The organism is Duganella sp. Dugasp56 (assembly GCF_047304105.1).
Classification (GTDB): Bacteria; Pseudomonadota; Gammaproteobacteria; order Burkholderiales; family Burkholderiaceae_D; genus Rugamonas; species Rugamonas hordei.
Genome location: NZ_JBGLYQ010000033.1, coordinates 1 through 57,671, shown reverse-complemented (window position 1 = coordinate 57,671; position 57,671 = coordinate 1). Strand labels below are relative to the sequence as shown.

42 protein-coding genes (1 of these 42 running past the window's edge) are annotated in these 57,671 nt (G+C 64.3%); 20 read left to right on the top strand and 22 right to left on the bottom strand.

Translation table 11 applies throughout. The features are described from left to right. The 6 genes from groL to ACCD07_RS22120 all read left to right on the top strand — a co-directional run. Positions 1–1,308: the 3' portion of a chaperonin GroEL gene (gene groL, locus ACCD07_RS22145; protein ID WP_176652772.1), read on the top strand. 339 nt of this gene lie to the left of the window's left edge; 1,308 of the gene's 1,647 nt are visible here — the last part of the coding sequence; the start codon falls outside the window, past its left edge; the stop codon is at positions 1,306–1,308. A gap of 156 nt (positions 1,309–1,464) precedes the next feature. After that, entirely contained in the window at positions 1,465–2,469 is a 1,005-nt protein-coding gene (locus ACCD07_RS22140) for an OmpA family protein (RefSeq protein WP_176652771.1), read from the top strand. A gap of 67 nt (positions 2,470–2,536) precedes the next feature. Continuing rightward, complete coding sequence (locus ACCD07_RS22135; protein ID WP_413448573.1) at positions 2,537–3,721, top strand: MFS transporter; 1,185 nt, start codon at positions 2,537–2,539, stop codon at positions 3,719–3,721. A gap of 52 nt (positions 3,722–3,773) precedes the next feature. Continuing rightward, positions 3,774–4,202 carry a VOC family protein gene (locus ACCD07_RS22130; RefSeq protein WP_413448572.1) on the top strand — a complete coding sequence of 143 codons (429 nt, stop codon included), beginning with the start codon at positions 3,774–3,776 and terminating at the stop codon, positions 4,200–4,202. Between the two features lie 71 nt (positions 4,203–4,273). Then, on the top strand, positions 4,274–5,338 hold the full coding sequence (locus tag ACCD07_RS22125) for a rhodanese-like domain-containing protein (protein WP_413448571.1): 1,065 nt from the start codon (positions 4,274–4,276) through the stop codon (positions 5,336–5,338). Positions 5,339–5,503: 165 nt separating this feature from the next. Further along, entirely contained in the window at positions 5,504–6,166 is a 663-nt protein-coding gene (locus ACCD07_RS22120; protein WP_413448570.1) for a PEP-CTERM sorting domain-containing protein, read from the top strand. 66 nt (positions 6,167–6,232) lie between these two features. Here the strand turns inward: ACCD07_RS22120 and ACCD07_RS22115 are convergent, their stop codons facing one another. The 5 genes from ACCD07_RS22115 to ACCD07_RS22095 form a co-directional block, all read right to left on the bottom strand. Beyond that, positions 6,233–6,658, bottom strand: coding sequence for a hypothetical protein (locus tag ACCD07_RS22115; RefSeq protein WP_176652767.1), 426 nt, complete (start codon positions 6,656–6,658; stop codon positions 6,233–6,235). A 68-nt stretch (positions 6,659–6,726) separates the two neighbouring features. Then, positions 6,727–7,707 (bottom strand): arabinogalactan endo-beta-1,4-galactanase, encoded by a 981-nt coding sequence (locus ACCD07_RS22110; RefSeq protein ID WP_413448569.1) that lies wholly within the window; start codon positions 7,705–7,707, stop codon positions 6,727–6,729. 125 nt (positions 7,708–7,832) lie between these two features. Next, positions 7,833–8,726 (bottom strand): SMP-30/gluconolactonase/LRE family protein, encoded by an 894-nt coding sequence (locus tag ACCD07_RS22105; RefSeq protein WP_413448568.1) that lies wholly within the window; start codon positions 8,724–8,726, stop codon positions 7,833–7,835. 29 nt (positions 8,727–8,755) lie between these two features. Beyond that, the gene (locus tag ACCD07_RS22100; RefSeq protein ID WP_413448567.1) at positions 8,756–9,376 is read right to left on the bottom strand and encodes a 2-dehydro-3-deoxy-6-phosphogalactonate aldolase; all 621 of its coding nucleotides are present in this window, start codon (positions 9,374–9,376) and stop codon (positions 8,756–8,758) included. After that, the gene (locus ACCD07_RS22095) at positions 9,373–10,272 is read right to left on the bottom strand and encodes a 2-dehydro-3-deoxygalactonokinase (protein ID WP_176652763.1); all 900 of its coding nucleotides are present in this window, start codon (positions 10,270–10,272) and stop codon (positions 9,373–9,375) included. Before ACCD07_RS22095 ends, ACCD07_RS22100 begins: the two co-directional genes overlap by 4 nt. 177 nt (positions 10,273–10,449) lie before the next feature. On the opposite strand from ACCD07_RS22095, the gene ACCD07_RS22090 reads away from it, so the two are divergent. Then, positions 10,450–11,025 (top strand): hypothetical protein, encoded by a 576-nt coding sequence (locus ACCD07_RS22090; RefSeq protein ID WP_413448566.1) that lies wholly within the window; start codon positions 10,450–10,452, stop codon positions 11,023–11,025. 4 nt (positions 11,026–11,029) lie between these two features. Here the strand turns inward: ACCD07_RS22090 and ACCD07_RS22085 are convergent, their stop codons facing one another. From ACCD07_RS22085 to ACCD07_RS22070, 4 genes are all read right to left on the bottom strand, one after another. Continuing rightward, positions 11,030–12,286 carry an MFS transporter gene (locus ACCD07_RS22085; protein ID WP_413448565.1) on the bottom strand — a complete coding sequence of 419 codons (1,257 nt, stop codon included), beginning with the start codon at positions 12,284–12,286 and terminating at the stop codon, positions 11,030–11,032. Positions 12,287–12,307: 21 nt separating this feature from the next. Continuing rightward, positions 12,308–12,838 (bottom strand): PadR family transcriptional regulator, encoded by a 531-nt coding sequence (locus ACCD07_RS22080; protein WP_176652761.1) that lies wholly within the window; start codon positions 12,836–12,838, stop codon positions 12,308–12,310. A gap of 147 nt (positions 12,839–12,985) precedes the next feature. Further along, positions 12,986–14,857, bottom strand: coding sequence for a glucokinase (locus ACCD07_RS22075; protein WP_176652760.1), 1,872 nt, complete (start codon positions 14,855–14,857; stop codon positions 12,986–12,988). A gap of 90 nt (positions 14,858–14,947) precedes the next feature. Further along, entirely contained in the window at positions 14,948–16,585 is a 1,638-nt protein-coding gene (locus ACCD07_RS22070) for an alpha-amylase family glycosyl hydrolase (RefSeq protein WP_413448564.1), read from the bottom strand. A gap of 216 nt (positions 16,586–16,801) precedes the next feature. On the opposite strand from ACCD07_RS22070, the gene ACCD07_RS22065 reads away from it, so the two are divergent. The 3 genes from ACCD07_RS22065 to ACCD07_RS22055 all read left to right on the top strand — a co-directional run bounded on the left by ACCD07_RS22065 (position 16,802) and on the right by ACCD07_RS22055 (position 21,667). Further along, positions 16,802–18,391, top strand: a complete 1,590-nt coding sequence (locus tag ACCD07_RS22065) for an oligopeptide:H+ symporter (protein ID WP_413448592.1) — start codon at positions 16,802–16,804, stop codon at positions 18,389–18,391. A gap of 111 nt (positions 18,392–18,502) precedes the next feature. Further along, the gene (gene pulA / locus ACCD07_RS22060; protein ID WP_413448563.1) at positions 18,503–21,262 is read left to right on the top strand and encodes a pullulanase-type alpha-1,6-glucosidase; all 2,760 of its coding nucleotides are present in this window, start codon (positions 18,503–18,505) and stop codon (positions 21,260–21,262) included. 48 nt (positions 21,263–21,310) lie between these two features. After that, positions 21,311–21,667 carry a PKD domain-containing protein gene (locus ACCD07_RS22055; protein WP_176652757.1) on the top strand — a complete coding sequence of 119 codons (357 nt, stop codon included), beginning with the start codon at positions 21,311–21,313 and terminating at the stop codon, positions 21,665–21,667. Here ACCD07_RS22055 and ACCD07_RS22050 read toward each other — a convergent pair. Beyond that, positions 21,654–22,373, bottom strand: coding sequence for a type 1 glutamine amidotransferase domain-containing protein (locus ACCD07_RS22050; RefSeq protein WP_413448562.1), 720 nt, complete (start codon positions 22,371–22,373; stop codon positions 21,654–21,656). The genes ACCD07_RS22055 and ACCD07_RS22050 overlap by 14 nt on opposite strands. A gap of 142 nt (positions 22,374–22,515) precedes the next feature. Between ACCD07_RS22050 and ACCD07_RS22045 the strand changes: the two genes are divergently transcribed. The 3 genes from ACCD07_RS22045 to ACCD07_RS22035 all read left to right on the top strand — a co-directional run bounded on the left by ACCD07_RS22045 (position 22,516) and on the right by ACCD07_RS22035 (position 27,733). Then, positions 22,516–23,430, top strand: a complete 915-nt coding sequence (locus ACCD07_RS22045) for a LysR family transcriptional regulator (RefSeq protein WP_176652755.1) — start codon at positions 22,516–22,518, stop codon at positions 23,428–23,430. A gap of 23 nt (positions 23,431–23,453) precedes the next feature. Beyond that, positions 23,454–25,742: a GH92 family glycosyl hydrolase gene (locus ACCD07_RS22040; RefSeq protein ID WP_413448561.1), complete on the top strand. Its 2,289-nt coding sequence runs from the start codon at positions 23,454–23,456 to the stop codon at positions 25,740–25,742. 179 nt (positions 25,743–25,921) lie between these two features. Then, positions 25,922–27,733 carry an EAL domain-containing protein gene (locus tag ACCD07_RS22035; RefSeq protein ID WP_413448560.1) on the top strand — a complete coding sequence of 604 codons (1,812 nt, stop codon included), beginning with the start codon at positions 25,922–25,924 and terminating at the stop codon, positions 27,731–27,733. Here the strand turns inward: ACCD07_RS22035 and ACCD07_RS22030 are convergent. The 3 genes from ACCD07_RS22030 to ACCD07_RS22020 form a co-directional block, all read right to left on the bottom strand. Further along, positions 27,687–29,375, bottom strand: coding sequence for an alpha-amylase family glycosyl hydrolase (locus tag ACCD07_RS22030; protein WP_176652752.1), 1,689 nt, complete (start codon positions 29,373–29,375; stop codon positions 27,687–27,689). The genes ACCD07_RS22035 and ACCD07_RS22030 overlap by 47 nt on opposite strands. 18 nt (positions 29,376–29,393) lie before the next feature. Beyond that, positions 29,394–31,025, bottom strand: coding sequence for an alpha-D-glucose phosphate-specific phosphoglucomutase (locus ACCD07_RS22025; protein ID WP_413448559.1), 1,632 nt, complete (start codon positions 31,023–31,025; stop codon positions 29,394–29,396). Between the two features lie 100 nt (positions 31,026–31,125). Further along, positions 31,126–32,454 (bottom strand): MFS transporter, encoded by a 1,329-nt coding sequence (locus ACCD07_RS22020; protein WP_413448558.1) that lies wholly within the window; start codon positions 32,452–32,454, stop codon positions 31,126–31,128. 174 nt (positions 32,455–32,628) lie between these two features. Here ACCD07_RS22020 and ACCD07_RS22015 point away from each other — a divergent pair, with 174 nt between their 5' ends. Together ACCD07_RS22015 and ACCD07_RS22010 are read left to right on the top strand one after the other, a co-directional pair. After that, positions 32,629–35,079, top strand: coding sequence for a TIM-barrel domain-containing protein (locus ACCD07_RS22015; RefSeq protein ID WP_413448557.1), 2,451 nt, complete (start codon positions 32,629–32,631; stop codon positions 35,077–35,079). 129 nt (positions 35,080–35,208) lie between these two features. Further along, entirely contained in the window at positions 35,209–37,038 is a 1,830-nt protein-coding gene (locus ACCD07_RS22010) for a M2 family metallopeptidase (protein WP_413448556.1), read from the top strand. Between the two features lie 10 nt (positions 37,039–37,048). Here ACCD07_RS22010 and ACCD07_RS22005 read toward each other — a convergent pair whose 3' ends face one another. Next, entirely contained in the window at positions 37,049–37,612 is a 564-nt protein-coding gene (locus ACCD07_RS22005; protein ID WP_176652747.1) for a TetR/AcrR family transcriptional regulator, read from the bottom strand. A gap of 137 nt (positions 37,613–37,749) precedes the next feature. Here ACCD07_RS22005 and ACCD07_RS22000 point away from each other — a divergent pair, with 137 nt between their 5' ends. Continuing rightward, a complete protein-coding gene (locus tag ACCD07_RS22000) occupies positions 37,750–38,400 on the top strand; it encodes a glutathione S-transferase family protein (RefSeq protein ID WP_413448555.1) in 651 nt (216 codons plus the stop codon). A gap of 21 nt (positions 38,401–38,421) precedes the next feature. On the opposite strand, the gene ACCD07_RS21995 is transcribed toward ACCD07_RS22000, so the two are convergent. The 3 genes from ACCD07_RS21995 to ACCD07_RS21985 all read right to left on the bottom strand — a co-directional run bounded on the left by ACCD07_RS21995 (position 38,422) and on the right by ACCD07_RS21985 (position 43,397). Then, the gene (locus tag ACCD07_RS21995) at positions 38,422–38,892 is read right to left on the bottom strand and encodes a hypothetical protein (RefSeq protein ID WP_176652745.1); all 471 of its coding nucleotides are present in this window, start codon (positions 38,890–38,892) and stop codon (positions 38,422–38,424) included. A 34-nt stretch (positions 38,893–38,926) separates the two neighbouring features. Beyond that, on the bottom strand, positions 38,927–40,444 hold the full coding sequence (locus tag ACCD07_RS21990; protein WP_413448591.1) for a tryptophan halogenase family protein: 1,518 nt from the start codon (positions 40,442–40,444) through the stop codon (positions 38,927–38,929). 124 nt (positions 40,445–40,568) lie between these two features. Next, positions 40,569–43,397: a TonB-dependent receptor gene (locus ACCD07_RS21985; RefSeq protein ID WP_413448554.1), complete on the bottom strand. Its 2,829-nt coding sequence runs from the start codon at positions 43,395–43,397 to the stop codon at positions 40,569–40,571. 477 nt (positions 43,398–43,874) lie between these two features. Here ACCD07_RS21985 and ACCD07_RS21980 point away from each other — a divergent pair, with 477 nt between their 5' ends. Then, entirely contained in the window at positions 43,875–45,722 is a 1,848-nt protein-coding gene (locus tag ACCD07_RS21980) for a glycoside hydrolase family 13 protein (RefSeq protein ID WP_413448553.1), read from the top strand. Next, complete coding sequence (locus ACCD07_RS21975) at positions 45,719–49,012, top strand: alpha/beta hydrolase-fold protein (RefSeq protein WP_413448552.1); 3,294 nt, start codon at positions 45,719–45,721, stop codon at positions 49,010–49,012. The genes ACCD07_RS21980 and ACCD07_RS21975 overlap by 4 nt, the downstream gene beginning before the upstream one ends. Here the strand turns inward: ACCD07_RS21975 and ACCD07_RS21970 are convergent. The 5 genes from ACCD07_RS21970 to ACCD07_RS21950 all read right to left on the bottom strand — a co-directional run bounded on the left by ACCD07_RS21970 (position 48,999) and on the right by ACCD07_RS21950 (position 54,774). Further along, a complete protein-coding gene (locus tag ACCD07_RS21970; protein ID WP_413448551.1) occupies positions 48,999–50,501 on the bottom strand; it encodes a putative bifunctional diguanylate cyclase/phosphodiesterase in 1,503 nt (500 codons plus the stop codon). The genes ACCD07_RS21975 and ACCD07_RS21970 overlap by 14 nt on opposite strands. A gap of 121 nt (positions 50,502–50,622) precedes the next feature. Further along, the gene (locus tag ACCD07_RS21965; protein WP_413448550.1) at positions 50,623–52,248 is read right to left on the bottom strand and encodes a methyl-accepting chemotaxis protein; all 1,626 of its coding nucleotides are present in this window, start codon (positions 52,246–52,248) and stop codon (positions 50,623–50,625) included. A 122-nt stretch (positions 52,249–52,370) separates the two neighbouring features. Next, complete coding sequence (locus ACCD07_RS21960) at positions 52,371–52,889, bottom strand: GNAT family N-acetyltransferase (RefSeq protein WP_176652740.1); 519 nt, start codon at positions 52,887–52,889, stop codon at positions 52,371–52,373. Then, entirely contained in the window at positions 52,886–53,407 is a 522-nt protein-coding gene (locus ACCD07_RS21955; protein WP_413448549.1) for an N-acetyltransferase family protein, read from the bottom strand. The genes ACCD07_RS21960 and ACCD07_RS21955 overlap by 4 nt, the downstream gene beginning before the upstream one ends. Positions 53,408–53,499: 92 nt before the next feature. Next, positions 53,500–54,774 (bottom strand): amidohydrolase family protein, encoded by a 1,275-nt coding sequence (locus ACCD07_RS21950; protein WP_413448548.1) that lies wholly within the window; start codon positions 54,772–54,774, stop codon positions 53,500–53,502. A 280-nt stretch (positions 54,775–55,054) separates the two neighbouring features. Between ACCD07_RS21950 and ACCD07_RS21945 the strand changes: the two genes are divergently transcribed. Beyond that, positions 55,055–55,795 carry a phasin family protein gene (locus ACCD07_RS21945; protein ID WP_353403357.1) on the top strand — a complete coding sequence of 247 codons (741 nt, stop codon included), beginning with the start codon at positions 55,055–55,057 and terminating at the stop codon, positions 55,793–55,795. 97 nt (positions 55,796–55,892) lie between these two features. After that, positions 55,893–57,647, top strand: coding sequence for an ABC transporter ATP-binding protein (locus ACCD07_RS21940; RefSeq protein ID WP_413448547.1), 1,755 nt, complete (start codon positions 55,893–55,895; stop codon positions 57,645–57,647). The last annotated feature ends 24 nt before the right edge of the window (positions 57,648–57,671 follow it).

Sequence of the window (57,671 nt, the reverse complement as noted above, 5' to 3'; positions counted from 1 at the left end):
ATGGACCTGAAGCGCGGCATCGACAAGGCGGTTGCCGCCACCGTCGAGCAGATCGCCATCATCGCCCGTCCATGCACCACCACCAAGGAAATCGCCCAGGTCGGCTCGATCTCCGCCAACTCGGATTCGTCGATCGGCGACCGCATCGCTGAAGCGATGGAAAAAGTCGGCAAGGAAGGTGTCATCACCGTGGAAGACGGCAAGTCGCTGAACGACGAGCTGGACATCGTTGAAGGTATGCAGTTCGACCGCGGCTACCTGTCGCCATACTTCATCAACAACCAAGAGAAGCAAGTCGCCATCCTGGACAATCCATTCGTCCTGCTGTGCGACAAGAAAATCTCCAACATCCGTGACCTGCTGCCGGTACTGGAACAAGTCGCGAAAGCCGGCCGTCCACTGCTGATCATCGCCGAAGACATCGAAGGCGAAGCGCTGGCCACCCTGGTTGTGAACAACATCCGCGGCATCCTGAAAACCTGCGCAGTCAAGGCCCCAGGCTTTGGCGACCGTCGCAAGGCCATGCTGGAAGACATCGCGATCCTGACCGGCGGTCAAGTGGTTGCTGAAGAAGTCGGCATGACCCTGGAAAAAATCTCGCTGGAAGAGCTGGGCCAGGCCAAGCGTATCGAAATCGGCAAGGAAAACACCATCGTCATCGACGGTGCTGGCCAGGCTGCCGCCATCGAAGGCCGCGTCAAGCAAATCCGCGTGCAGATCGAAGAAGCGACCTCGGACTACGACCGTGAAAAACTGCAAGAGCGCGTGGCCAAGCTGGCCGGCGGCGTTGCCGTGATCAAAGTCGGTGCAGCCACCGAAGTTGAAATGAAAGAGAAGAAAGCCCGCGTTGAAGATGCACTGCACGCTACCCGCGCTGCCGTGGAAGAAGGCATCGTGCCAGGCGGCGGCGTAGCCCTGCTGCGCGCTCGTGCCGCTCTGAACGTCAAAGGCGACAACCCGGACCAGGACGCAGGTATCAAGATCGTCCTGCGCGCCATGGAAGAGCCACTGCGCATGATCGTGCAAAACGCCGGCGAAGAAGCTTCGGTGGTGGTTGCAGCGGTTCTGGCAGGCAAAGGTAACTACGGTTACAACGCCGCCAACGGCACCTACGGCGACATGGTTGAAATGGGCGTGCTGGATCCAGCCAAAGTCACCCGCTCGGCACTGCAGAACGCAGCGTCGATCGCCGGCCTGATGCTGACCACCGACTGCATGATCGCTGAAGTCACCGAAGACAAACCAGCCGGCGGCATGGGCGGTATGGGTGGCATGGGCGGCATGGGTGGTATGGACGGCATGATGTAATTGCCGGCATAAGCCTCGCTGTACAAGAAAGCCAGCTTCTTCGGAAGCTGGCTTTTTTTATGGGTGCAAGCCGCGTTCGATTGAAAAGTCAAAATTGATTTAAATACAATCAATCTCTACAATCGATGTTCCTCAATCACCTTCGGACCTCACCCTATGCGCGCCTATAGCCTTCTGCCGCTGCTGCTTTGCGCCGGCTTCGCTTCCCTCGCCCACGCCCAGATGCCGACGCAGGACACTGTCAAGGGCGGCAAGGATCATCCGCTGCTGTCCCGCTTTGAAGGGTCGAAGATGGTCGGCTACGGCATCAAGGAATTCGACGAAGTGATGCTGCCTTCCGGTAAACGCGTCGAGAACAAGGGCGGCCAGATGGCGTTTGACAGCGCGCTGCAGCTGGAAGGCAAGTACACCCGCATCGCCTACAACTATCCGAAGGAGCGCTCGGCGCTGGAAGTGATGCGCAACTATCAGGCTGCGCTGGACAAGGCCGGACTGAAAACCGTGTTCGCCTGTGCCAAGGAAACCTGCGGCAAAAACTTTGGCGAGTTTTTCCTGGAGAAGCGCGTTGGCGACAATTTCGTCAAGGGAAGCTCCGACTACTGGTCGCCCTTCAACTACGGCCGCGACGACGAGCGCTACCTGCTGGCCAAGGGCACCCGCCCCGACGGCTCGCTGGTCCACGTCGCCGTGTATTCGGTGGCGCCGGTGCAGGACAAGAACGGCGGCATCTACGTCGAGATCGTCGAAGCCAAGGCGATGGAAACCGGCAAAGTCTCCGCCAGCCTGAACGCGGCGGACATGGCCAAGGGCATCGCCGCCGATGGCAAGGTGGCCGTCTACGGCGTCTACTTCGACACCGACAAGACCGACGTCAAGCCGGAGTCGAAAACCGCGCTGGCCGAGATGGCCAAGCTGCTGCAACAGGACCCAAAATTAAAACTGTACGTGGTCGGCCACACCGACAACCAGGGCGCGCTGGCGCACAACGTCGACCTGTCGCAGAAGCGCGCGGAATCGGTGATCAAGGCGCTGGCGGCCGACTACAAGGTCGATGCGAAACGGCTGAGCGCCAAAGGCGTGGCGTCGTACGCGCCGGCGGCGTCGAACGATGCCGAAGCCGGACGCGAAAAGAACCGCCGCGTCGAGCTGGTCAAGCAATAAAGCCGAGCCCGGCAAGGGCCATTTCATGTCTGCTAAACTCGGCGTTTGTCCTTAGCCCAGCCAGCTCATGAAATCAGATGCGTCAACCCGCCGCCGTTCGCTGTTCGCCGCCTGCACGGCGCATGCCGTCCACGATGGCCTGACCGATCTCATCTACGTGCTGCTGCCGATCTGGCAGGCGCAGTTCGCCATCAGCTACGCGGTGGTCGGACTGCTGCGCGCATCCTATTCCGGCGTGATGGCCAGCTTCCAGTTGCTGGCCAGCCGCCTGGCGAAGCGCTGGGGACGGGAACGCATGCTGGTGGGCGGCACCGTGCTGGCCGGAATCGCCTACCTGATCGCGGGCCAGGCCGGCGGCCTGGCGATGCTGCTGGTGGCGCTGATGCTCGGCGGACTGGGCGCCAGCACGCAACATCCGCTGGCCTCGTCCATGGTCACCGATGCGCACGCGGCCGGCGGCGGCGTCAAGGAAGCGCTGTCGCAATATAACTTTGCCGGCGATATCGGCAAGACGCTGATTCCGGGCCTGACGGGCTTGCTGCTGGTGGTCGTCAGCTGGCAGGCCAGCGTGACGCTGATCGGCTTGCTCGGCCTGACCGCGGCCGGGCTGCTGTGGTGGCTGATACCCGCGCGCGGCGATTCCGCTCCCGGCAAGGCCAAGTCCGCCAGGGACGGAGGCGGCAAGGGTTCTGCGCGCGGCCTGCGCGCACTGCTGCTGACCGGCACGCTGGACAGCGCCGTGCGCATGGGCTTCCTCACCTTCCTGCCCTTCCTGTTGAAAAGCAAGGGCGCGGGAACAGCCGGCATCGGTTTCGCTTTATCGCTGCTGTTTGTCGGCGGCGCGTTCGGCAAGCTGTTCTGCGGCTACCTGGGCGCGCGCATCGGCATGATGAAGACTGTGTGGCTGACCGAGTCGCTCACGGCACTGTGCATCGTGCTGGCGGTATGGCTGCCGCTGGCCGGCGTGATGGCGATGCTGCCGCTGCTTGGGCTGGCCTTGAACGGGACTTCGTCGGTGCTGTATGGCGTCGTCCCGGAACTGGCCGCCGAGGGCAGGCATGAACGGGCTTTCGCGTTGTTCTACACCGGCACCATCGGCGCCGGCGCGCTGTCGCCCGTATTGTTCGGCGGCCTGGGGGACGCCACCAGCGTGCCCGTCGCCTTGATCGCGTTGGCGGCCATCCTGCTGTTCACATTGCCGTTATCGTGGCGCGTGCAACAGGAGTTGAACGGCTTGTGCGCGCCGAATTAATGGGTTCTACGTTAAGCTGTTTCTGCACAAGGACACGACACGGGAGTGCAGAATGGAAACACAGGAAATCCATCGCGGTCGCCTGATCGACCATATCCAGCTGGTAGTGCGGGATCTTCCCGCTTCGCAAAAATTTTACGCGGCCGTCTTCGAGGTCCTGGCCATTCCGATGGGCGGTACGGGCGAAGGATATTTCTGGGCCGACGAATTATTCGTCTCCACCGCCGACAGCGAAGCGGCCCAGGGCGTCCTGACCGGCCGCCATCATCTGGCGTTCCAGGCGCGGGACCGCGCCGTGGTGGACGCGTTCCACAAGGCGGCGCTGGCCAACGGCGGAGCGGACAACGGCGGCCCCGGCGAGCGTGCCTATCATCCAGGCTACTACGCAGCCTTTGTGCTGGACCCTGACGGCAACAATATCGAAGCCGTCCACCACGGCGCCGCCCAGCGCAGCGTACCGTCGGTAAAAATCACGTTCTAGGCGACTATTTGGCTGGCGTTATCCCGGTTTGTTATGATGACCGCATCGACCTCGTTCAGAATTCAGCCATCATGATCTTCCGCCAGCTTTTCGACCCCACCTCCTCCACCTACACCTACCTGCTGGGCGATAGCGGCGAGGCCCTACTGATCGACCCGGTGTACGAGCAGGTGCCGCGCGACCTGGCGCTGCTGCAGGAGCTGGGCCTGCGCCTGCTGGCGACGCTCGACACCCATGTGCACGCCGACCACGTGACCGGCGCCTGGCGCCTGCATCACAGTTGCGGCAGCGGCATCGCGCTGGCGAAAGTGGCCGGCGCGGAACTGGCGGACCGGCCGCTGGTGCACGGCGACCGCATCGACTTCGGCAGCCGCCACCTGACCGTGCGCGCCACGCCCGGCCACACCAACGGTTGCCTGACCTATGTGCTGGACGACCAGAGCATGGCCTTCACCGGCGACAGCCTGCTGATACGCGGCTGCGGCCGCACCGACTTCCAGCAAGGCAGCCCGCAGCAGCTGTTCGCCTCGGTGCACGAGCAAATCCTGACGCTGCCCGACACCTGCCTGCTCTATCCGGCGCACGACTACCGCGGCATCACCGTCACCAGCGTGGCCGAGGAACGCCGCTTCAACCCGCGCCTGGGCGGCGATGTCGACGTCGGTGACTTCAGCGGCTACATGAACCATCTCAACTTGCCGCATCCAAAATTGATGGATGTGGCGGTACCCGCCAACCTGCGCTGCGGCAAACCCGAGGGCGACACGCCCGCGCCCGGCTCGCCCACCTGGGCACCGCTGACGCTGCGCTTCAGCGGCGTATGGGAAATCGAACCGATGGCCCTGCTGGAGCACGCGGCCAAGGTACAGATCGTCGACGTGCGCGAAGCGCCGGAATTCATCGACCGCCTCGGCCACTTGCCGGGCGCGCAGCTGGTGCCGCTGTCGCAGCTGATGGATCGGCTGGGCGAACTGGACCGCGACCGGCCGGTGGTGGCGGTCTGCCGCTCTGGCGTGCGCTCGGCCCAGGCCAGTGTGCTGCTGGCCAAGGCCGGCTTCAGCCAGGTCGCCAACCTGGCTGGCGGCATGCTGCGCTGGAAGAGCGAGGCGCTGCCGGTGGCGTCGGACAGCCTCTAGGCGCCAGGAAATCCTCGGCCCCTATTGCTGGCAAGTAATTGCAAATACGCAACAACAGATATATTTCTTGCATCCTCCTGGCGGATCGTGGTACCTTATGCTTGTGATTTGGAAACATGTGTTACCAATCGAGCATTAACCCAGCCCCCAGTCAGGAAAAACATTATGAAGAACATCGTCAAAGTCGCACTGCTGAGCGCCATATTGGCAGCCGGCGCCGCTCACGCCGCCTCGCACCCTGGCCCTGGCTCGTCCAGCGCCAGCGATGTCAAACTCAGCACGGATGCTGCCGATAAGTTCCTACTGATCCAGAGCAGCAACATCAACCCGATCCAGTCGACCGCAGGTTTCGCCAGCCAGTTCGCCGCAGCGTCCCTGACGGCTGCCAATAGCTGGACCCTGGCCGAAACAGTCCAATCTGACAACGGCGTCCTGACGCTGACGGACAAAGCCGCCCTCGATGGACTGAGCTTCTCGTTCACCCAGGCAGCCAGCCGCACCACCGGCACCTGGTCGGTCACCAACACCAACCTGACCAAGAACACCACCGTCGACCTGACGCTGTCCTTCCACGCTGGCAACAACGTCGGCAGCTTCCTGTTCGACAACCAGGCGGTATCGGCAGGCCAAACGCTGACCGGCACCTGGGCCATCAAATGGCTCAACAACGCCAACAGCGCCAGCAGCATCCCGCTGTTCTCGAACGTGGGCATCTACACCGGCCAGCGCTCGCTGACATCGGCCGTTCCAGAACCGACCACCTATGGCATGATGCTGGCCGGCCTGGGCCTGGTGGGCTTCGTCGCGCGCCGCCGCAAGTCCAGCTAAGCAAACCGCGCAGTCATCAAAAACGCCAGCAATCATGCTGGCGTTTTTTATTGCGGATGCCCAAGCTCAGGCGTCGCGGAACTCCGCTTCGATTTCATCGCGGCGCGGGGTGTCGGCGATGTGCAGGACCAAGGTTTCGCGCAGCTCGTGGGCGGGATGCACGGCGCGGTGCTTGGCGAACCAGAAGACCTCGCCCAACTCTTCGTCCTCGTGCGCGGTGGTGACCACCAACTGCTCGTCGGGAACGTCTTCGTAGTCGGACGCTTCCAGGCTGGCGTCCTCCACCGCTTCGCGCCAGGCTTCGCATTGGCTGCCCCATGCCAGCGCATACACGCAGCCCGACGCCACCAGGGCGCGGCTGGTTTCCCACATTGTCATCTCCGCCACGTCGGCCTCGACGACCAGCACGGCCTTGAAATGCGACAGGCCTTCCAGCGCGGGAAGATCGCTGTCCGGAGCAAGATGTAAATAACGGATGACGGGTTTCTGCATGATGGAACCATAGATGACGATTCCCGGATTTTAACAGGGAGGAGCAAGCCCCTCCCCGCGCTCACGGTTTAAAACGGATCCAGCGCGACGGTGAACTTGCCGCTCGCATCAAGCGCGCCCATCGTATAGCCCTGCCAGCCCGGATACGCCTGCGGCTCCCAGTAGAACACGCCCAGCCCGTTCGAGCCCAGCGCCTTGGTCTTGGCCAGCAGATCGGCCAGCATCGCCTTGGTGGCGGCCGCCTGCGTCCAGTCCATGCCCACTTCCGACACGATCACCGGCTTGGCATAGCGCGACACCATGTCCCACATATTGGTCGAGATCTTGTTGTTGTAGTTGGCCCAGTCCGATGCCGGCGGATAGTGCGACATGCCGATCACGTCCCACTTGGCGCCGGCGTTCTTGACGCCGTCGAAGAACCAGCGGTACAGCGCGTTGTCATAGCCGTTCGACAGATGCAGGATCACCTTGGCGCTCGGATAGACCGCCTTGGTGGCGTTGTAGCCGCTGTTGATCAGGCCCGCCAGGTTGCTGAAGCTGGTGGTCTTCCCCTCTGGCCACAGCATGCCGCCGTTGATCTCGTTGCCCACCTGTACCCACTCGACCGTGATGCCGTTGGTCTTCAGGTAATTCAGGATGCCCTGCGTGTGGCTGTAGACGTCGTTGTTGAGCTGCGCCAGCGTGTGGCTGCTCCAGGCGGCGGGCTTGGTCTGCTGGCCGGGATCGGCCCAGCTGTCGCTGTAGTGGAAGTCGACCATGATGCGCTGGCCTTGGGCGGCCGCGCGCTTGGCCTTGTACAGCACGTCGGCGCCGTCGTTCCAGCCGCCGCTCGGGTTGACCCACACGCGCAGCCGGATCGCATTGACCTGCAGGTTTTTCAGCAGTACAAACGGATCGGTCTTCACGCCGCTGCTGTTATAAAACGAGTAGCCGCTGGACTCCTGCTGGCTGACCCAGCCCACGTCGGCGCCGTTGGCGAAGGTGGCCGAGTACGCGGCCGCGCTCAACGCCAGGCCGAAAAATGCGAACAGCAAATTCTTGAGTTTCATGTAGTCTCCAGTGTTTTTATGGTTTGAATGACACTCGCTGCGAACCGCCTGTGCGCACCTCCCCCCGCCGCGTCGCGCGGCATGTCAAAAACTGAAGCTCGGAATTGAAGCGTTAAACCGCGTCGCTAGCCGAAGCGCGCGGCGGGAACGCCGGCCACCTCGACCTGCACGGCGAACAGCGCGCCGGTCAGCGGAAACTCCTGCAACTGCTCCGGCGTGTTGTCTTCACGCGCAGTGGTGATGAACAAGGTCTTCAGGTCGGCGCCGCCGAAGGTGCACGAGGCGGGATTGCGCACCGGCACGCGGATGGTCGCCAGCAGCTCGCCCTCGGCCGAGTAGCGGCAAACGCGGCCACCGCCCCACTGCGCGATCCACACGCAGCCTTCGCTGTCGACCGTCATGCCGTCCGGCGAACCTTCGCCTTCGCCGAACTGGCGCCACAGGCGCGGCGCGCCCAGCGTGCCGTCCGCCGCCAGCGGATAGGCGTAGGTGCGGTCCTCGTAGCTGTCGGTGTGGTACATGGTGGCGCCGTCGTTGCTGAAGGCCGGGCCGTTGCAGATGTGATAGCCCTCGTCCGCCACCGTCAGCGACAGGTCGGCATCGAGGCGGAACAGCATGCCGATCGCCTGCGCGTAATCGGTGTTGTGCATGGAGCCTGTCCAGATGCGGCCGGCGCTGTCGGCCTTGGCGTCGTTCATGCGCAGGCCGCTGCCGGCCGGGAATGGGCGGTGCAGGTATTCGATGCGCAGTTCCGGTTCCAGCCACACGCGGGCGATGCCGTCGCGCAGGCCGGCCATGAAGCCGTCGCCGTCGCGGCGGGCGACCAGCCAGCAGATGTAGTCCGGCATGGCCCAGCTGCGGCGCGCGCCGCTTGCCACGTCCAGCGCATGCAGGGCCTGGTTCTTCAGGTCGACAAAGTACAAGCGGTTTTGTTCCGCCACCCACAACGGGCCTTCGCCCAGCTGCGCGTTGGCTTCCCACAGGCATTGCACATCGGGTTGCACATCTTGTTCGCTCATCAGTTCTGCTCCGAGTCTGGAATCCCGCATCATACTTTCAAGGCACGCCACTTGGCGACATAGGCCGCCGCGCGCTGCGCCAGTTCGTCGAGCGTGGTGCCCGGCGTGTACAGCTGGCCGCCGATGCCGAAACCGGTGGCGCCGGCGCGCACCCAGCCTTCCATGTTGTCGGGCGTGATGCCTCCGACCGGCCACATCGGCGTACCGGCCGGCACCACGCTGTTGAAGGCTTTCATGCCTGCGTGGCCGACCATATCGGCGGGGAACAGCTTGAGCGCGTCGGCGCCGGCATCCAGCGCGGCAAATGCCTCGGTTGGCGTGGCGACGCCCGGCGCGCAATACATGCCCAGATCGGCGGCGCGGCGTATCACCGCCGGATTGCAGTTCGGCGACACCAGCAGGCGGCCGCCCGCCTCGTGCACCGCGTCGACGTGGGCGACGGTCAGCATGGTGCCGCCGCCGACCAGCGTATCGGCCAGATTCAGCTTGACCAGCGTGGCGATGCACTCGATCGCGCCGGGACGGTTCAGCGGCACTTCCAGCGCGCGGAAGCCGGCCTGGTGCAGCACCTTGCCGACATCGGCAGCTTCGGCGGGCGCCAGGCCGCGCAGGATGGCGACCAATGGCGTGGCGGGGTGGGGTTGGTTCATTGTGGACCTTTGAGGAATTGGGAGATCGCGGTGCAATAGACCCGGTGCGGATCGAGCACCTCGCACTGCAAGCCGAAATGCGCGGCGGCGACGGCGTAGCGGGCCGCCAGCGCCGGCGAGCCGATGACCGTGATGCCGCCGGCGCCGGCCTGCGCGCGCGCGGCGGCGAATTCGGCGCCGATCAGCAGGCCGCTGACCACGGCCGGCGCCTGCTGCGCCGGCGCGGAGCGCGACACCACGCCGGCGCGCACACGGAACAGCGTGTTCGACAGCGGTTCGTTCCTGCCGGCCTGGTTCAAGCCGATGGCAAAGCCTTCGGCATCGGCCGCGTCGCCGCCCATCATGGACGACAAGGTGCCGCCGGCCGACAGCATGGCGAACAGCTCGCCGGTCATGTAAGTGGACAGCGACTGGATCACGCCGTCGCGCAGCAGCACCCATTTGCTGTGGGTGCCGGGCAGCACCAGCCAGCCGTCGCGATGGCCCAGCGCGACCGCGCCCAGCAGCTGCGTTTCCTCGCCGCGCATGACGTCGACGTCCGAACCGCTGCGATAGCAATAGCCGGGCACGATGCGGCAGCGGCCGGCCCAGTCGGGATCGGCGACCGGCGCCAGGTGCGCGGGCAACTGCCGCAGCGGCACCGAGGCGTCGAGATAGCCGACTTCCTGCCAGCCGGAGGCGCTGCCGACCATGCCGGACAGAATCACCGGCACGTCGGCGGAGATGCCCATGGCAGCGAGCAGCCCGGCCAGCGATGCGCTGAAATGCTGCTGTCCGCCGACCGCCAGCATGCCCTGGCCATCCTCGTGTTCGGCCACGCAGGCGCCGGTTTGATCGATCAGATAGGCGCGCCGGTTGCTGGTGCCCCAGTCTATTGCCAGTATGTTTTTGTCCACTATGACGGAATCCTTTGATTGTCTGCCATGATGGTACGAAAAAGCCCGCCCCCACTCCAATGAATTATCACGCCGGAGTAATACAAAAATGATATAGCCAGTCACCGGGAAAAGTTGCCCGATAGATGCCTTTGGTTTAGTATGGCCGTCAAGAAAATAGTCCAGGCAACTCCCCCTATGGAATCTCGCACCCCGTCCCCCCGAAATCTGTACCTGGCAGGCGCCGTTGCCGGCGCCCTGCTGCTGGGCGCGGCCGCGTATTTCGCCAGCGTCACGCCGGCCGAGTCGCAGGTGATGCCGGCGTCGGCCAAGGTGCCGGCCAGCGCCAGCGCGTCCGCCTCGGTCAGCGCCAAGGCCGTCGTGGCGCCGCGCGCTCCCGCCGCCGCCAATGTGGCGCCGGTGGTGCCGGCGGAACCGCAGCATCTGCGCAGCAAGGAGCAGGCCGCCAGCGCGCTGATGGCCTTGCCGGAACTGCAAGCCTGGTCGGCCATCGTCGAGAAGAATTCGGGCGGAAAATCGCACGGGGCGCTGATCGAGTACGACCCGGCCCCGCGCAAGCTGAACGGCAAGAATTACTGGCAGTTCAGCTTTGTGGAAAACAGCGCGGAAGCCGCCCAGCGCTGGGAAAGCTTCCTGGTATCGTCGAGCGACGAAGAGATCCTGGTGGAAGACGCCAGCACCGACGAAGTCATCAGCCTGGCGCGCTGGCGCCGCGAAAAACACCCCGCCAAGCGCACCAGCATCGATAACTAGTCAACTAGGCCGCCTGGCGCTCCCCGGCCGGCGCAACAGTTGCCGCGCCGCCCACCTGCCCTATCCACAGTACCGAGAACAAGGTCAATCCCGCCGCGATCCAGCCGTTCAGGCTGTAGCCGGAGATATGTCCGGCCGCATCGGTATGCAGCCACAAGCCGCCCACCAGCGCGCCGACGCCGCTGCCGATCTGCTGGATCGCCGAATTGGCGCTGAGGAAGGCGCCGCGTTTGGCCGGATCCGGCACCGTCGTCATCAGCGCCTGCATCGGAATGTTGCGGCCCGACAGCGCCGTCATGAAGAACGGGAAGAACAGGATCACCGCGTACAGCGGTATCTGCGGCATGTGGGTCATGAACATCAGCGGCAGGATCGAGAACAGGGCCACGTAGCGGTAGACCTTGTGCGCCCCGACCCGGTCCGACCAGCGGCCCAGCATGCGCGCCGTGAACAAGGTCGCCACGCCGCCGGCCAGGTAGACAAAGGTGATCTCGGCCGGCTGCACGCCGATGTTACTGACCAGCACAGGCGAAATAAACGGAATCACCATCATGCCCGTCATCATGTTCACGCCCGACAGCAGGAAAGCCTTCAGGTGGCCGCCCACCTTGTACAAGCCGATCAGGTCGGGCAGCACCTGGGCCAGCGGCACGCGCCGGCCCAGGTGGCCATCCAGCGACGGCAGCACGCGCCAGGCGCCGAACCAGATCAGCAGCGAGAACAGCACCAGCAGGTAGAACGGCGAGGCCCAGCCGTAGTGCGCGGCCAGCATGACGCCGGTCGGCACGCCGGCCACGGCCGCCAGGCTGAACGAGGTCATGACGATGCCGGTGGCCGCGCCGCGGCGGTGGGCCGGAATCAGGTCGCCGATGATGGCCATGATGATGGACGCCAGCACGCCGCCGGTCAGGCCGGCAAAGGCGCGCGACAGCACCAGCACATGGAAGTTGGGCGCGACGGCGCACGCCAGGTTCGACAGCGTGAACAGCGCGAACATGGCCAGCAGCAGGCGCTTGCGGTCGAAGCGGTCGATGTACATCGACGCCAGCAGGCCGGAGATGCCGGCGCACCAGGCATAGGCCGACACGGCGCCGGACACGGCCGCCGGCTCGATGGCGAAGGCGCGCATCAGCTGCGGCGCCAGCGGCATCATGACCATGAAGTCCATGATGACGGTGAACTGCGTCAGCGCCAGCAGCCACAGCACGAGGCGCTCGCGCGCCTCGGGCAGCGGTAAAGCGGGAGGGACGGTTGATTGCATATTGTTGTTTCCCTTCCGGTGTCAATCCAGCGCCAGGATCTCGGCGGTGGTGCGGCGCAGGATGGCACGGATATGCTCCAGCTTGGCCGCGCTCGGGTGGTTTTCCAGGCCCTGGGCGATCACCGCATGCTTCAGCTCATGCATGATGTTGCGCAGGTCGTCGCGCGATTCGGCCGGATCGCTCATGCGCGCCACGATGGCGTCGACAAACTGGCGGTTCTCGGCCAGGAAGGCCTCGCCCTCCGGCGTGATGGTGTGCAGCTTCTTGTTGCCGTCGGCGGTGGCGACCACGTGGCCCATATCCAGCAGCATCGACAGCAGCGGATAGATCGCGCCGGGGCTGGGGGTGTAGCCGCCGCCGGAGCGCTGCTCCAGCTCCTTGATGATCTCGTAGCCGTGGCGCGGCTTCTCGGAAATCAGCTGCAGCACGATATAGCGCATGGCGCCGGCATCGAACATTTTCGGACCACGGCCACGGCCGCCGCCGCGATGGTGGTGATGGTCGCCGTGCGGGCCGTGCGGACGGTGCTTATGATGCAGAAATCCAAACATGAGTCTCTCCTTCGATATGACAAGTTAAGATATAACTTATTAAGACATATCTTAACTTGTTTGCGGAAGAGTTCAAGCAGGAATTTGTAACAGGCAAAAAAAAAGGCAGACCGCGCGGTCTGCCTTTTTTACCCGCTCCGGACGGCTTTAACTGTCCAGGTGGGAAATCAGCAGGCGGCGGTTGTCGGCGTCGCCGCTGGATTTGTGTTCGACCACCAGGCGTGAGTTCTGCGTGTCCAGCGAAATACCGACCGACAGGATGTCGATCAGCAGCAGCTGCAGGATGCGCGAAATCATCGACAGGAAGGTCGTGCTGTCCTCGCTGTGGTCGACCGCCAGGCAGACCGTCGCCTTCTTGGCCAGCGGCGAATTGCTCGACGTGATGGCGATGACGTCCGCCCCCGCCGCGCGCGCCGCGTCGACCGCCGCCAGCAGATCCGGCAGCTTGCCCGAATTGGAAATCGCGATCACCACGTCGCCCGGATTCAGCAGCTCCGCCGCCAGCGTCAGCAGGTGCGAGTCGCCATAGGCCGAGGTCGGAATGCGGAAGCGGAAGAACTTGTGCTGGCCGTCCAGCGCCACCACGCGTGAATTGCCCATCGCGTAGAACTCCACCCGCTTGGCCTTGGCCACCAGCGCGATCGCCTTGTCCAGCGAACGCACGTCCAGCTGGTCGCGGAACTTCAGGATCGCGGAAACGGTATTGTCGATCACCTTGGCGCTCAGGTCGTGCGTGCTGTCGCTGACGCGCACCTGGCTGTGGCGCACGGGAATCGCGCCGGTCAGGCTGCTGGCGAACTTCAGCTTGAAATCGGCCAGGCCGAGGAAGCCCAGCGAGCGGCAGAAGCGGATCACGGTCGGCTGGCTCACCTCGGCCAGGCGCGCGATGTCGGCGATCGGCTCGTTCAGCACCAGGCGCGGCTGCTCCAGCACCAGCTGCGCCACGCGCTGCTCGGCCGGCGTCAGCTCGTGCTGCAGATGCTGGACGCGTTCCATCAGCGTGTTGGCGCCGCTGCGGCCGCGCAGGTGCTCGGACAGGATGGTCGCCACGCCGTAGAACGCCGGGTTCGGCGTGGTGATGACGTAGGTCGGAATCTCGGACAGGTAGCTGGTGAAGCGCCCCTTGGCTTCGAAGCGGGTGCGGAACGGCGACGAGGCGAACCACTCGCCCATGCGCGGCACGATGCCGCCGCCGATGAACATGCCGCCGAACGCGCCCAAGGTGACGGCCAGGTTGGCGGTGGCGCCGCCCAGCATCGCGCAGAAGCATTCCAGCACTTCCAGGCACAGCGGATCCTTGTCGGTCAGCGCACCGGCCATGATTTCCTGCGACGTCAGGTCGCGCACCTGGCGGCCGTTGCGCTTGGCGATGGCGCGGTAGATGATCTCCATGCCGGGGCCGGAAATCAGCCGCTCGGTCGACACGTGCGACCAGGTCTGCCAGGCGTACTGCAGGATCGAATATTCGCGCTCGTCGGCCGGCGCGAAGTTGGTGTGGCCGCCTTCCGAACCGAGCGTGACGAAACCGTCGACGGTCGGGATCACGCCCGACACGCCGAGGCCGGTGCCCGGCCCCAGCACGCCGATGACGGAATTGGACGCCGGCTTGCCGCCGCCCACCTGCATCAGGTCGGCCGGCTTCAGGCCCGGCAGCGACATCGCCAGCGCGGTAAAGTCGTTCACCACCAGCAGCGTGTGCAGGCCCAGCGCGCGGCGCACTTCGTCGGTGGAGAATTCCCAGTCGCGGTTGGTCATGCGCACGTGGTCGCCGCTGACCGGGTTGGCCACCGCCAGCGCCGCGTGGTTCAGCGTGATATCGGAATGATCCGACAGATAGGAGCGCAGCATCGCCACGATGTCGGTGTAGTCGTCGCACTTGAGCACGCGCACCGCACGGAACTCGCCGGGCGCGGTCTGCAGCGCGAAGCGGGCGTGGGTGGCGCCGATGTCGGCCAGCAGGCGCGGGCCGTCGGCAAAGGCGGTGCGATTCAGTTTTTGATCCACTTCAGCTTGTTTCATCGTCGATTCAGTCAAAACAGTTGGCGGAAGCATACCCGAAATACGTAATGTTAAGAAGGAAACGATGCGAAAACGTGGCGCTCCCTTCCTTTATCTGGCGTACCCAAACCACGCGCCGAAGGCCGGCAGCCGCACCTGGCCGTCGGTCACCGTGCCCGGCAGGCCGTAGCCTTCCATCTGCTCGGCGCCCACCGCCTGCGGCAGTGCGAAGCTGGCCGGCTCGGCGCCCAGGTTGAACACGGCGATGATGCCGCGCTCGCCCTCCGCATCGCGGCGCAGCGCCAGCACCGGTTCCGGCGTGTCGAAGAACTGGATCGCGCCGCGCGTCAGCTGCGGCAGCTTGCGGCGCCAGGCGATGAACTTGCGGGTAAATTCCAGCGACGATCCGGCATCGCCTTCCTGCACCGAGGCCGCCTTGGCGATGTGGTCCGGCGACACCGGCAGCCACGGCTTGCCGCTGGTGAAGCCGCCGTTCGCTTCGGCGCTCCACGCCATCGGCGTGCGGCAGCCGTCGCGGCCCTTGAACTCCGGCCAGAAGGTGATGCCGTACGGGTCCTGCAGCAGTTCGAACGGCACGTCCGCTTCGGCAAACGCCAGCTCGTCGCCCTGGTACAGGCACGGCGTGCCTTTCAGCGACAGCTGCATCGCCAGGATCATCTTGGCGAAGGCCACCGGCGCCGCGGGGCCGCCCCAGCGGGTCGCCACGCGCTGCACGTCGTGGTTGCCGACCGACCAGGAAGCCCAGCCGCCCTTGACGCGCGCCTCGAAATTCTCGACCTGCTTGCGGATGTAGTGCGAGGAGCAAGTCGGCACCAGCAGGTTGAAGCTGTAGGCCATGTGCAGCTTGTCGCCGTCGGCCGTGTACTCGGCCATCACGGCCAGCGAATCGTCGGCGCCCACTTCGCCGATGGCGACCGCCTTGTATTCGTTCAGCAGCGCGCGCAGCTTCTGCAGGAACGGCAGGTTCTCCGGACGGCTCTTGTCGTAGATGTGCGCCTGCATGCCGTACGGGTTCACGTCCGACACGGTGGCCGTGTCGCGGTTGGTGGCCGGCGGATTGCTGCGCAGCTCCAGATCGTGGAAGTGGAAGTTGGAGGCGTCCAGGCGGATGCCGTCGACGCCGCGCTCCAGCCAGAAGCGCAGCGCGTCCAGGTGCGCCTGCTGCACTTGCGGATTGTGGAAATTGACCTGCGGCTGGCTGACCAGGAAATTGTGTAAATAGTATTGACGACGGCGGGTATCCCACTGCCACGACGAGCCGCCGAACACCGACATCCAGTTGTTCGGCGGATTGCCGTCCGGCGCGGGATCGGACCACACATACCAGTCGGCCTTGGGATTGTCGCGGCTGGAACGGCTCTCCTTGAACCACGGATGCTCTTCGGCCGTGTGCGCCATCACCTGGTCGATCATGATCTTCAGCCCCAGGCTGTGCGCCCTGGCGATCATCGCGTCGAAATCGGCCAAGGTGCCGAACATCGGATCGACGTCGCAGTAGTCGGAAATGTCGTAGCCGAAGTCCTTCATCGGCGACTTGAAATAAGGCGAGATCCAGACGATGTCCACGCCCAGCGATGCGATATAGTCCAGCTTTGCCGTAATACCAGGTATATCGCCGATGCCGTCACCGTTGGTATCGTTGAAGCTGCGCGGGTAAACCTGGTAGATGATCGCCTCGCGGTACCAGTCCTGGGCGTGCGGGGAGACTTGTGTAAGTTGTTTAGTCATAAGAAAATCCGGGGTTGGCAAAACTGGATATAGGTTTGTAGACAATATACATCACGAATATGGAATTTTCAATCCATGAGGCCCTTGCGGATTAACACGATTAATCCATAAAAATCAATATCTTACGTATTTTTATAAAAAATCGTCAGGTAAAAATAGTAGTCAAACTACACAAAATTGGGAGAGAAAATAGTGAGCAACACCGGCAACGGGCCGATGCCCCGGCAAATTCCATACATCATCGCCAACGAAGGCTGCGAACGTTTCAGCTTCTACGGCATGCGCAACATCCTGACGCCCTTCCTGCTCAGCACCCTGCTGCTGTTCGTGCCGCTGGCAGACCGCGCCAGCGAGGCCAAGCACGTGTTCCACACCTTCGTCATCGGCGTCTATTTCTTCCCGCTGCTGGGCGGCTGGCTAGCCGACCGCTGGTTTGGCAAGTACAACACGGTGTTCTGGTTCAGTTTGATCTACGTGGCCGGCCACGCCTGCCTGGCCATCTTCGAGGACAACCTCAAGGGCTTCTATTTCGGCCTGTTCCTGATCGCCTTCGGCTCGGGCGGCATCAAGCCGCTGGTGGTGGCCTTCGTCGGCGACCAGTTCGACCAGACCAACAAGAACCGCGCCAAGGTAGTGTTCGACGCCTTCTACTGGATCATCAACTTCGGCTCCTTCTTCGCCTCGCTGCTGATGCCGGTGTTCCTGCGCGACTACGGCCCGGCCGTGGCCTTCGGCATTCCCGGCGTGCTGATGGCGATCGCCACGCTGGTGTTCTGGCTCGGCAAACGCAAATACGTGCACGTGCCGCCGGCCGCGCCGAATCCGGATTCCTTCAGCAGCGTGGCGCGCACCGCCCTGATGACCAAGGTGCCGGGCCGGTCGAACCCGGGCCTGGTGATCGCCGGCGTCGGCGCGCTGGGCGCGGTCGCGGCGCTGGTCATGACACCGCAATGGGGCTTCGTCATCGCCGCCTGCACGGCGCTGGTGCTGCTGCTGGCGTTTGGCGGCATCGGCGTGTCGATGCAACTGGACCGCGCGCGCGGACTGCATACCGATGAAGCGGTCGAAGGCGTGCGCGCGGTGCTGCGCATCCTGATCGTGTTCGCGATGATCACGCCGTTCTGGTCGCTGTTCGACCAGAAGGCCTCGACCTGGATCGTCCAGGCCAATTCGATGGACAGCCCGCTGCTGTCGATCTTCGGCTGGGAATTCAAGCTGCTGCCGGCGCAGATGCAGGCGGTCAATCCTATCCTGGTGATGCTGCTGATCCCGTTCAACAACCTGGCGCTGTTCCCGATCATGCGCCTCATCGGCATCACGCCGACGCCGCTGCGCCGCATGGGCATGGGCATCGCGCTGTCGGCGCTGGCCTGGGTGGTGATCGGCATGATCCAGCTGAAGATGGATGGCGGCGACAAGGTGTCCATCCTGTGGCAGCTGCTGCCGTATGCGCTGCTGACTTTGGGCGAGGTGCTGGTTTCGGCCACGGGCCTGGAGTTCGCGTACAGCCAGGCGCCGGCGTCGATGAAGGGCATCATCCTGAGCTTCTGGTACCTGGCTGTCACCATCGGCAACCTGTGGGTGCTGATCGTGAACGCCGGCGTGAAGAACGAGGCCGTCAGCGCCTACATCGCCGGCAGCGGCGTGAGTCTGATCGGCTTCCAGATGTTCTTCTTCGCCGCCTTCGCGCTGCTGGTCGCGGCGATCTTCGCGCTGTACGCATTGCGCTACAAGATGGTGGACAACTACCGCAGCGAAGGCGCCGCCAGCTTCTGCTACCCAGCCACCGCGAAGGATAGGTCGTAAGTCAAAGTATCAAAACTACAGATTTTGGATTACCATAACCGGCAAATTTAAGGGTATTTGCCGGTTTTTTGTAGCCGCACTACCTAAATCTATAGTTTTGGAGGCGGCAATATGGCGGGGAATCGGATTGCAGGAATTTCTATTGGCGGCGCGCTCGCGCTGACCTGTCTGGCCGCTGCGGCCGCCAATCCGCCCGCCGGGCCGATGCTGGATGCCTGCGACGGGCCGTTTGCCACCGTCCTGCAGCAGGCCTCCGCCGCCGACGCGCGCGCCTACTGGCTCAATCGCCAGTTGATCAAGTGGCCGGGGGCCGATGCCGCCGGTGGCGCTTTCAAACTCTATTACTCGTCTTCCGCATCGCTGCATGCGACGCCCGGCGCACGCGTGTCCGGTGCGGATGGCTCGCTGGCGTTGGCGCACTTCGATGGCGGCCTGCCGGCGGATGCCGCGCAGCGGTTCAAATTTGTCGGCAATGGCGCGGTGCTGGCCCTGGCGCCTGCCGACGGAGCGCGCCTCGGCGGCGTGCTGACGCGGCAGGTGATGCTGGTACACGAGGCCGACGACGGCAGCGTGCGCGATGCCACCACGCTGCAAATCGCCGGTGCGCTGGACGACCTGTATGCCGGCGCCGCCAATGCGCGCGATCTCGGCGTGACGGTCGGAGCGGCGACCGGCTTCAAACTTTGGGCGCCAACCGCGCAGCGCGTAGCGCTGTGCACCTACGCCAGCGGCTCCGGCAAGGCCAGCGCCATCACCGCCATGCAACGCGACAACGCCACCGGCATCTGGTCCGCGCGGCTGCCTGGCAACCAGTCCGGCCACTACTACCAATACCTCGTGGACGTCGTCGCGCCGTCCGCAGGCCTGGTGCGCAACCTCGTCACCGATCCCTACTCGATCAGCCTGACCACCGATTCCAGGCGCAGCTACATCGCCGACCTGAACGCCACCAGCCTGAAGCCCGCCGGTTGGGACAAGACGCCAGCGCCGAAAAAGGTCGCCGCCCAACCCGACATGACAGTCTACGAACTGCACGTGCGCGACTTCTCGATCAACGACAGCACCGTCAGCGCCGCGCACCGCGGCAAGTACGCGGCCTTCACCGAGGCCGGCTCCAACGGCATGAAGCACCTGGCAGCGCTCAGCAAAGCCGGCATGACCGACATCCACCTGTTGCCGGTGTTCGACATCGGCAGCGTGCCGGAGCAAGGCTGCGCCATGCCGGACGTGGCCGCCCTGCCCGGCCTGAAACCGGACGGCGAGGAACAGCAGGCGCTGGTCGCGAAAACCCAGTCCGTCGACTGCTACAACTGGGGCTACGACCCGTACCACTACAACGCCCCTGAAGGCAGCTACGCCACCGATCCCTCCGACGGCGCCAAACGCATCGTCGAATTCCGCCAGATGGTGCAGGCGCTGCACAAGACCGGCCTGCGCGTCGGCATGGACGTGGTCTACAACCATACCTTCATCGCCGGCCAACACGAGAAATCCGTGCTGGACCGCGTGGTGCCCGGCTACTACCACCGTCTGAACGCCAAGGGCGAGGTCGAACGCTCGACCTGCTGCGACAACACCGCCACCGAAAACCTGATGATGGCCAAGCTGATGATCGACTCGGTCGAACAGTGGGCCGTTCAATACAAGATCGACTCGTTCCGCTTCGACCTGATGGGCCACCAGCCGCGCGCCGCGATGGAGCAACTGCAGGCCCGCGCCGACCGCGCCACCGGCCGCCACGTCAACCTGATCGGCGAAGGCTGGAACTTCGGCGAAGTGGCCGACGGCGCGCGCTTCGTTCAGGCCTCGCAGTTGTCGCTGAACGGCAGCGGCATCGGCACCTTCAGCGACCGCGGGCGCGATGCGGTGCGCGGCGGCGGCGCGGGCGACAGCGGCGTGCAGATGATTACCCAGCAGGGCTACATCAATGGCCTGGTGTACGACGCCAATGCGCAAGCCGGCGCCCGTCCCACCGTCGACCTGCTGCACGCGGCCGACCTGGTCAAGGTGGGCCTGGCCGGCTCGATCCGCAGCTACCCGTTGACCATCGCCGATGACCGCACCGTCGCGCTGCAGGACATCGTCTACGGCGGCAACCAGCCGGCCGGCTACGCCAGCGAACCGGGCGAAGTTGTCAACTACGTCGAGAACCACGACAACCAGACGCTGTTCGACATCAATGTCTTCAAGCTGCCGCTGGCCACCACCAGCGCCGAGCGCGCGCAGGTGCAGATGCTGGGCGCCGCCATCAACGCCTTCAGCCAGGGTGTGGCTTACTTCCATGCCGGCTTCGACATCCTGCGTTCCAAATCGCTGGACCGCAACAGCTTCGAGTCGGGCGACTGGTTCAACCGCCTGGACTGGAGCTACCAGGACAACTACTACGGCATCGGCGTGCCGCGCGAGGAAGACAACGGCAAGGACTACGCCCTCATCAAACCGCTGCTGCGCAACGCCGCCATCAAGCCGTCGCCGAAAGACATCGCCTATGCGCGCGACGCCTTCCGCGACCTGTTGTCGATCCGCTCCAGCAGCACGCTGTTCCGCCTGCGCACCGCCGCCGACATCAAGCAGCGCCTGCGCTTCCACAACACCGGCAGCGGCCAGGTGCCGACAGTGATCGTCGCGCACCTCGACGGCGCCGGCTATGCCGGAGCCAATTTCAAGTCCATCACCTACCTGATCAACGTCGACAAAGTCGCGCAACGCGTCACCGTGGCGGAAGAGAAAAACCGCCGCTACCAGCTGCATCCCGTCCACACCAGCATGGCCGCAGCGGACAAACGCGTGGCCTTGGAAGCCAAATACGACAAGGCCTCCGGCACGTTTGCAATTCCGCCACGCAGCGCCGTGGTCTTCGTGGAAAAGTAGGAAAGACCATGCTATCTTTTCGGCTCCCTATGGATCCGGAAAGAGATCATGATGAACCGCCTCCCCGCCGCGCTACTCCTCCTCGCCTTGGGCGCCTGCGGCGGCGGAGGCGACTACACCACACCGGCCAACCACGCGCCGGTGGCCATCGCCGGCCCGGCACAAACCGTCCCGGCGGGCAGCTCGGTCAAGCTGGCCGGCAGCGGCACCGATGCGGACAAGGACATCCTCGGTTATTCGTGGACGCTGACCAAACCGGCGGGCAGCACCGCGACGCTGCTGAACTATCACGTCGCCACGCCCACCTTCTTTGCCGACCTGCCCGGTACCTACGCCGCCACGCTGATCGTCAACGACGGTACGCTTGACAGCACACCATCCACCGTCACCATCACCGCGCAGTAGCGCGTTGCGAAAGCAGCTCAATCACGGCTTTGGCCGCAGCCTCCGCCGAGGCCGGATTTTGTCCCGTGACCAGGTTGCCATCGATGACGACATTTGGCGCCCAGGACGTTCCCGCCTCATATGCGGCTCCCGCCGCACACAAACGGTCTTCCAGCAACCACGGCGCATTGTCCGCCAGCCCCACTTGCACTTCTTCGGCATTTGAGAACGCCGTGAGCCTGCGACCTTTGAAAGCCCAGCTTGCGGCGTCCCCGGCCGCCAGGAAGCTGGCCTGACCGTGACAGACCGCCGCGACGACTTTAGCAGGATGGTTCAGCGCCTCGGCGAGAATTTTGCCCACGCCGCCATGGACCGCCAGGTCTTGCATCGGACCGTGGCCGCCCGGAACAAAGACTGCGTCGAAATCCCCCACATCCAGATCCGCAGCCCGGGCAGGAGCACGGAGCGCGCTGCCATGCAAATTCAGATACGCCGAAATGGCGGCTACCTTGGCGGTGTCGCCATTGTTCGCTTCAGGGCTGAGACTCAAGCCATCAACAACGGCAGGCGAGCCTTCCGGCGTGGCTATCGTGATGCTCACGCCGGCGTTGGAAAATATTTGATGCGGCACGACGAACTCTTCGCCCCAAAAGCCGCTGGCGCGCTGACTGCCGTCTTTTTGGGTCCACGAAGTTGCGCCGGTAAGAATAAAAAGTACTGAAGACATATTGATCTTTCTAACATGGGTTGCAAGAGGAATTCAGTATGCTCACAACCCAGTGTTGCGTAAATGAAGACAGTACGATTTCAGAATTCCTCAAACCGGAATACCGTAGAATATGGAATTCCTTATTCCACCCGGACTGCGAATGAACAAGCTCGAAACACTGCGCATCTTTGGCATCGCTGCCGACGCCGTCAATTTTCGCGACGCGGCGACGCGGCTCGGCGTTTCCCCTCAGGTGGTCACGCGCGTGGTCAAGGAACTGGAAGCGGAATTTGGTGAGCTGCTGTTTCATCGAAATACAAGAGGCGTGCGCCTCACCGGCTTCGGTGAAAAACTGGCGCTCAAGGCGGCTGGCGCGGTTGCGGGCATTGACGAGATATTTTCGGATCAAAGGCTCAACGTCACGCAGGACATCGCGGGCACGGTCAGGATAGCGGCGCCCAGTGTGCTGGGCCGCCGGTTTATCAGCCGTCAGTTGGCGCCGATACTCGCCGTCCATCCTGGTCTTCGAATTGACTTGCGGCTTTCTGAAGTTTCCGCTGATGTGGTTGAAAGGCAAATTGACGTCGGCGTTCGTATTGGCCATATACGCGACAGCCGCTTCGTGGTACGCCGGGTTTCGCCAGCATCGCTGTATTTCGTCGGCGCTCCAGCGCTGATCGATCGATTGGGCCGGCCCGGCAACGAGGAAAAACTATTGCGCGGTCCTCTGACCGTGCTCATAGACAGAAATACCGGCATGCCCTGGCCATGGATGTTCAAGGGCGGGCGCGAACAGGTGCCGTCGGACCCGGTATTTGTCACCGATGATCCGGAAGCGGAATGCGAGGCCGTACTGGATGGCATAGGCTTCGGCCAACTTCCGGGCCATCTCGCCTTACGCCATTTGCTCGCCGGGCGGCTGGTCTCGGTCCTGGACAAGTCGAGGCCTGCTCCTGCATCGATCTATGTGTATCGTCCGCAAAGAACGCCGGTGCCGGCGCGCGTCCGGTTGATCTTCGATGCTTTGTGCGCCATCCTGGCCGAATGCGAGGATAGCTCTGCTACACTGGAATGACGCCAGTCACCACCGCCCAGGATATGAAACTGCATACGCTCGCGCTGCCCGCCTTCCTATTTGCGCTGACCGCTGCGGCCGCGCCCATCACCGATCCCGTCGAATGGATCAATCCCCTGATGGGCACCGCCAGCAAGCCGGAGCTCTCGAACGGCAACACCTACCCGACCATCGCGATGCCGTGGGGGATGAACTTCTGGACGCCGCAGACCGGCAAGATGGGCAACGGCTGGGCCTACACCTACGACGCCGACAAGATCCGCGGCTTCAAGCAGACGCACCAGCCGTCGCCGTGGATGAACGACTACGGCCAGTTCGCCATCATGCCTGTCACCGGCAAGCTCAGATTCACACAGGACGACCGCGCCAGCTGGTTCTCGCACAAGGCCGAAGTGGCCAAGCCTTACTACTACAGCGTCTACCTGGCGGACGCCGATGTGACCACCGAAATCGCGCCGACCGAACGCGCCGCGCAGTTCCGCTTTACCTTCCCCAAGACCGACGAAGCCTGGGTGGTGGTGGACGCCTACGACAAAGGCTCGTACATCAAGGTGATCCCGGCCGAGCGCAAGGTGATCGGCTACAGCACGCGCTACGCGCGCGGCCCGCTGCCGAAAAACTTCAAGAACTGGTTCGTCATCACCTTCGACAAACCATTCGCCTCCACCCTCATCTGGAGCGGCGACAAGCTGGCTGGCGACATTATGGAGCTGGCCAGCGACCATAGCGGCGCGGTGCTCGGCTTCAAGACCGAAAAAGGCGAGAAGGTCGGCATGCGCGTGGCCTCCTCCTTCATCAGCGCGGAACAGGCGGAACTGAACCTGAAGCGCGAACTGGCCACCGACAGCTTCGACACCACCGCGCAAAAGGGCAAGGACGTTTGGAACAAGACGCTGAGCCGTATCAGCGTCGAAGGCGGCAGCGTCGACCAGACGCGCACCTTCTATTCCAGCCTGTATCGCATGCTGTTCTTCCCGAACAAGCTGTACGAGATCGACGCGAACAACCAGATCGTCCACTGGAGTCCCTACAACGGCCAGGTCCTGCCCGGCTATATGTTTGCCGGCACCGGCTTCTGGGACACCTTCCGCGCGCTGTATCCGTTCCTGAACCTGATGTACCCGTCGATCAATCGCGAGATGCAGGCGGGCCTGGTCAACGACTACAAGGAAGGCGGCTGGCTGCCCGAGTGGTCCAGTCCAGGCCTGGCCAATGTCATGATCGGCAATAACTCGGCGTCGGTGGTGGCCGAGGCCTACGTCAAGGGCCTGCGCGGCTACGACATCGACACGCTGTGGCAAGCGCTGAAGCACGGCGCCGACAACGAAGGCCCGATGACTGCCGTCGGCCGCGCAGGCGTCAAGTACTACAACGAGTTGGGCTACGTGCCCTACGACGTCAAGATCAACGAGAACGCCGCGCGCACGCTCGAATACGCGTACGACGATTTCGCCATCTACCAGCTGGGCAAGGCGCTCGGCAAGCCGCAATCGGAGATCGGCATCTACAGGCAGCGCGCGATGAACTACAAGAAGTTGTTCGATCCGGAGACTGGCCTCATGCGCGGCAAGAACCGGGACGGCAGCTTCCAGTCGCCGTTCAATCCATACAAATGGGGCGACGCTTTCACCGAGGGGAACAGCTGGCACTACACCTGGTCCGTGTTCCAGGACGTGAACGGGCTGGTGGACTTGATGGGCGGCCGCGACAAGTTCGTCGCCAAGCTCGATCAGGTCTTCACGCTGCCGCCGACTTTCGATGAAAGCTATTACGGTGAAGTGATCCACGAGATCCGCGAAATGCAGATCGCGAACATGGGGCAGTACGCACACGGCAACCAGCCCATCCAGCACATGATCTACCTGTACGATTACGCCGGCGCCCCGTGGAAGACCCAGTACTGGGTGCGGGAGGCGATGAACCGCCTGTACAAGGCCACGCCGGACGGCTACTGCGGCGACGAGGACAACGGCCAGACCTCGGCCTGGTATGTGTTCTCGGCGCTGGGCTTTTATCCGGTCACGCCGGCGGTGCCGCAATACGTGGTCGGCGCCCCGCTGTTCAAGAAGGTCACGCTGAAGCTCGAGAACGGCAAGACGGTGGTCATCAACGCGCCGGCCAACAGCGACAGCAAGCGCTATGTGAACGCGCTCAAGGTCAACGGCAAGCCTTATTCGAGGAATTGGCTGGACCATACTAGCTTGATGCAAGGCGCCATCCTGGATTTTGACATGGCCGAAAAGCCCAATATCCGGCGCTCCACCTCTGCCGCCGACGCGCCATACTCCCTGTCGGCCGATCCGCAACACTAGTCAATTGTGATCGAGCAATGAACCGGAGACCGTGCTATGCTATGTTTTTCCTTTCGGCAATTTAAATCATAAGTTGCGCCCCGGGAGCCCCACCCCGCTCCCGCTGCAGTCCTCCAGTGCCCAGTCCCGCATTGAATAGCCCTTGTCAGAGAACCGCGTTACCACGCAAAGACCAGATCATGACTATTTCTTGCACACTCGCCGAAGCACGCCGCATGGACGCGCTCAATAAATTGAACCTGCTGGACACGCCGCCCAGCGAAGCCTTCGACCGCATCACGCGCATGGCGGCCCGGCTGTTCGACCTGCCGATCGCCGCCGTGTCGCTGACCGACGCCAACCGCCAGTGGTTCAAGTCGCGCGTGGGCGTCGAGCACACCGCCATCCCGCGCATGCGCGCCCCCTGCGGCAGCGTGGCCGACAGCGGCGACCTGCTGGTGGTCCCCGACCTGCTGGAAGACGAATATTTTCGCGACAGCCCGCTGGCCGCCAGCGGCGTCCGCTACTACGCCGGCGCGCCGCTGACCACCGCCGACGGCCACTGCCTGGGCGCGATGTGCGTGCTGGGCATGCAGCCGCGCCAGACCACGCCCGACGAGATCAGCGCCTTGTGCGATCTGGCCAGCATGATCATGTCGCAGATCGAATTGCAGCACGCGCTGGGCCGCATCGATCCGCTCAGCGGCCTGCCGAACCGCAACCAGTTCATGGAAGACTTCCAGGACCTGCAGTACGACCGCCCGGCCGGCGAACAGCGGCTGGCGGTGCTGATCAACCTGTCGACGCCCGACCAGCTGGGCCATGCGGCGCGCGCGATGAGTCCCTCCTATCTCGACGAACTGGTGACCGACGCCGCGTGCTGGCTGCGCGCGATGGCGGGTGCGGGCCGCATCGTGTACCAGGTGTCGAGCACCCAGTTCGCGCTGATCGCGCCGCCCGGCGCGACGGTCGCCACCTATGTGCCGCTGCTGGAGCAGAAAATCGCCCAGGCACAGTGCATCGCCAAATCGCGCTACGTGGCCACGCCCACGGTCGGCGTGGCGCCGTTCGAAGTGGGCGCCTCCGATTGCCTCAGCGTGCTGCGCCAGGCGCAGAGCGCGGCGCAGGACGCGATCGACACCCCCACCCATATCGCGGTGTATTCGGAAGCGGAGGATGCGCGGTACCGCCGGCGCTTTGCCCTGCTCAACGATTTCGGCGCGGCGCTGGAAAGCCCCGGCCAGCTGCGGCTGGTGTTCCAGCCGCGCATCGACCTGATCACCGGCATGTGCACCGGCGCCGAAGCGTTGCTGCGTTGGCAGCATCCGACGCTCGGCGCGGTGGGGCCGGCGGAATTCATACCGGTGATCGAGCGCTCCGGCATGGCGCAGGCCACCACCGCCTGGGTGCTGGCGTCGGCGATGCGCCAGCAGCGGCTGTGGCGCGACCAGGGCTTGATATTGCAGCTGTCGGTGAACGTGTCGGCGGCCAATCTGCTGGAACCGGATTTCGCCGCCGCGCTGGAAGCGGGCTTGCGGCAGCATGGCCTGGAGGCCGCCTGCATGGAGCTGGAGATCACCGAAAGCGCCATCATGGCGCAGCCGGTCAAGGCCCACGCGATGCTGGAGGCCATCGCCGCCACCGGCGTGCGGCTGGCGATCGACGACTTCGGCACCGGCTACAGCAGCCTGTCGTATCTGCAGCGCATGCCGGCCGACGTGGTCAAGATCGACCAGTCGTTCATCATCGGCCTGGAGGACGACACGCGCAAGCAGGCGCTGGTGGCCACCATGATCACCTTGTCGCAGGATCTCGGCCTGCGCGTGGTTGCCGAAGGCGTGGAGTTCGACGAGGTGCGCACCTTCCTTACACTGGCAGGTTGCGACGAAGCGCAGGGCTACTTGTTCGCCCGGCCGATGGAAGCGGAAGAGTTAACCGGCTGGTGCGCCTCTTCCGCTCCCGCCGCTACTCCTGGCCGATCAGCACCGTCGCATTACGCGTTCCAAATGTGACGCCGCCGCCCTTGACCACCGCAGTCTTGCCGGAGTAGTAGTCCTTCACCTTCTGGCCGTTGGCGAACACGCCGTGCAGGTCGATCTTCGCCGGCTTATCGGTCGGCAGGTCCAGCGCGACCACCACCTTGTCGTGCAGCGCGCCCTGGTCGTATGTGCGCTTGAAGACATAAGGCTTGGCCTGCAGCTGCTGGTGCACGCCGGCGCCGACCGCCACGTGCGCCTTGCGGAACAAGCCGATCCTGGCCCAGTGCGCGCGCACCTCGGCGATCTTGTAGCCGTCGCGTTCGACGTTGCGCTCCAGCTCATCCCAGTTCATGAAGGAACGCAGCTTGGCGTCGCCCACCGCCTCGGCCACGTCCAGCTTGCGCGCGGTTTCGTCGCCGTAGTAGATCTGCGCGGCGCCCGGCGCCAGCAGCAGCTTGTTGGCGCTTTCAAAAGGCTTTTTGCGCGACGCGTCGAACGGCTTGTCGAAGTCGTGCGAGTCCAGGTAGTTCAGCACCGAGTAGCCGTCCAGCGCGCCGCCATGCAACTGCTTCGAATAAGCGCTGAACAGCGATTCGTAGTCCTTCTCCGCGTCGTACACCAGTCCGAAATTAATCAGGCTGTTGAAGCCGTTCTGGTAGTAATTGAAGGCCTGCCCGCCGCCCAGGTCGAACATCTGGCCTTGCGCGATGTTGTAGTTGAAGACTTCCGCCGTCATGTAGAACTTGTCGTCACCGAGTTTCTTGTCCGGATTGGCGCGCTTCCAGTCGTCGAAGGCCGCGTCGGCCACGGTGCGCAGCTCCTTCCAGACCTTGGCCTCGACGTGCTTGACGGTGTCTGCGCGGAAGCCGTCGACGCCGTATTTGCGTATCCAGTCCGTATGCCATTTCATCAGATAGTAGCGCGGTGCGCGCGGATAGCCGGTGCGGGCGAAGAACTCGTTCAGCTCTTTCACTTCGCGCTCGAAGCGGCCTTCGCGCTGCCACTTCGCCGCCAGGTTTTCCGGCAGCTCCACCGGCGTGTCGCTGTCGGTGCGGAAGTCCGGCAGGTTCTTCACCAGCGTGCACTCGATGGAGGTCTTCGCGTCCTTGTAGGTGCACTGCGGTCCGGTGCGGACCCAGTCGTCCGGCCATACGTAGTCGGTCTCCGTTACCGGTCCGGTCTGGTTCATCACCACGTCCAGCAACACGCGGATGCCGTGCGCGTGCGCGGCTTCGACGAAATTGCGGAAGTCGTTTTCCGTGCCCAGGTTGGCGTCGACGGTGGTGAAATCCTTGGCCCAGTAGCCGTGGAAGCCGTAGGACTTGCCGGTGCCTTCATCGGTGCCCTCGTGGATCTGCTCCACCGGCGGCGTAAGCCAGATCGCCGTCACGCCAAGGCTGTCGAAATAGCCTTCGTTGATCTTGCTGGTGATGCCGGCCAGGTCGCCGCCCATGAAGCCGCGCAGCGGACCCGCGTCCGCCTTGCGGCCGTAGGCCAGGTCGTTGCCGGTAAAGGCGTTGTTGAAGCGGTCGGTCAGCAGGAAATAGACGGTGGCGTTCTCCCACAGGAATGGCTTGGCCGCCGGCGCGGTGGCGGGCGGCTTGGCCGCCATCGCCGGGGAATACGCGGCGCCGAGCGCCAGTGCCAGAGTCATTGCGAGGGGAGTCAATTTCATGCTGTCGTCCTTATGGTTTTATGTGGTGACGGTCGGACGCGCTCGTCCGGTCCATCCGGTTATGCCGCCGACCTGCTCGGCGATCAGTATCAACGCCGCCAAGGCCTGCTGCGTCGGCAAATGGTGATAAGTTGGATCGGCTTCGTAGCGCTCCAGATAGACGCGCAAGGTCGCCCCTTCGGTGCCTGTGCCGGACAGGCGGAACACGATGCGCGAACCGTTGGTCATGACGATGCGTATGCCCTGCTGCCGGGCCACCGAGCCGTCGACCGGATCGGTGTATTCGAAATCGTCGGCCAGGGCGACCACGTAATGGCCCAGGTCCTGCCCCGGCAGCGTGGCCAGCTTGATGCGCAGGGAAGCCATCAGCTCATTGGCCGCGTTGGTTTCCACCGCCTCGTAGTCGTGGCGCGAATAGTAGTTGCGGCCGAAGCGCGCCCAGTGTTCGCTCACCAGCTGCTCAACCGACTTGCCGCTTGCGGCCAGCAGGTTAAGCCAGAACAGCACCGCCCACAGGCCGTCCTTCTCGCGGATATGGTCGGAGCCGGTGCCGTAGCTCTCTTCGCCGCACAGCGTGGCCTTGCCGGCGTCCAGCAGCGTGCCGAAGAACTTCCAGCCGGTCGGGGTTTCGTAGGCGGGGATGCCCAGCGCCTCGGCCACGCGGTCGGCCGCCTGCGAGGTCGGCATCGAACGGGCGATGCCTTTCAGGCCGTCGCGGTAGCCCGGCGCCACGGTCGCATTCGCGGCCAGCACGGCCAGGCTGTCCGACGGCGTGACGTCGAACTTGCGGCCGACGATCATGTTGCGGTCGCCGTCGCCGTCGGATGCGGCGCCGAAGTCCGGCGCATCGTCGGCGGCCATGATGGCGATCAGCTCGGCGGCGTTGACGGGGTTCGGGTCCGGATGGTGGCCGCCGAAATCCTCCAGCGGCACGCCGTTGATGACGGTGCCGGCCGGCGCGCCCAGCATGCCTTCGAGGATGGCCTTGGCATACGGGCCGGAGACCGCGTGCATGCCGTCGAAGCACATGCGGAAGCCGCCGCCGAACAGTTTGCGGATCGCCTCGAAGTCGAACAGCTTCTGCATCAGTTCCGCATAGTCGGCGACGGAATCGATCACTTCGACCTCCATCTGCTCGATGCGCGTAACGCCGATGCGATTGAGGTCGACGGCGGCGGCGTCGCTGATGCGATATTCGGTGATGGTCTCGGTGCGCTGGTAGATCGCCTCGGTCACGCTTTCCGGCGCCGGGCCGCCGTTGGCGATGTTGTACTTGATGCCGAAGTCGCCATCCGGTCCGCCCGGGTTATGGCTGGCCGACAGCACGATGCCGCCCAGCGCGCCATGCTTGCGGATCACGCAGCTGACGGCCGGCGTCGACAGGATGCCGCCCTGCCCGACCAGCACCCTGGCGTAGCCGTGGGCGGCGGCCATGCGCAGGATGGTCTGCACGGCGTCGCGGTTGTGGAAGCGGCCGTCGCCGCCCAGCACCAGCGTCTTGCCGGCGCAGTCGCCCAGCGTGTCGAACACGCTTTGCACGAAGTTTTCGAGATAGTGCGGCTGCTGGAAGACCGTGACTTTTTTCCGCAGACCGGAAGTCCCCGGCCGCTGGCCAGGGAAGGATTTGGTGTTGACCGTCTGAATGCTCATGTTCGCTCCGCGTAGGGTGGTGACAGATTTACTGCAACGGTTTTACCTGTTCCGGCAAAATCGCGTCGCACAAGTAACTTGTCTCACGAACAATATTACATCAATGGCCGGCCGGTTCTGCGTTATCGCGCACGGCCAGCGTCAACACGCCCGCCACCACCATGCACACGCCGCCCAGCATCAGCGTCTTGACGGTATGGCCCATGAACCAGTGTTTGGTCACAAACCCCAGCAGCACGCCGCTGACGATTTGCGGAATGACGATGAAGAAGTTGAACACGCCCATGTAGTAGCCCATCCGTTTGGCCGGCAGCGCCCCGGCCAGGATCGCGTACGGCATGGTCAGGATCGACGCCCAGGCGACGCCCACGCCGATCATCGGCAGGTACAACATGCTCAGGTCGTGGATGGCGTAGATGCTGAACAGGCTGACGCCGCCGATCAGCAGGCAGCTCATGTGCACGAACTTGCGGCTGGTCTTGCGCGCGAGGACGGGCAGGATGAACGCGGCCAGCGCCGCCACGCCGCTGTACACGGCGAACATCACGCCGACGCGGTTTCCCGCTTCCTGGAACGCGGCCGATTGCGCGTCGGTGGTGCCGAACACGTTTTCGCCGATGGCGGAGGTGGTGTAGATCCACATCGCGAACAGCGCGATCCAGGTGAAGAACTGCACGGCCGCCAGCTGCACCATGGTCTTGGGCATCTTGACGAAGCCGCTGAGGATCTCGGCGAAGGCGTGGCCCAGGCCCTTGCTGCGCTGCTGCTCGGCGCGGAACGCGGCCAGGTCGTCCGGCGGCGTTTCCTTGGCGGTGACCACGGTCCACAGCACGGCCAGCATGTAGATCGCGCCGCCGGCGTAGAACGAGTAACGCACGGTGTCGGGGATGGCGCCGTTGACCGGCACGTTGCTGACGCCGAGGACATCGGCGAAGATGGTCGGCAGCAGCGACGCGATCACCGCGCCCCAGCCGATGAAGAAGGTCTGCATCGCGAAGCCGGCGGTCTGCTGCGATGGCCCCAGCTTGTCGCCGACGAAGGCACGGAAAGGCTCCATCGACACGTTGATGGCACCGTCCATCAGCCACAGTACGGCGACGGCCATCCACAGCGCGGTGGAATTGGGCATCAGGAACAGCGCGATCGACGCCAGCAAGGCGCCGACGAAGAAGAACGGACGGCGGCGGCCCCAGGTCGGGTGCCAGGTGTTGTCGCTCAAATAGCCGATGATGGGCTGCACCAGCAAGCCGGTGACCGGCGCGGCCAGCCAGAACAGTGACAAGTCGTCGGGATTGGCGCCCAGCGTGGAGAAGATGCGGCTGGTGTTGGCGTTTTGCAGCGCGAAGCCGAATTGAATGCCGAAAAAGCCAAAGCTCATATTCCATAACTGCCAGAACGACAGTATGGGCTTGCTGCTGGATGGTTGCATGCTGCGGGTCCCCGATTATTTGAATTTGTAGCAAAATAACACGGCACCCCATCAGTGTCAATTGAAAGAATTACCTAGTAAAATAAAGGCTTAAGGCCATCCCAGGGACCGAATTTTGTAGTCAAATGTAGCCAAACAACAAAATCATAACAACCACCGAGACCGCATACTTTCATGAAAAGCAACTCCATCGCCACACTGGCGGCCGTACTGCCGCTGATTGTAGTCAGCCAGGCAGCCAGCGCGCAGAACGCCGACCGCAAATTCGACAGCGCCACCCGCCGCGACGGCCAGCTGGAAGTCCACACCAGCGACGGCAGCTACCTGATCAAGCCCTACTCCGCCGCCATCGTCGAAACCACCTTCGTGCCCAAGGGTGAGCAGGCCGACCCGGCATCGCATGCGGTGGTGCTGGCGCCGGCCGCAGTCAAGACCACGCTGGTCACGAAAGCCAACAGCGTCGAATATGCCACACCCGGCATCGTCGTCACGATCACCAAGTCGCCGTTCCAGATCGCCTACGCCTACAAGGGCAGGAAGCTGGTCGCGGAAAAACACGGCTACCTGAAGATGAAGGACGATATCGCCACCGGCAGCAAGGATATCAACAAGGGCGAAGCGCGCGAACTGGAAGCCATCGAGTTCGCACTGGACAAGGACGAGGCGCTGTATGGCGCGGGCGAGCGCGCGGTCGGCATGAACCGCCGCGGCCATCGCTTCACCTTGTACAACAAGGCGCACTACGGCTACGGCGACAAGTCGGAGCAGATGGGCTATGCGATACCGGTGGCGCTGTCGTCGAGAATGTACGCCATCCATTTCGACAATCCGCAAACCGGCTACCTCGATTTCGACAGCAAGAAGGACAACAGCCTGACCTACGAGACCATCGGCGGCCGCAAGACCTACCAGGTCGTCGCGGGCGACACGTGGGAAGACGTGGTCGGCAACTACACCAGCCTGACCGGCAAACAACCGCTGCCGCCGCGCTGGGCCTTCGGCAACTTCGCGATGCGCTTCGGCTACCGCAACGAGACCGTGGCGCGGCAGACGGTGGACAAGTTCATCGCCGACGACATCCCGCTCGACGCCATCGTGTTCGACCTGTTCTGGTTCGGCAAGGAGATCAAGGGCACGATGGGCAACCTGGAATGGGACAAGGACAGCTTCCCCAACCCCACCGGCATGATCGCGGACTTCCAGAAAAAAGGCGTGCAGACGGTGGTCATCACCGAGCCGTTCATCCTGGACTCCTCCAGCAAATGGCAGGAGGCCATCGACAAAAAAGTGCTCGGCACCGGCGCCGACGGCAAGCCGCTGGCCTACGACTTCTACTTCGGCCACACGGGGCTGATCGACATCTTCGCCAAGCCGGGTAAGGACTGGTTCTGGAATATCTACAAAGGCCTGCGCCAGCAGGGCGTGACCGGCGTCTGGGGCGACCTGGGCGAGCCGGAAGTGCATCCGACCGCCATGCGCCATGCGGGCGGCCTGACGGCGGACCAGGTCCACAACATCTACGGCCATCAATGGGCGCGGCTGGTGGCGGAAGGCTACCAGCAAGACTTCCCTACCGAGCGTCCGTTCATCCTGATGCGCGCCGGGTATTCGGGTTCGCAGCGCTACGGCATCATCCCGTGGTCCGGCGACGTGGACAGGGGCTGGGGCGGCTTGCAATCGCAGCCGGAGATCTCGCTGCAGATGGGCATGCAGGGCGCAGGCTATATGCACTCGGACCTGGGCGGCTTCGCCAATCCGGTGCTGGACAATGAGCTATACACGCGCTGGCTGCAGTACGGCGTGTTCCAGCCGGTGTTCCGTCCGCACGCGCAGGACGAAGTGCCGTCGGAGCCGGTTTACCGCGAAGACCGGACCAAGGCGCTGGCGCGCGAGGCCATCCGCATGCGCTACCGCCTGCTGCCATACAACTACACGCTCGGTTTCGACAACAACCAGAAGGGCCTGCCGCTGATGCGGCCGATGATCTACGAGGAGCCCGGCAACGCCAGGGTGCGCGCGATGTCGTCGACCTACTTGTGGGGCAAGGACTTCCTGGTCACGCCGGTGCTGAAGCAAGGCGCCACCACGGCCGAGGTCTACTTTCCCGCACGCAGCGCATGGTTCGATTTCTACACCGGCGAGAAGCGCGCCGGCGGCGTCACCGACACGATCGCGCTGGCCGCCGACCACGTGCCGGTCTACGTCCGCGCCGGCGCCTTCATCCCGATGGTCAAGCCGGTACAGTCCACGCGCGACTACTCGACCAAGAATCTCGAGCTGCACTACTACCACGACGCCTCGGTGAGCGCCGGCGCCGGCAAGCTGTATGACGACGACGGCCTGACCGCGCAAGCCTACGAACAGGGCAAGTACGAACTGCTGCACTTCGCCAGCAAGCTGCAGGGCCGCAGCCTGACGCTGCGCGTGGAGTCGGAAACGGGCAATCGGTACCAGCGCCCCGAGCGCAGCATCGCGCTGCAGGTGCACAACGTGACCAGCCACCCATCGATGGTGCGCGTCGACGGCAAGCCGGTGATCTTCGTCTGGGACGAAGCGTCCAAGGTGCTGAACGTGCCAATGCCGGCCTCCAGCCAGGCCAGCCGCAGCGTCGCCATCGCCCTGTAAGCGTGTATCATTGTTGCAACTCCGGGGTCAGGTCCCCCATTTCTACACGAGCTCTGCAGTAGCCGTCGCTACTGCAGAGCTCGTGTAGAAATGGGGGACCTGACCCCGGGTTCGCAACCACCAAGGGAGATGCCTGTGTCACCAAAACTCATCAGCACGCTGCTGGCGTTCAGCGCCATGACAGCCGCCAGTACCACCGTGCTGGCCGCCCCCGCAAAAAAACCTACCGTCGCCGAAGCCGAACGCTTCCTGGCCGACACCGAGGAACGTCTCAATAAGCTCAACAACGAACAGGCCAGGGGCGCCTGGGTCGGTTCCAACTTCATCACCGACGACACCGAGGCCATCGCATCCTACTTCGCCGAACGCTACCTGACGGCGGCGGGCGAGGCGGCGATTGCCGCGCGCCGCTTCAACGGCTTGAAGCTGGCGCCGCAACCGGCGCGCAAGATGATGCTGCTGCAGCAGACGCTGGTCTTCGCCGACGCCAAGGAACGCGAACAATATGCGCAGCTGCAGGCCGCCATGAACGGCGCCTACGGCAAGGCCAAGTACTGCGTCAAGAAGGACGACGGCACCGGCGACGCCTGCATGGCGCTGGGCGAAATGGAGAAGGTGCTGGCCAGCAGCCGCGACGAGGCCAAGCTCAAGGAAATGTGGCTGGGCTGGCACGCGCAGTCGCCGTCGTACAAGCAGAAGTACACCGAATACGTCGCCCTGTCGAACAAGGGCGCGAAACAAATGGGCTTTGCCGACACCGGCGCCATGTGGCGCGCACAGTACGACATGCCGCCGGAAGCCTTCTCCGCCGAGATGGAGCGCCTGTGGCAGCAGGTCAAGCCGCTGTACGACGCGCTGCATACCTACACCCGCTACAAGCTGCGCCAGACCTACGGCCCGGACGTCGTGCCGCTGACCGGCCCGATCCCGTCCCACCTGTTCGGCAATATGTGGGCGCAGAACTGGAACAACCTGTATCCGCTGCTGAAACCGGCGACCGGCGCCAGCAGCTATGACCTGAGCAAGGTGCTGGAGGAGCGCAAGACCGACGCCAGGCAAATGACGCAATACGCCGAGCGTTTCTACACCTCGCTGGGCATGCAGAAGCTGCCGGCATCGTTCTGGGAGCGCTCGCTGCTGACCAAGCCGCGCGACCGCGATGTGGTGTGCCACGCCTCGGCATGGCCGCTGAACGAGAAGGACGACGTGCGCATCAAGATGTGCATCACGCCGACCGCGGAAGACTTTACCGTGATCCACCACGAGCTGGGTCACGTCTACTACTTCCTGGCCTATGGCAAGCAACCCTATTTGTTCCGCAACGGCGCCAACGACGGCTTCCACGAAGCCATCGGCGACACCGTGGCGCTGTCGATCACGCCGGGCTATCTGCAGAAAGTGGGCCTGATGGACCAGGCTCCGGACGCCGACGCCGACATCGGCCAGCTGCTGGAACGCGCGCTGAGCAAGGTCGCGATTCTGCCCTTCGCCTACTCGGTCGACAAATGGCGCTGGGACGTCTACTCCGGCAAGACCAAGCCTGCGGACTACGACAAGACCTGGTGGCAGCTGCGCGAGCAATACATGGGCATGAAGCGCCCGGCCGCGATCTCCAGCGACGGCTTCGACGCCGGCGCCAAGTACCACGTGGCGGCCGACGTGCCGTACGCGCGCTACTTCCTGGCCGACATGCTGCAGTTCCAGTTCCACCGCGCGCTGTGCCGCGAAGCCGGTTACACCGGTCCGTTGCACCGCTGCTCGGTGTACGACAACGCCAAGGCCGGCGCCAAGCTGCAGCAGATGCTGGCGATGGGCGCGAGCAAGCCGTGGCCGGAAGCGTTGAAGGCGATTTCAGGCGAAGACAAGATCGACGGCGGCGCGCTGCTCGACTACTTCGCACCGCTCAAAACCTGGCTGGATGCGCAGAACGCCGCCTTTGCGGCGGCTGAGAAGAAGTAAGGCCAGCATATCAGGGCAGCAGACCCGCTGCCCTGTATCCGGCCAACGTCTGGTCGAACACCTTTACATCATCGCACCCGCGCGCCACCAGCTGCGCGCCTTCAATCGCCGAGAACACGGCAAACGCCCATCCCTTCAACGCCGCCGGCGCCATCTTCGGCTTGCCGATCGCCAGCACCCTGGCCAGCCACTCGACGATCAATGTGGTAAACCGCTCCACTTCCGCCTTCACCTCCGGCGCCAGGCTGGGTCGCTCGGCCGCCAGCACGCCGGCCATGCACATGCGGTTCTCGCGCATCAGCGTATCGCGGAACACCGCCGCATACCTGGCGATGCACTCCTTCCAGTCCAGCCCATCGGCCAGCAAGCCTTCCAGGTAGCCCAGGAACTCCTCGGTGTACTGGCGCGCCAGCGCCGCGCCCAGGTCGCCCTTGGTCGGAAAGTAGTAATGAATGCTGGAGCTCTTGACCCCCACCGCCTCGGCCAGGTCGCGGAAACTCAGCGCGTTGTAGCCGCCGGCCTGCACCATCAGGCGCGCCGCCATCATCACTTCCTGCTTCTTGTCGCTTGCCATATCCATTCCCGGTAAAAAAAATCGCTTGACGCGACAAAACCTCCGGACTTATTATCTACCTATCGATAGATAGACAAATCCAGCTTATCGATCCATTGTAACCTATCTACCGAGAGGTAGATTTAATGAAAGATCCTATGAAAATCCACGACATCCCCGGCTTCCCCAACCCCGCCCGCATCCGCATCGTCCTTGCCGAGAAAGGCCTCACCGAGCAGATCGAATTCGTCAAGGTCGACCTGTTCGCGGCCGAGCACAAGCAGCAAGCCTTCCTGGCCAAGAATCCGACCGGCGTGGTGCCGGTGCTGGAACTCGACGACGGCGTCTTTATCTCGGAATCGATCGCCATCACCGAGTACCTGGACAACCTCGACGGCAAGCCTGTGCTGACCGGCACCACCCCGCGCGAGAAGGCCATGATCCACATGATGCAGAAACGCGCCGACGACCAGCTGATCGACGCCATCGGCATCTACTTCCATCACGCCACGCCCGGCCTGGGCGAAGCGCTGCAGGCGTACAAGAGCCCCGAGTGGGCGCACCGCAAGGAATGGGGAGAACGCAACCTGGAGAAATTCAAGCGCGGCATGGCTTACTTCGACAGCGTGCTGGCGACCCAGCCCTACCTCGCCGGCGGGCAGTTCTCGGTGGCCGACATCACCGCCTACTGCGCGCTGCTGCACGCGGCCTTCGTCGACGTCACGGTGCCGGCAAGCCTGCCCGCGCTGGCGGCGTGGCAGGCCAGGGTGGCCGAACGGCCCGGCGTCAAGAACCGATCAGGCCAATGACGCGGTGACCTGGCATGGCGGTCAGCAATCGCTGGTCGCCACATTCCCCTTCTGCATCTGCTCGCGGCAGCGGGCGGAATTGCGCGCGGTTTCGCGCATGTTCTCATCCTTCAGACGCTCCGCCTCACGCGCGCGCTGCTCCAGCAGCGGCTTGGCCGCGGCCTGGTCCTTGTCCAGGCCCGGCGCATTCAATGGACGCTCGATGGTCGCGGCCAGATCGGTGCGCACCGACAGATTGGTCCAGTAAGTGGCCTTGGCGCCGCTGGTCCACACCGCCGTCACTTCCGGCGTGGCGATGCTGCTGACCGAATCGCCGAACTCATAGGTGCGCGTCACCGGCGCGATGCCGAGCGACTTGCCGCCTTCGTAGATGGTGGCGCCGGCAGGATTGCTGTCGTAGGTCAGCATGGCGGTACGCGGACCGGTGGTGGCGCAACCGGCAAACGCGGCGGACAACGAAACCAGCAGGGCCAGACGGACTATTTTTTTCATTGATATCTCCTTTTATCGTCAAATCAAACACACATTACATTTGGTCCCGCTTCGCCGCGCAGTTGGCGGCGATGTAGGCGGAATGGAGCGGCATCGCATCCGCGCAGTTCTTGATCACGCTGGTGACTTCGTCCATGTAGCCGTTGATTTCCTGCTCGCCGATCAGGTCCACCAGCGGGTTGTAGGACTTGGGGCGCAGCCGCTGCCCGTGCATCACCTGCAGCCAGTTGTTCTTGGTGAACAGCTCGCCGCCTTCGCGGAACACGCGGCCGTTGCTGCGGAACAGATCCATCTTGTGCTGCAGCAGTTCGGGCACCGCCATGTTGCGGCAGTAGTCCCAGAACGGCGTGTCGCTGCGTTCGGTGGCCTTGTAATGCAGGATCACGAAGTCGCGCGCCCAGATGTACTCGTCGTCCATCACGCGGTTGAACTGGCGGATATCGGCGGCATCGAAGCCGGCCGCCGGGAAGTAGGTCAGCAGATGCGCGATGCCCATCTGGATCAGGTGGATGCTGGTCGATTCCAGCGGCTCGATAAAGCCGCACGACAAGCCGATCGACACGCAGTTCTTGTTCCACGCCGTGGTGCGCTTGCCGGTGCGGAAGCGCACGGGGCGCGGCTCGGCCAGCGGCTCGCCATCGAGGTTGCTCATCAGGATGGAGGTCGCCTCGTCTTCGCTCATGTACTTGCTGGAGAAGACGTGGCCGTTGCCGATGCGGTGCTGCAGCGGGATGCGCCACTGCCAGCCGGCGCCGCGCGCGGTGGCGCGCGTGAACGGCGTCAGCTCGGCGGCGTTGGCGCAGGGCACGGCGATGGCCGTGTCGCACGGCAGCCAGTGCGACCAGTCCTCGTAGCCGGTCTTGAGCGCGCCCTCGATCAGCAGTGCGCGGAAACCCGAGCAGTCGATGAACAGGTCGCCGTCGATCCTGCCGCCGTCCTCCAGCACCACGGCCGCGATGTGGCCGTCGGCGTCGCGCAGCTGGACCTCGGCGATCTTGCCTTCGATGCGCTGCACGCCGCGCGCCTCGCTGAAGTTGCGCAGGAATTTGGCGTACAGGCTGGCATCGAACTGGTAGGCGTGCACGATCTGCGCCAACGGCGAATTGGGCAGGTCGGTCTGCGCGCGCATGAACTTGTTGTGCATGCTGGCGACATTATTGAGCGAGAAATGGTCCAGCTCGGGCGCCTTGCCCGCCAGGTATTGCTTGAGCCAGTACTGGTGGAAGTCCACCGTCCACGTGTCCTGGCCGATGACGCCGAAGCCGTGGTAGTAGCGGTCGCCGATGCGGCCCCAGTTGACGAACTCGATGCCGAGCTTGAACGTGCCCTGGGTCTGGCGCATGAACTCGTCTTCGTCCAGCTCCAGCATGCGGTTGAACAGGTTGATCATCGGGATCGTGGCTTCGCCCACGCCGATGGTGCCGATCTGGTCCGACTCGACCAGCTTGATGCTGTACTGGCCCTTGAGCGACTTGGCCAGCGCGGAGGCGGTCATCCAGCCGGCCGTGCCGCCGCCGACGATGACGATATTTTTCAGTTTGCGTTGTTCCATCATCCAGACCCACGAGGACGCCATGCAAGGGTCCCTGCACGGCATTGTCAGAAGTATAAAGGTAGAAAGCCCCTTGCCGGCAACATTCCGGCAAGGGGCTTGGAGGTTTCAGGCCACTGCCTTATTACATCTTGTAGCCGACCGTGAAGAACAGCGTGCGGCCGGTTTGCGTACGGGTCTTGGTGGAACCGTCAGCATTGGACTCGACGTAGTACGGGCTGTTCAGGTTGTTCGCCTCGACGCGCAGGGACAGGCCTTTGAGCGGACCTTCCTGGAACTCGTAGCCGACCTGGGCCGAGATCCACTTCTGCGACTCGATGAACACCAGCGCCGGGAAACCGCCGACGGTGTCGTTGGCCACCTTGCCGACGTAGCGCGAACGGTAGTTCTCGGCGATGAAGGCGCTGAAGCCTTTCTTCTCGAAGTACAGCTGGGCCTTGGCGTTGGTCTTCGACAGGCCTGGCAGCGGGATGCTGCCGGCGTCGGCCACCTGGTCCGGATTCTTGCCGATGATGTTAGGCAGTTGTACCGAGCTGAAGGTGGACGAATAGCTGCCGCTGGCGCCGAAGCCGTTCAGCATCGGGTGGATCATCTCGAACGGCGCCGACGCGCTCAGCTCCAGGCCCTTCAGGTCGCCACCGGTGCCGTTGGTGGTCGTGGTGTAGATGCCCTTGTTGCCGCTCGGCAGGTTAGGCAGGCCGAAGGTCGCCAGGAACGGCGTGAAGTCGAAGTCCGAGTAGGTCTGCGGAACGATGTAGCTGTTCAGCTTTTTGTAGAACACGGCGGCGCTCAGATAGCCCTTCTTGGCGAAGTACTTCTCCAGCGACAGGTCCAGCGCGTTGGCGCGGAACGGGTTCAGGTGCGGATTGCCGGCCGAACCCTCATAACGGGCCGGCTGCGGCACGCCGTTCACGGCGGTCGGGTTGGTGTTGACCGCGAAGCTGAACGAGTTGCGCATGTCGGTCATGTCCGGACGGGCGATCTGGCGCGACAGGCCGAAGCGGGCCAGGTAGCTGTTGCCCAGGTCGAAGTTCAGGTTCAACGCCGGCAGGAAGTCGTGGTACTTGGTGCCGTCTTCCGACATGCCTGGCGAAGGGTTGGTCAGGGTCGGGCTGGAGCCGACGTTGGCGCGGAAGCCGGTCGACGACTGGTCGGTATGGACCAGCTGGGCGCCGACGTTGCCGTGCACAGGGAACTCGCCGAGCTTGGTGTCGATGTCCAGGCGGGCATAGCCGGTAGTGACCTTTTCCTTCACGCCGTAGCTCTTCGACAGGATGTCGTTGTTGTACTTGCGCTGCAGCGCGGCGCCTGGAATCAGCTGCTCCTGCGGCGCGAACACCAGCATGTCGATGCCGACGCCGCCGACGTTGTGCGCCACGGACGAACCGGTCGGGAATGGAACGCGGTCGTAGCCGCCGCCGCTGGCCGAGACGATCAGGCCTTCGTCGGTGACGCGGTCCTTGGTGCGGTTGGTGACGTTGGCGCCGAACTTCAGGGTGCTGAACATCGAACCGTCCGGCAGCTCATACTTGCCTTCGGCGCGGATCGCGTTGACCTGGTCGGTCACGGTCGGGCCCTTGGCGTAGCCGGCCTGCGCCACGGAACCGCAGGCGGAGTTGTTGGCGATGCCGGACCAGCCGCACTGGTTGCGCACGGCCATGGTGTTCGGATCGGTCAGGCTGTTGCCGTAGCTCAGCTGCGGCGTACGGCCGTCCAGGCCGGTCATCGTCAGATTGGCGTTGGTCGGGGTGCCGCCGTAGTATTCGTCGTCGCGCTCGACGCGCACGGCCGAGTTGTGGCTGAAGTCAACCATCGCGCTCCAGCCGTCGGCCATTTTCAGGTTGCTCTTCCAGCCGATCGACTTGATCTTGTCGTGGTCGAAGATGCCTTCGTTGCGGTCGATCAGGCCCACGCCGGTCATGGTGGCCGAGGTGGCGACGCCGTTGGCGACGTTGGCGTTGATGAACTTGCCGGTGCCAGGGATCTGGATCTGGTCGATCTTGGTGTAGTCGTCGATCTTGGACCAGAACATGTCGATCTGGCTGTTGAACGATTTGTTCGGCTTGAACGCCAGGATGGCGGCCACGCCGTCGCGCTTGTCGGTGACGGTGCGGGTGTCGATGTTGAAGCCGTTGCCGCCCGGGACCTTGGCGTTGACGGTGGCGCCGCCTGTGGTGGTCACCGGGCCGGTGTAGTCGCCCCAGGTGCCGAATTCGAATTGGCCGGAGCTGCCCGTCTGGTGCACGTAGCCGATCGCCACGCCGATCTTGCGGTCGGCGAACTGGTCGATGTAGGTCAGGCTGGCGCGGCGGCCGGAGCCCTGCACGTCCAGGCCCAGGCCGTTCTTGGTCTTCTGCGCCTTGACCGAGATGGTGCGCTTGCCGAAGGCCAGCGGGTCGATCAGCTGCTGGTCGATGGTGCCGGCCAGGCCCTGGCCGACGACGGCGGCGTCATTGGTCTTGTAGACGGTGGCGCCGGCGATCAGTTCGGCCGGGTACACGCTCAGGTCGACCGCGCGGCTGTCGCCAGTGCTGGTCTGTTCGCGGCCGTTCAACAGGTAGCCGGCGAAGTCCGGGCCCAGGCCGCGGATGCTGATGGTGGAGGCGCTGCCGTCCTTGGTACGCTGGGTGGTCAGGCCTGGCAGGCGGGCCAGCGATTCGGCGATGGTGGTGTCGGGCAGTTTGCCGATGTCTTCAGCGGAGATGGCCTCAACGATGGAGCTGGCGTCTTTTTTGACGGAGATAGCGTCTTCGATACCGCGGCGAATACCGGACACAGTCACCGTTTGCAGCGGCTTGCCATCGGCACCGACGCCCGTCGTCGCGTCTTGCGCGTACGATGGGGTGACCATTGCGGACAGCAGAATGGCGCAGCCGGCGGCAACCGGGCTCAATTTGAATGCAACATTGGTCGGCGCGGAGCCGGCACCACGCTGGTTGGCGGATTTCTTCATTAATGTCCCCTCACTCATCTAAAAATATACCCGCGACACTACAGCCAGCTCTCGCTACATCGACTACACGGGTTCCAAGGAATGCAAACGTTCTAAAAGACGTTCTACGAAGAATTTTGTACTAAAACTAGATTCCGTGTCAATTAAACTTCAATCGGCCTACGCCCGCAGAGTGGCGGCAGCCCGTAGACTCCCTATGAAAACGTTGTCCCCGTTGTATTTCGGCTACAGACCACGGCATAGTAACGTGTAGTGGAACTACATTTTTACCCGCCATACCACTTCAGTTCGTAGCATTTCAAACTAAAAGCCACCACAAACCTTGTCGGAAAAACAAATGGCGGCGGATGCCAGCAAAAATGGCAGCTGGAATTGTATTAAAACTAGAATTTGTCGTTTGATAGCCCGTTTGTTTCATAGTATTCTCGCCCGATAACCCTAGATAACCAACCTGTAGTCCGACTACTTGGAGACGCCATGAACCAAACCCTTGCCGCCGCGTTGCTGGCCGCCCTGCCCTTTGTCGCTCACGCGGAGCCTTACCGCATCGACCATATGGACCCGCCGCTGTGGTGGACCGGCATGCACAACAGCAAACTGCAGCTGATGGTGCACGGGCCGCGGATCGCCGACCTGGAGCCGGCGCTGGCGTATCCGGGCGTGCGCATCGCCTCGGTGTCGCGGGTCGCCAACAAGAACTACCTGTTCATCGACCTGGAGATCGCCCCGGACGCGGCGCCCGGCAAGATGGACCTGACCTTCAAGCATGGCAACCAGGATGTCCACTACAGCTATCAACTGCTGGCGCGCGCCAGGGACTCGGCTCAACGCATCGGCTTCAGCAGCGCCGACGCCATCTATGAAGTCATGCCGGACCGCTACGCCAACGGCAATCCGGCCAACGACAACGCCGCCGGCATGGCCGACCGCGTGAACCGGGCGGACGGCTCCGGCCGCCACGGCGGCGATATCAAGGGCATCGCCGACCACCTGGACTACATCGCCGGCATGGGCTACACGCAGATCTGGCCGACGCCGCTGCTGGAATCGAATATGCCGGACGGCTCCTACCACGGCTACGCCACCACGGACCACTACCGCATCGATCCGCGCTACGGCAGCAACGAGGAGTACCGCGGCTTCGTCGCGCAGGCGCGGGCCAGGGGACTGGGCGTGATCCAGGACGTGGTGCTCAACCACATCGGCAGCAAGCACTGGTGGATGCAGGACATGCCGGCGCCGGACTGGCTGACCTACCAGGGCAAGTACGTGCCGACCGAGCATCACCGCGTCGCGCTGCAGGATCCTTATGCGTCGGACGAGGACAAGCGCAACTTCACCGAGGGCTGGTTTGTGCAGGGCATGCCGGACCTGAACCAGGCCAATCCCTATGTCGCGACCTACCTGATCCAGAACGACATCTGGTGGATCGAGTACGCTGGCCTGTCCGGCCTGCGCGTGGATACCTACGGCTACTCCAACAACGACTTCCTCAGCCGCTGGTCCGGCAGCGTGATGGCCGAGTATCCGAAACTGAACCTGGTGGGCGAGGAATGGAGCCCGCTGATTCCGGTCGTCGCGCACTGGCAGGAGGGCAAGCAGAATTTCAACGGCTACGTGTCGCACATGCCGAGCATGATGGACTTCCCGCTCACCGACACGCTGCGCCGCGCCCTCTCGGCCGCCGACGGCGAGCAATACAGTCTGACCAGTTTGTACGAAACGCTGTCGCAGGACTACCTGTATCCGAATCCGGGCAATCTGGTGCTGTTTGAAGGCAATCACGACGTGTCGCGCATCTACAGCGAGCTCAATGCCGACGACGCGCTGTTCCGCATGGCGATGGCCTTCGTCGCGACGGCGCCGCGCATTCCGCAGTTCTACGCCGGCACCGAGATCCAGATGACCAGCACCACCAAGGGCCGCGACGACGCCTCCTATCGCCACGACTTCCCCGGCGGCTGGAGCGGCGACGCCGTCAACGCCTTCACCGGCGCGGGACTGAGCGCGCAGCAGCTGGCGGCGCAGGCGTATGTGAAGAAGCTGCTCAACTGGCGCAAGGGCGCCGCCGTCATCCATCACGGCAAGATGATGCACTACGGTCCGGAACAGAACACCTATGTCTATTTCCGCTACGATGGCGCGAAGAAGGTGATGGTGGCCTTCAACAAGAACAAGACCGACACCGTGCTGAAAACCGCGCGCTTCCACGAGATGCTGGACGGCGTGCGCTCGGGCGTGGACGTCGCCACCGGCCGGCGCGTGTCGCTGGACGGCGAAGTCACACTGCCGGCGCGCTCGGCGCTGATCCTGGAGATCGAATGATGAGTTTTCGTTTGAGCCTGCTGTGCGCCGCCGTCGCGCTGACGTTGCCCTCCTTGCCGTCGATGGCGGCGACCACCGTCAGCGCCAGCTACGCCACCTACGACGGCAAGCAGGAAACCGTCCGCTACACCACGCCGGACGCCGGCGCGGCGGTGCGCAGCTACACGCAATCGACCACGATGCGCGTGCGCGAAGGCGGCAAACAGGAAATCAGCTACCAGGAATCGGAGCACTTCCCGACCGTCCGCAGCGGCAACCTGGCCTTCGACGCGCTGTTCGCCATGGCCGCCAACGAAATGCGGCTGGACTCCGTCAGCGAAATCCGCGACGGCAGCTACAACGGCGGCAACGCCATCTCCTGCAACTGCTTTGAAACGGGCGAGTTGTGGCACTACGTCTGGACCCGCGACCTGTCTTACGCGGCATCGCTGGGACTGGGCATGCTCGATCCGCGCCGCGTGCGCAATTCGCTGGAGTTCAAGCTGTCCGGCTATCGCGACGGCGTCACGCCCGGCGCGCACGTCGCCGGCACCGCCGACGGCCTGCAGGTCATCCAGGACACCGGCAGCGGTGGCAGCTGGCCGGTCAGCACGGACCGCGTCAGCTGGGCCTTCGGCGCCGAAGAGGCCTTGAAGGCGCTGGCCCCCGATGAGCGCAAAGCCTTCGCGGCGACCGCGCTCAAGGCGCTCTACAACGCGCTGGAAAACGACCGCCTTGCCGTCTACGACCGGACCGATGGCTTGTACAACGGCGAGGAATCCTTCCTCGACTGGCGCGAGCAAAGCTACGCCGCCTGGATCCCGCGCGACCTGGCCAGCATGGCGACCTCCAAGGCGCTGTCCACCAACGCCGGCCACTACAAGGCGCTGACGCTGGCGGCGCGGCTGGCGCGCGAACAGGGCGACAACGCGCTGGCCGACAAGTACACCGCATGGGCGGCGGACCTGAAGCGCGCCATCAACCAGCGCCTGTGGCAGCCCGACGCCGGCATGTACAGCAGCGTGACCGCCGGCCATTTCGACGGCGCGCCGCTGTACAAGTATGACTGGCTGGGCCAGACGCTGGCGATCGTCACCGGCATCGCCGACGACAAGCAGGCGCAGAGCATCCTGGCGCACTATCCGCACGGACCGATGGGCGCGCCGGTGATCTATCCGCAGCAGCCGGGCGTGGCGATTTACCACAACCGCGCGATCTGGCCTTTCGTGACGGCGTTCGGCCTGAAGGCGGCCGCCAAGGCGGGCAACACGGCGGTGGCCGACGCGGCCTACGACACGCTGATGCGCGGCGCGGCATTGAACCTGTCGAACATGGAGAACCTGGAGTGGCTGTCCGGCCTGCCGATGTTGAGCGACAAGCGCGCGCAGGGCGACCTGAGCGGCCCGGTGGTCGATTCGCGCCGCCAGCTGTGGTCTGTCGGCGCCTATCTCGGCATGGTGGTCGGCGGCGTGTTCGGCGTGCAGACCACCGACGACGGCATCGCGCTGCAACCGTTCGTGACGGCGAAGCTGCGCCGCGAGACCTTTGCCGGCAGCGATACGGTGACGATGAACCGCCTGAACCTGCGCGGCAAGCGCATGCAGCTGCGCCTGTCGCTGCCGCCGGCCGTACGCGGCGACGGTTACTACGCCATCGAGTCGGTGCGTCTGAACGGCAAGCCGGTGAATTCGGCCACGATGCCGTGGTCGGCGCTCGCCGACGACAACGTCATCGAGATCGCGCTCGGCAAACTGGTGGCTGGCCAGCAGGCGATCCACCGCGTGAGCGCGCAACCGCTGGCGAACGATCCCGCGGTCTACTCTCCCGCCGAGCCGCGCATCATCAAACTGGAACGCGGCACCTATGATTTCCCGACGCTGACGATAGACGGCGTCGACAAGGGAGCGGTGGTCAACATCTACCGCAACGGCAAGCTGGCGACCCAGCGCGTTACCGCCAGGACCTGGGCCGACCGCCGCGCGCCGCTGCTCGGCAAAGGCGAGAACGACAACCTGTGCTACGCGGTCGAGGCGATGTACACCGGCTCCGGCAACCGCAGCCACCACAGCGCGCCCGTATGCCTGAACACCGGCGTGGAAATCGCCGCCGCCGATGTCGCCGCGCTGCCGGCAATCAAAGTCGACCGCGACGGCAGCTACGCGCTGCAGCTCAAGTACCGCAACACCGCGCACCAGATCAACCTGGGCATCAGCGGCGGCGTGAAATGGCTGACGGTCAGGGATGGCGGCGGCAAGGTCGCGGCGCAAGGCGTGGTGCAGCTGCCGCACTCGCCCGCCGATGCGGGACCGTCATGGTCGACGCCGCTCAAGGCCGGGCTGACGGCCGGCAGCTACAGCCTGGAGCTGTCCGACTTCTACAACATGAGCTACCTGAAGTCCAACACCAGCTATGCGGATGCCGGCGGCGTCAAGGGACCGTCGAATCGTTTCGAACTGCACGGCATCCGCGTCATGCCTCTGCCGCGCGCCGCAGCCAAGCCGGTGATGGCCGCCGTCACCGCCGTTCCGGCCTGGGCCGCCGTGCCGCAGGCGGGCACGATCCGCATCGTCGAGCAGGTGGCCTCGCCGCAGCTGGGCAACAGCCGCAAGCTGCGCATCTACCTGCCGCCCGGCTACGACGCTCATCCGCAGCAGCGCTATCCGGTGCTATACATGCACGACGGCCAGAACCTGTTCGATCCGAAGGATGCCGCCTACGGCGCCGCCTGGGAGATCGCGCAGACGATGGACCGGCTGATCGCCGGCGGCGCCATCGTCCCGGCCATCGTCGTCGGCATCGACAACACCGCCGACCGCCTGCCGGAATACACGCCCTGCTGCGACCCGCGATACGGCGGCGGCAAGCTCGATGCCTACATGGCCTTCATCGTCGATACCGTCAAGCCCTGGGCCGACGCCAACCTGCGCACGCTGCCCGGCCGCGAGCACACCGCCATCATGGGTTCCTCGCTGGGCGGCATCGCCTCGGTCTACATCGCCCAGCGCCGGCCGGACGTGTTTTCCATGGCCGGCGGCGTATCGAGTTCGTTCTGGTGGAACAAGGGCGACATGACGGCCAGGGTGCCGGCGCCGTCGAACGTCAAGTTCTACATCGACGCCGGCAGCGACGACGACGGCCTGGCCGACACGCTGAAAATGCGCGACGCCATGCTGGCCAAAGGCTACCGCCTGAATGAAGACCTGATGTTCTACCCGGCCGAAGGCGCCATCCACAACGAGCGCTCGTGGGCGGCGCGCGTACAGCGGCCGCTGACGTGGTTCTTCGCGCCGCCGGCGGTCACGACGAAGTAAGCGCTTCCAGGCGGCGCTGGCGGCTCAGCAGCAGCGCCTCCAGCTCGTCCGGCGACACCGCCCCGCTGAGGCAGAAGCCGAAGGCCTCGTCGCAGCCCATCGCCTCCAGCTGGCTCAGCTGGTCGCCGGTCTCGACGCCGCCGGCGACCACCCGCATGTTCAACGTATGCGCCATCGCGATGATGGCGCGCACCATCGCCCCCTCGTCCGCCGTCCGGCCGTCGGCAAGGCGGTCGGTCGGCTGCCGCGCGCTGCGCCGCAGGTCGTCGATGAAGGACTTGTTGATCTTGACCAGGTCCACCGGGAAGCGCCGCAGGTAGTTCAGCGACGCATAGCCGGTGCCGAAGTCGCTGATCGAGATGCCCACGCCCAGCTGCTTGAACTGGCGCAGGATGGCGTCGCAGTTCTGCCCCTTGTCGATCAACATGTCCTCGGTGATTTCCAGTTCGATGTAGCGGCCCGGCACGCCGGCCTGCCGCAGTATCTCGCCGAAGTCGTGCGCGATATCCTTCTGGTAGAACTGGCGCGGCGACAGGTGCACCGACACCGTCAGCGGACGGCCCAGTTCCATCCAGCGCCGCGCCTGCGCCGCCGCCGTCGCCATCACCCACACGCCGACCGGCAGGATCAGCGCGCTCTCCTCCAGCACCGGCAGGAAATCCGGCGGCATCACCAGCCCCAGCTCCGGATGGCGCCAGCGTATCAGCGCCTTCACGCCGGTGATCTTCTGCTCGTTCAGGTTCAGCTTGGGCTGGTAGGTCAGCACGAACTCGTTGTGCTCCAGCGCATGTCGCAGCGAGGTTTCCAGCACCAGCCGCGAATACGCCTTGGCCTGCATGCTGGGCACGAAGCGCAGGCCGCCGCCCTTGCCGCGCTGCTTGGCCGCATACATCGCCAGGTCGGCTTTTTCCAGCAGCGCGTCGGTGTCGGCGGCGTCGTCCGGATAGACGGCGATGCCGATGCTGGCCGCCACCGCCAGCGTTTCGCCGTGGACCAGGAACGGCGCGGCGATGGCGGCGATGATCTTGTCGGCCACCTGCTGCGCATCGAGCGCGCTGTGCAGTTCGGTCAGCAGCACGATGAACTCGTCGCCACTCTGCCTGGCCACCGTGTCGACCTCGCGCACGCAACTGCGCAGGCGCTGGGAAAACTGCACCAGCACCTGGTCGCCGGCGTCGTGGCCGAGGTTGTCGTTGATGGCCTTGAAATGGTCAATGTCGATAAACAGCACCGCCAGCAGGCTGCCGTGGCGGCGCGCGTAGGCGATGCCGTGCTCAAGCCGCAGCTGGCACTGCAGGCGGTTGGGCAGGCCGGTGAGGCTGTCGTGGTGGGCGATGTAGTCCAGGCGCATTTCGGCGTCGCGGTGGGATTCCAGCGCGCCCTGCAATTGGGTGCAGCGCGCGCGCAGGACGCGGGCACGTGCTTCGCCATACCACAACGCCAGCAAACAAGGTGCGATGCCGGCCAGCGCCGGCCATAGGCTGTTCATGCTGTCCCTCTCCATCCGGTGCACCGGGGAAGAGGGCATCATAGTGGATACCGGCGGACCTCGCCGGTGCTTCCAACGCACAATTGAGACGCATCAAATCGTGCGAGCCGCCTCAGGCATGTCAGGCAACCGCCAGCATCCGGCGTGACGGCCCATGCGTGGCCGGCGCGGCGCTCTGTTCCTGCAGCTTGAACACGCTGACCGCCTCCGTCAGGCTGGCCGCCTGCTGCTCCAGCGCGTCCGCGGCGGCGGCGGCCTCCTCCACCAGCGCGGCATTCTGCTGGGTCACGCTGTCCATCTGGTTGATGGCGAGGCTGATCTGCTCGATGCCGTCGCGCTGCTCGCCGCTGGCGATGGAAATCTCGCCGATGATGGCCGTCACGCGCTGCACGCTGGCCACCACCTCGCCCATGGTTTCGCCGGCCTGGCCGACCAGCCGGCTGCCTGCCTCCACGCGCTCGACCGAATCGCCGATCAGCGCCTTGATTTCCTTGGCCGCCGCCGCCGAACGCTGGGCCAGGTTGCGCACCTCGGACGCCACCACGGCGAAGCCACGGCCCTGTTCGCCCGCGCGGGCCGCCTCCACCGCCACGTTCAGCGCCAGGATATTGGTCTGGAACGCGATGCCGTCGATGACGCCGATGATGTCGACGATCTTCTTCGACGACTCGTTGATCGAGCCCATCGTGCGCACCATCTGCTCGACCGCGTCGCCGCCGCGCGCGGCCACGGTGGACGCCGTATCGGCCAGCTTGCAGGCCTCGGCGGCGTTGACGTTATTCTGCTGCACGGTGGTGGTCAGCTGCACCATGGCGGCAGCCGTCTCCTCCAGCGAGCTGGCCTGCTCCTCGGTGCGGCCCGACAGGTCGAGATTGCCGGCGGCGATTTCCACCGCCGCGCCGTGGATGCTCTCGGTACCGGTGCGCACCTTGCCGACGATGCTGCACAGGTTATTTTGCATCAGCTTGAGCGCGCCCAGCAGCGCGCCGATCTCGTCGGTGCTGGTCACATGCACCTCGCTGCGCAGATCGCCGCCGGCCACCGTCTGCGCCATGCTGACGGCCTCGTCCAGCGGCACCGTGATGCTCTTGATCAGCCACACCACCGTGACACAGCCGACCACCAGCGTGACCAGCAGCGTGATGCCCATCGCCAGCATCGCGCGCGCATGCGCGGCCTGGTTTTCGGCGTCCATTTCCTGCATCAGCCGCTGCGACTCCTTGCCGATGAAGGCGACGATGTCGTCGATCTTCTTGGTCGGTTCGCGGTCCATGCCCTTGACCAGCGCGTCGACCACGTGGGCGCTTTCCGGGTTGGCGTGATCGTATTTTTCCAGCGCCGCCATGTAGCGCGTCACCAGCTGGTTCTGGGTGGCGATCGCCTCGTCGACCAGTGGCGTGCGCAGATTGAGTTTGGCCAGCAGTGCCTGCAGTCTTTGCAGTTCGGCGCGGGTGGTTTCGCCGCCCTTGACGAAGGCCTTGCTGTATTTGTCGAACTGCGCAGGATCGTTGCCACGCAACAGGGTATTTTTCCACTCCTGCACCTGGATCTTGAATTCGACCTGGGCGCTGCGCGCCACGTCGATGGCCTGGCTCAGGGTCACCGAGCGCTGCATGGCCTCGGCGCTGCGCACGTTGCTGCTCTCCAGCGCGCGCCAGCCGCCGGTGGCCACGACGGCCAGCGCAACGAAGAAGAACGCGCCCAGCAGTCCCAAACGCACACCGATCTTCAGATTGGAGAGTTTCATATTGACCCTTTCGGCAATAGGCAACTTCAGTTTCTTCAGATTCATCATGCGCCCAGCGGCCGGAAAATCCAAGGCCGTGGCATGAAAATTCTATCGAATTCTCACCCCTGCAACATATCAGCTCAACCGGGCGGGAACTCGATGCAGTAAATATTGGTAGGACGGCCATCCGGCGGCAGCATCTGCAACTCGACAAAGCTCATGCCCAGCTTTTCCAGCAGATTGATGGAATTGGTGTTGGCCGGATTGGTGATGCCCAGCAAGCGCTTCATGCCCAGCTGTTCGCGCGCGTAGCGCACCACGGCGGCGGCGGCCTCGTAGGTATAGCCCTGGCCGAACCAGGCCGGACGGATCGCGTAGCCGATGTCGACGCCGGGCAGGCTGTCGCGCTTGATCAGGCCGCACAAGCCCAGCGGCTTGCCGTCGCTCTTGCGCTCCATGACGTACAGCGAATGGCCCAGCCGCTCCTGCATCGCGCAGGGGCCTTCGAGGATGGCCGCGCGCGCGCCTTCGACGCTGCGGATGCCCTTGTCGCCGATATGCTCGAGCCAGGTTGGATCGTTGACCAGTTCGTAATAAAAGGCTGCGTCATCGGCTCCGATGGTGCGCAGCGTGAGGCGTTCGGTGTCCAGTATTTTCATGCGTCGGGCCAATGAGAGGGGTCTTCCAGCAACTGGTACATGACGTAGACGTCGACGTAGCCCAGCAGCCGGTGATGGTAAGCGCGCGGCAGGGTGCCGACGATCGAGAAGCCGAGCTTTTTCCACAACAGCACGGCCGGCGTGTTGGAGCTGACCACATAGTTGAACTGCATCGCCAGGTAGCCCTGGCGGCGCGCGCGGTCCAGGCAGTCGCGGCCCAGCAGCTTGCCCACGCCGACGCCCTGCGCCGCCGGGCTGACCATGAACGAGGCGTTGGCCACATGGGCGCCGCGGTCGCGCTGGTTGGCGATCAGGCGGTACATGCCGACCAGCCGCTCGCCGTTGTGGATCGCCACAAAGGTTTGCACGCCGGGGCCGAACCAGTAGGCGTGGCAATCTTCGCGGCTGGTGTCGGCGGCAAAATAAAACGTGTCGCCGCTGGCGATCAGTTCCTGGAAGATGCCCCACATGGCGGCGAAGTCGGCTTCCGCCGCGGGCCGGATGGCGATTTCTTTCACGGTAGCTCCAAGCCGGTTAAACAGTGTTCGATTGTCATGTATTTCCAGCGGCAAGTCCAGCTTGCGCAGCCGTGCGGACGGCCGCGTCCGTCTCAGCGGCCGAGCCGGAAACCGACCACCGGCGGCCGGCCAGGCAAGCTCAACTGCGCCTGCGCGCGCGGCGATTCGGCGATCACCTGTCCGCGCCGCATCACCAGCCGCCGCGCCGCGCGCAGGCGGATCGCCTCGACCGGATCGGCCGCGTCCAGCAGCACCAGGTCGGCATGGCAGCCGACCGCCACGCCATAGCCTTGCAGCCCGAGGATACGCGCCGGCGCCGCCGTGACGGCGTTGAAGCAGGCGCGCATCGCGTCCTGCCCCGTCATCTGCGCCACGTGCAGGCCCATGTGCGCCACTTCCAGCATGTCGCCCGACCCCAGGCTGTACCACGGGTCCATCACGCAGTCGTGGCCGAACGCCACCTCGACGCCGGCCGCCAGCAGCTCCGGCACCCGCGTCATGCCGCGCCGCTTCGGGTAGCTATCGTGGCGGCCCTGCAGGGTGATGTTGATCAGCGGATTGGCGATCGCCGCCACGCCCGCCTCGCGTATCAGCGGCAGCAGCTTGCTGACGTAATAGTTGTCCATCGAATGCATCGACGTCAGGTGCGAGCCGGCCACGCGGCCGTGCAGGCCGAGGCGGTTGCTGTGATAGGCCAGCGTTTCGATATGGCGCGACAGCGGATCGTCCGACTCGTCGCAATGCATGTCCACCATCAAGCCTTGTTCGGCGGCGAATTCGCACAGGATGCGCACCGATTCCGCGCCGTCGGCCATGGTGCGCTCGAAGTGCGGTATGCCGCCGACCACGTCGACGCCCATCGCGATGGCGCGCTTCAGGTTGGCCAGCGCGGTCGGACTGCGCAGCACGCCGTCCTGCGGAAAGGCCACCAGCTGCAGGTCCAGGTAGGGCGCCACCAGCCGCTTCACTTCCAGCAGCGCCTCGACCGCCAGCAGGCGGTCGTCGCAGACGTCGACGTGGGTGCGGATCGCCAGCAGCCCGCGCGCCACGGCCCAGTCGCAATATTGCAACGCCCGTTCGACCAGCGCCTGCTGGGTCAGGTCAGGCTTCAGCTCGCCCCACAGCGCTATGCCTTCGAGCAAGGTGCCGGAAGCGTTGACGCGCGGCAGGCCGTAGCTCAGCGTGGCGTCCATGTGGAAATGGGCGTCGACGAAGGGCGCGCTGACCAGATCGCCGCCGGCGTCGATCTCGCGCGCGGCCCGCAGCGGCAGCGCCTTGCCGATGGCGGCGATGCGGCCGTGCTCGATGGCGATGTCGACGCCTTGTTGTCCGTCGGCCAGGTTGGCATTGCGTATGACGACATCCATTCAGCGTTCTCCAGTAAGTTGTTGCGATGCACTAATTGTCTGCATTTCCGGCCGTGCGTGTTGTTATAAATCAAATTATAGACAGATAGTGTCTATGCGGCATTTTTACTTGTTGCAAGCTTTGCGTCATAGCAGAAAAAATAACTTTCCAAGCCCCACTTTCGTCGCTAGAATGGGATTATTGCATTGCATCATAATGCGCCTTCCGGGCACTGCCATACCGCGCTGCCATATCCATACGCCAATACGCACTGATCATTCTATCGCCCCAGGAGAAACCATGTCTTCGATCACCGAACAGTTTTCCGCAGCTACGAAATCCCAGTTGGAAGCCCAGTTCAACATCTTCAGCACGTTTGCCAGCACCGCCGTGGAAAGCGCGGAAAAGGTCATCGCCCTGAACATCAGCACCACCAAGGCTTCGGTGGAAAAGTCGTCCGCCGCCGCGAAGAAACTGCTGGAAGCCAAGGATCCCAAGGAATTCTTCAGCCTCAGCACCGCCGAGCCGGCCAGTTTCGACAGCCTGCTGGCCTACGGCCGCCAGCTGTACGCCATCGCCACCGACGTCCAGAGTGAACTGATCCAGACCGCGCAAAGCACCATCAAGCAAGTGACCGAGCTGACCACCGCGCCGGTGACCGCCGCCGCCAAGGCAACGCCGCCGGCGCTGGCGGCCGCCGTCTCGGCAGCGGTGGCGCCGCCTGCCACAGTCGCCAAGCCGCCGGTGGTCGCCGCAACCGCCGCCGCGCCGGCCAACGAAGCGGTGGCCGTGCCGGCCGCGCCGAAAACTCCCGCCAAGGTCGCCAAGCCGAAACCGGCCGCCGCGCCGGTGCCCGAAGCCAGCGACGTGATCGACGTCAAGGTCGCCGCCAAGCCATCGTTCCCGGCGGCGCCGCCTAAGCCGGTGGCGGCTGAAGGCAAGCCCGCGCTGAAATCCGTCGAGGCGCCGAAAGCCAAGCAGGCCGCCAAACCGGCCGGCAAGCAGCTCGACATGCTGAGCGGCGCCAAAGCCAAGAAATAAAAGTCCCGCAGCGTGCCGGGCGGATCCGGCAGCCATGTTGTATCCTAGCGGGCTAAGCGCCGGTGCTTGTCCGCCGGCCCCACGCTTCTGAGGCAACATGTCAAAATTATCCGCGTTGATCGGCGGCTTCGTCCGCCAGCACAGCCGCGCCTATATCCTGTCCGGCGCCATGCTGGCGGGCGTCGCCACGCTCACCGTCTGGGTGCCGCGCAAGGTCGGCGCCATGATCGACGGCCTGGCCGCCCACACGCTGGGCGGCAACGCGCTGCTGATGGAAATCGGTTCGCTGCTGCTGATCGGCGCCTGCATCTACTTCCTGCGCGTCGGCTGGCGCCAGATCCTGTACGGCGCCGCCTACCAGCTGGGCGTGTCGCTGCGCACCCGCCTGTACACCCGCCTGACCTTGCAAGGCCCGGCCTTCTACCAGCGCCAGCGCACCGGCGACCTGATGGCGCTGGCCACCAACGATATCGACGCGATTGAAATGGCCGCCGGCGAAGCGATGCTGGCCGGCTTCGACGGCGCGCTGACGCTGGTGATGGTGCTGGGCGTGATGCTGCTTGGCGTAGACTGGCGCCTGGCCTGCATCGCGCTGCTGCCGTTCCCGCTGATGGGGTGGGCGTTCTGGTACATCTCCGGCCATATCCACACCGCCTCCACCGATTCGCTGAAGCGCTTCAGCGCGCTCAACGACCACGTGCAGGAAACCCTGTCCGGGGTGCGCACCCTGCGCGCGCTGGGCCTCGAGCAGCGCAGCGCCAAACAGTTCGGCGAGCTGGCGCAGCACGCGTCCAACGCCAGCCTGCGCGCGCAGGTGTGGGAGGCCGCCTACGAACCGGCGGTCGGCCTGACCCTGACCGCCGCCGGCGGCCTGACGCTGGGCTTGGGCGGCTACCTGATCTGGCAACAGCAGCTGACCATCGGCGCGCTGACCAGCTTCACCATGTATCTCGGGCAGCTGATCTGGCCGATGTTCGCCGCCGGCTGGGTGCTGTCGCTGATCGAGCGCGGACGCGCGGCCTGGCAGCGCCTGCAGCCGATGCTCGACGCGCCGCTGGCCATCGACGATCACGGCACGCTGGCCAGCGTCGCGCCGGGCCCGCTGTCGCTGCGCGGCGTCAGCTACGCCTATGCCGAACAAAGCATTCCGGCGCTGAAAGAGATCGACCTCGAACTGAAGCCGGGCCAGACGCTCGGCCTGGTCGGCCCCACCGGCTGCGGCAAGTCGACCCTGCTGCGCGTGCTGCTGCGCCAGCTGACGCCGCAATCGGGCAGCGTGCAATGGAGCGGCCATGCTCTGGACGAATACAAGCTGCACGCGCTGCGCGCCGCCATCAGCTGGGTGCCGCAGGAGTCGTTCCTGTTCTCGGCCTCGATCGCCGACAACATCGCGCTGGCCCGCCCCGGCGCCAGCCGCGCGCAGGTGGAGCATGCCGCCAACCTGGCCGCCATCCACGACGACATCCTGCAGTTCCCGCAGGGGTACGAAACGCAGGTCGGCGAGAAGGGCATCACGCTGTCGGGCGGCCAGCGCCAGCGCGTCGCCATCGCCCGCGCGCTGTTGGCCGACAACGACCTGCTGCTGCTCGACGACGCGCTGTCCGCCGTCGACACCGGCACCGAAACGCGCATCCTGCAGCACCTGGAAGAACTGCGCCAGGCGCGCAAGGGCCGCAGCGCCGTCATCGCCAGCCACCGCCTCAGTTCCGTCGTCAGCGCCGACCTGATCGTCGTGCTGCGCGACGGCCGCATCAGCGAAACCGGCAGCCACGAACAGCTGCTGGAGCAGGACGGCTGGTATGCCAGCCAGTGGCGCTATCAACAATTGGAAGCCAGTCTCGATGCACTCTAAACCCGCCGCCTCCCCCGCAGTCTC

Bases quoted from the DNA above. Each gene is read 5' to 3' on its own strand.
- ACCD07_RS22140 (WP_176652771.1), top strand. From the start codon at position 1,465: ATGCGCGCCTATAGCCTTCTGCCGCTGCTGCTTTGCGCCGGCTTCGCT.
- ACCD07_RS22135 (WP_413448573.1), top strand. From the start codon at position 2,537: ATGAAATCAGATGCGTCAACCCGCCGCCGTTCGCTGTTCGCCGCCTGC.
- ACCD07_RS22130 (WP_413448572.1), top strand. From the start codon at position 3,774: ATGGAAACACAGGAAATCCATCGCGGTCGCCTGATCGACCATATCCAG.
- ACCD07_RS22125 (WP_413448571.1), top strand. From the start codon at position 4,274: ATGATCTTCCGCCAGCTTTTCGACCCCACCTCCTCCACCTACACCTAC.
- ACCD07_RS22120 (WP_413448570.1), top strand. From the start codon at position 5,504: ATGAAGAACATCGTCAAAGTCGCACTGCTGAGCGCCATATTGGCAGCC.
- ACCD07_RS22115 (WP_176652767.1), bottom strand. From the start codon at position 6,658: ATGCAGAAACCCGTCATCCGTTATTTACATCTTGCTCCGGACAGCGAT.
- ACCD07_RS22110 (WP_413448569.1), bottom strand. From the start codon at position 7,707: ATGAAACTCAAGAATTTGCTGTTCGCATTTTTCGGCCTGGCGTTGAGC.
- ACCD07_RS22105 (WP_413448568.1), bottom strand. From the start codon at position 8,726: ATGAGCGAACAAGATGTGCAACCCGATGTGCAATGCCTGTGGGAAGCC.
- ACCD07_RS22100 (WP_413448567.1), bottom strand. From the start codon at position 9,376: ATGAACCAACCCCACCCCGCCACGCCATTGGTCGCCATCCTGCGCGGC.
- ACCD07_RS22090 (WP_413448566.1), top strand. From the start codon at position 10,450: ATGGAATCTCGCACCCCGTCCCCCCGAAATCTGTACCTGGCAGGCGCC.
- ACCD07_RS22085 (WP_413448565.1), bottom strand. From the start codon at position 12,286: ATGCAATCAACCGTCCCTCCCGCTTTACCGCTGCCCGAGGCGCGCGAG.
- ACCD07_RS22080 (WP_176652761.1), bottom strand. From the start codon at position 12,838: ATGTTTGGATTTCTGCATCATAAGCACCGTCCGCACGGCCCGCACGGC.
- ACCD07_RS22075 (WP_176652760.1), bottom strand. From the start codon at position 14,857: ATGAAACAAGCTGAAGTGGATCAAAAACTGAATCGCACCGCCTTTGCC.
- ACCD07_RS22070 (WP_413448564.1), bottom strand. From the start codon at position 16,585: ATGACTAAACAACTTACACAAGTCTCCCCGCACGCCCAGGACTGGTAC.
- ACCD07_RS22065 (WP_413448592.1), top strand. From the start codon at position 16,802: ATGCCCCGGCAAATTCCATACATCATCGCCAACGAAGGCTGCGAACGT.
- pulA (WP_413448563.1), top strand. From the start codon at position 18,503: ATGGCGGGGAATCGGATTGCAGGAATTTCTATTGGCGGCGCGCTCGCG.
- ACCD07_RS22055 (WP_176652757.1), top strand. From the start codon at position 21,311: ATGATGAACCGCCTCCCCGCCGCGCTACTCCTCCTCGCCTTGGGCGCC.
- ACCD07_RS22050 (WP_413448562.1), bottom strand. From the start codon at position 22,373: ATGTCTTCAGTACTTTTTATTCTTACCGGCGCAACTTCGTGGACCCAA.
- ACCD07_RS22045 (WP_176652755.1), top strand. From the start codon at position 22,516: ATGAACAAGCTCGAAACACTGCGCATCTTTGGCATCGCTGCCGACGCC.
- ACCD07_RS22040 (WP_413448561.1), top strand. From the start codon at position 23,454: ATGAAACTGCATACGCTCGCGCTGCCCGCCTTCCTATTTGCGCTGACC.
- ACCD07_RS22035 (WP_413448560.1), top strand. From the start codon at position 25,922: ATGACTATTTCTTGCACACTCGCCGAAGCACGCCGCATGGACGCGCTC.
- ACCD07_RS22030 (WP_176652752.1), bottom strand. From the start codon at position 29,375: ATGAAATTGACTCCCCTCGCAATGACTCTGGCACTGGCGCTCGGCGCC.
- ACCD07_RS22025 (WP_413448559.1), bottom strand. From the start codon at position 31,025: ATGAGCATTCAGACGGTCAACACCAAATCCTTCCCTGGCCAGCGGCCG.
- ACCD07_RS22020 (WP_413448558.1), bottom strand. From the start codon at position 32,454: ATGCAACCATCCAGCAGCAAGCCCATACTGTCGTTCTGGCAGTTATGG.
- ACCD07_RS22015 (WP_413448557.1), top strand. From the start codon at position 32,629: ATGAAAAGCAACTCCATCGCCACACTGGCGGCCGTACTGCCGCTGATT.
- ACCD07_RS22010 (WP_413448556.1), top strand. From the start codon at position 35,209: ATGCCTGTGTCACCAAAACTCATCAGCACGCTGCTGGCGTTCAGCGCC.
- ACCD07_RS22005 (WP_176652747.1), bottom strand. From the start codon at position 37,612: ATGGCAAGCGACAAGAAGCAGGAAGTGATGATGGCGGCGCGCCTGATG.
- ACCD07_RS22000 (WP_413448555.1), top strand. From the start codon at position 37,750: ATGAAAATCCACGACATCCCCGGCTTCCCCAACCCCGCCCGCATCCGC.
- ACCD07_RS21995 (WP_176652745.1), bottom strand. From the start codon at position 38,892: ATGAAAAAAATAGTCCGTCTGGCCCTGCTGGTTTCGTTGTCCGCCGCG.
- ACCD07_RS21990 (WP_413448591.1), bottom strand. From the start codon at position 40,444: ATGGAACAACGCAAACTGAAAAATATCGTCATCGTCGGCGGCGGCACG.
- ACCD07_RS21985 (WP_413448554.1), bottom strand. From the start codon at position 43,397: ATGAAGAAATCCGCCAACCAGCGTGGTGCCGGCTCCGCGCCGACCAAT.
- ACCD07_RS21980 (WP_413448553.1), top strand. From the start codon at position 43,875: ATGAACCAAACCCTTGCCGCCGCGTTGCTGGCCGCCCTGCCCTTTGTC.
- ACCD07_RS21975 (WP_413448552.1), top strand. From the start codon at position 45,719: ATGATGAGTTTTCGTTTGAGCCTGCTGTGCGCCGCCGTCGCGCTGACG.
- ACCD07_RS21970 (WP_413448551.1), bottom strand. From the start codon at position 50,501: ATGAACAGCCTATGGCCGGCGCTGGCCGGCATCGCACCTTGTTTGCTG.
- ACCD07_RS21965 (WP_413448550.1), bottom strand. From the start codon at position 52,248: ATGAAACTCTCCAATCTGAAGATCGGTGTGCGTTTGGGACTGCTGGGC.
- ACCD07_RS21960 (WP_176652740.1), bottom strand. From the start codon at position 52,889: ATGAAAATACTGGACACCGAACGCCTCACGCTGCGCACCATCGGAGCC.
- ACCD07_RS21950 (WP_413448548.1), bottom strand. From the start codon at position 54,774: ATGGATGTCGTCATACGCAATGCCAACCTGGCCGACGGACAACAAGGC.
- ACCD07_RS21945 (WP_353403357.1), top strand. From the start codon at position 55,055: ATGTCTTCGATCACCGAACAGTTTTCCGCAGCTACGAAATCCCAGTTG.
- ACCD07_RS21940 (WP_413448547.1), top strand. From the start codon at position 55,893: ATGTCAAAATTATCCGCGTTGATCGGCGGCTTCGTCCGCCAGCACAGC.